47 protein-coding genes (2 of these 47 only partly in view) are annotated in these 56,904 nt (G+C 71.5%); 13 read left to right on the top strand and 34 right to left on the bottom strand.

Going from position 1 to position 56,904, the window contains the following annotated elements; genetic code table 11:
* Positions 1–199: the end of a helix-turn-helix domain-containing protein gene (locus ACZ7PG_RS37165; RefSeq protein WP_470243863.1), read on the top strand. It extends 824 nt beyond the left edge of the window; the window shows 199 of its 1,023 coding nt (coding positions 825–1,023); the start codon falls outside the window, past its left edge; it ends in the stop codon at positions 197–199.
* Here ACZ7PG_RS37165 and ACZ7PG_RS37160 read toward each other — a convergent pair.
* Positions 192–1,151: a TIGR01777 family oxidoreductase gene (locus ACZ7PG_RS37160; RefSeq protein WP_470243862.1), complete on the bottom strand. Its 960-nt coding sequence runs from the start codon at positions 1,149–1,151 to the stop codon at positions 192–194. The two genes, ACZ7PG_RS37165 and ACZ7PG_RS37160, sit on opposite strands and share 8 nt — an antisense overlap.
* 99 nt (positions 1,152–1,250) lie before the next feature.
* Between ACZ7PG_RS37160 and ACZ7PG_RS37155 the strand changes: the two genes are divergently transcribed.
* From ACZ7PG_RS37155 to ACZ7PG_RS37140, 4 genes are all read left to right on the top strand, one after another.
* Positions 1,251–2,114 carry a universal stress protein gene (locus ACZ7PG_RS37155; RefSeq protein ID WP_470243861.1) on the top strand — a complete coding sequence of 288 codons (864 nt, stop codon included), beginning with the start codon at positions 1,251–1,253 and terminating at the stop codon, positions 2,112–2,114.
* A 59-nt stretch (positions 2,115–2,173) separates the two neighbouring features.
* On the top strand, positions 2,174–2,578 hold the full coding sequence (locus ACZ7PG_RS37150; protein ID WP_470243860.1) for a hypothetical protein: 405 nt from the start codon (positions 2,174–2,176) through the stop codon (positions 2,576–2,578).
* Between the two features lie 106 nt (positions 2,579–2,684).
* Positions 2,685–4,808 carry an AfsR/SARP family transcriptional regulator gene (locus tag ACZ7PG_RS37145; protein ID WP_470243859.1) on the top strand — a complete coding sequence of 708 codons (2,124 nt, stop codon included), beginning with the start codon at positions 2,685–2,687 and terminating at the stop codon, positions 4,806–4,808.
* A gap of 132 nt (positions 4,809–4,940) precedes the next feature.
* Positions 4,941–5,807 (top strand): manganese catalase, encoded by an 867-nt coding sequence (locus ACZ7PG_RS37140; RefSeq protein ID WP_470243858.1) that lies wholly within the window; start codon positions 4,941–4,943, stop codon positions 5,805–5,807.
* Between the two features lie 37 nt (positions 5,808–5,844).
* On the opposite strand, the gene ACZ7PG_RS37135 is transcribed toward ACZ7PG_RS37140, so the two are convergent.
* The 12 genes from ACZ7PG_RS37135 to ACZ7PG_RS37080 form a co-directional block, all read right to left on the bottom strand.
* Positions 5,845–6,849: a pectinesterase family protein gene (locus ACZ7PG_RS37135; RefSeq protein ID WP_470243857.1), complete on the bottom strand. Its 1,005-nt coding sequence runs from the start codon at positions 6,847–6,849 to the stop codon at positions 5,845–5,847.
* A gap of 57 nt (positions 6,850–6,906) precedes the next feature.
* Complete coding sequence (locus tag ACZ7PG_RS37130; RefSeq protein WP_470243856.1) at positions 6,907–7,677, bottom strand: pectate lyase; 771 nt, start codon at positions 7,675–7,677, stop codon at positions 6,907–6,909.
* Between the two features lie 142 nt (positions 7,678–7,819).
* On the bottom strand, positions 7,820–9,094 hold the full coding sequence (locus ACZ7PG_RS37125; protein ID WP_470243855.1) for a pectate lyase family protein: 1,275 nt from the start codon (positions 9,092–9,094) through the stop codon (positions 7,820–7,822).
* Between the two features lie 11 nt (positions 9,095–9,105).
* Positions 9,106–10,023, bottom strand: coding sequence for a DUF6807 domain-containing protein (locus tag ACZ7PG_RS37120; protein WP_470243854.1), 918 nt, complete (start codon positions 10,021–10,023; stop codon positions 9,106–9,108).
* Positions 10,020–11,237 carry a Gfo/Idh/MocA family protein gene (locus ACZ7PG_RS37115; RefSeq protein WP_470243853.1) on the bottom strand — a complete coding sequence of 406 codons (1,218 nt, stop codon included), beginning with the start codon at positions 11,235–11,237 and terminating at the stop codon, positions 10,020–10,022. The genes ACZ7PG_RS37120 and ACZ7PG_RS37115 overlap by 4 nt, the downstream gene beginning before the upstream one ends.
* Positions 11,237–12,346, bottom strand: a complete 1,110-nt coding sequence (locus ACZ7PG_RS37110; protein ID WP_470243852.1) for a Gfo/Idh/MocA family protein — start codon at positions 12,344–12,346, stop codon at positions 11,237–11,239. Before ACZ7PG_RS37110 ends, ACZ7PG_RS37115 begins: the two co-directional genes overlap by 1 nt.
* Entirely contained in the window at positions 12,343–12,903 is a 561-nt protein-coding gene (locus ACZ7PG_RS37105; RefSeq protein ID WP_470243851.1) for a DUF624 domain-containing protein, read from the bottom strand. Before ACZ7PG_RS37105 ends, ACZ7PG_RS37110 begins: the two co-directional genes overlap by 4 nt.
* Positions 12,904–12,908: 5 nt before the next feature.
* Positions 12,909–13,754 (bottom strand): carbohydrate ABC transporter permease, encoded by an 846-nt coding sequence (locus ACZ7PG_RS37100; RefSeq protein ID WP_470243850.1) that lies wholly within the window; start codon positions 13,752–13,754, stop codon positions 12,909–12,911.
* Complete coding sequence (locus ACZ7PG_RS37095) at positions 13,751–14,734, bottom strand: carbohydrate ABC transporter permease (protein ID WP_470243849.1); 984 nt, start codon at positions 14,732–14,734, stop codon at positions 13,751–13,753. Before ACZ7PG_RS37095 ends, ACZ7PG_RS37100 begins: the two co-directional genes overlap by 4 nt.
* A 3-nt stretch (positions 14,735–14,737) precedes the next feature.
* Positions 14,738–16,021 carry an ABC transporter substrate-binding protein gene (locus ACZ7PG_RS37090; protein ID WP_470243848.1) on the bottom strand — a complete coding sequence of 428 codons (1,284 nt, stop codon included), beginning with the start codon at positions 16,019–16,021 and terminating at the stop codon, positions 14,738–14,740.
* Between the two features lie 207 nt (positions 16,022–16,228).
* A complete protein-coding gene (locus ACZ7PG_RS37085) occupies positions 16,229–17,410 on the bottom strand; it encodes a Gfo/Idh/MocA family protein (protein WP_470243847.1) in 1,182 nt (393 codons plus the stop codon).
* A 211-nt stretch (positions 17,411–17,621) separates the two neighbouring features.
* Positions 17,622–18,590: a pectate lyase family protein gene (locus ACZ7PG_RS37080; protein ID WP_470243846.1), complete on the bottom strand. Its 969-nt coding sequence runs from the start codon at positions 18,588–18,590 to the stop codon at positions 17,622–17,624.
* Positions 18,591–18,819: 229 nt separating this feature from the next.
* On the opposite strand from ACZ7PG_RS37080, the gene ACZ7PG_RS37075 reads away from it, so the two are divergent.
* Positions 18,820–19,797, top strand: a complete 978-nt coding sequence (locus tag ACZ7PG_RS37075; RefSeq protein WP_470243845.1) for a LacI family DNA-binding transcriptional regulator — start codon at positions 18,820–18,822, stop codon at positions 19,795–19,797.
* On the opposite strand, the gene ACZ7PG_RS37070 is transcribed toward ACZ7PG_RS37075, so the two are convergent.
* The 6 genes from ACZ7PG_RS37070 to ACZ7PG_RS37045 all read right to left on the bottom strand — a co-directional run bounded on the left by ACZ7PG_RS37070 (position 19,794) and on the right by ACZ7PG_RS37045 (position 27,381).
* Positions 19,794–21,035: an FAD-binding protein gene (locus ACZ7PG_RS37070; protein ID WP_470243844.1), complete on the bottom strand. Its 1,242-nt coding sequence runs from the start codon at positions 21,033–21,035 to the stop codon at positions 19,794–19,796. The two genes, ACZ7PG_RS37075 and ACZ7PG_RS37070, sit on opposite strands and share 4 nt — an antisense overlap.
* Before the next feature lie 55 nt (positions 21,036–21,090).
* A complete protein-coding gene (locus ACZ7PG_RS37065; RefSeq protein WP_470243843.1) occupies positions 21,091–22,122 on the bottom strand; it encodes an Lrp/AsnC family transcriptional regulator in 1,032 nt (343 codons plus the stop codon).
* A gap of 196 nt (positions 22,123–22,318) precedes the next feature.
* On the bottom strand, positions 22,319–23,086 hold the full coding sequence (locus ACZ7PG_RS37060; RefSeq protein WP_470243842.1) for a hypothetical protein: 768 nt from the start codon (positions 23,084–23,086) through the stop codon (positions 22,319–22,321).
* Positions 23,083–23,670, bottom strand: coding sequence for a papain-like cysteine protease family protein (locus ACZ7PG_RS37055; protein ID WP_470243841.1), 588 nt, complete (start codon positions 23,668–23,670; stop codon positions 23,083–23,085). The genes ACZ7PG_RS37060 and ACZ7PG_RS37055 overlap by 4 nt, the downstream gene beginning before the upstream one ends.
* A 199-nt stretch (positions 23,671–23,869) precedes the next feature.
* Positions 23,870–24,460 (bottom strand): DUF6801 domain-containing protein, encoded by a 591-nt coding sequence (locus ACZ7PG_RS37050; RefSeq protein ID WP_470243840.1) that lies wholly within the window; start codon positions 24,458–24,460, stop codon positions 23,870–23,872.
* 182 nt (positions 24,461–24,642) lie between these two features.
* Positions 24,643–27,381: an AfsR/SARP family transcriptional regulator gene (locus tag ACZ7PG_RS37045; protein WP_470243839.1), complete on the bottom strand. Its 2,739-nt coding sequence runs from the start codon at positions 27,379–27,381 to the stop codon at positions 24,643–24,645.
* A gap of 276 nt (positions 27,382–27,657) precedes the next feature.
* Here ACZ7PG_RS37045 and ACZ7PG_RS37040 point away from each other — a divergent pair, with 276 nt between their 5' ends.
* The 3 genes from ACZ7PG_RS37040 (at position 27,658) to ACZ7PG_RS37030 (ending at position 30,090) form a co-directional block, all read left to right on the top strand.
* Positions 27,658–28,365: a S1 family peptidase gene (locus ACZ7PG_RS37040; RefSeq protein WP_470243838.1), complete on the top strand. Its 708-nt coding sequence runs from the start codon at positions 27,658–27,660 to the stop codon at positions 28,363–28,365.
* 70 nt (positions 28,366–28,435) lie between these two features.
* A complete protein-coding gene (locus ACZ7PG_RS37035; protein ID WP_470243837.1) occupies positions 28,436–29,005 on the top strand; it encodes a TetR/AcrR family transcriptional regulator in 570 nt (189 codons plus the stop codon).
* A 74-nt stretch (positions 29,006–29,079) separates the two neighbouring features.
* A complete protein-coding gene (locus ACZ7PG_RS37030; protein WP_470243836.1) occupies positions 29,080–30,090 on the top strand; it encodes a medium chain dehydrogenase/reductase family protein in 1,011 nt (336 codons plus the stop codon).
* 53 nt (positions 30,091–30,143) lie between these two features.
* Here the strand turns inward: ACZ7PG_RS37030 and argG are convergent, their stop codons facing one another.
* From argG to ACZ7PG_RS37005, 5 genes are all read right to left on the bottom strand, one after another.
* Positions 30,144–31,592 carry an argininosuccinate synthase gene (gene argG, locus ACZ7PG_RS37025; protein ID WP_470243835.1) on the bottom strand — a complete coding sequence of 483 codons (1,449 nt, stop codon included), beginning with the start codon at positions 31,590–31,592 and terminating at the stop codon, positions 30,144–30,146.
* Between the two features lie 124 nt (positions 31,593–31,716).
* A complete protein-coding gene (locus ACZ7PG_RS37020) occupies positions 31,717–32,826 on the bottom strand; it encodes a hypothetical protein (protein ID WP_470243834.1) in 1,110 nt (369 codons plus the stop codon).
* 62 nt (positions 32,827–32,888) lie between these two features.
* Positions 32,889–34,592: a glycerol-3-phosphate dehydrogenase gene (gene glpD / locus ACZ7PG_RS37015; protein WP_470243833.1), complete on the bottom strand. Its 1,704-nt coding sequence runs from the start codon at positions 34,590–34,592 to the stop codon at positions 32,889–32,891.
* 9 nt (positions 34,593–34,601) lie between these two features.
* A complete protein-coding gene (gene glpK / locus ACZ7PG_RS37010; protein WP_470243832.1) occupies positions 34,602–36,116 on the bottom strand; it encodes a glycerol kinase GlpK in 1,515 nt (504 codons plus the stop codon).
* Between the two features lie 14 nt (positions 36,117–36,130).
* Complete coding sequence (locus tag ACZ7PG_RS37005; protein WP_470243831.1) at positions 36,131–36,952, bottom strand: MIP/aquaporin family protein; 822 nt, start codon at positions 36,950–36,952, stop codon at positions 36,131–36,133.
* Between the two features lie 154 nt (positions 36,953–37,106).
* On the opposite strand from ACZ7PG_RS37005, the gene ACZ7PG_RS37000 reads away from it, so the two are divergent.
* The 3 genes from ACZ7PG_RS37000 (at position 37,107) to ACZ7PG_RS36990 (ending at position 41,150) form a co-directional block, all read left to right on the top strand.
* Positions 37,107–37,859, top strand: a complete 753-nt coding sequence (locus tag ACZ7PG_RS37000; protein WP_470243830.1) for an IclR family transcriptional regulator — start codon at positions 37,107–37,109, stop codon at positions 37,857–37,859.
* Positions 37,860–37,872: 13 nt separating this feature from the next.
* Complete coding sequence (glpK, locus tag ACZ7PG_RS36995) at positions 37,873–39,822, top strand: glycerol kinase GlpK (RefSeq protein WP_470243829.1); 1,950 nt, start codon at positions 37,873–37,875, stop codon at positions 39,820–39,822.
* Between the two features lie 104 nt (positions 39,823–39,926).
* Positions 39,927–41,150, top strand: coding sequence for a cytochrome P450 (locus ACZ7PG_RS36990; RefSeq protein WP_470243828.1), 1,224 nt, complete (start codon positions 39,927–39,929; stop codon positions 41,148–41,150).
* Positions 41,151–41,327: 177 nt separating this feature from the next.
* Here the strand turns inward: ACZ7PG_RS36990 and ACZ7PG_RS36985 are convergent, their stop codons facing one another.
* Positions 41,328–42,146 (bottom strand): substrate-binding domain-containing protein, encoded by an 819-nt coding sequence (locus ACZ7PG_RS36985; protein WP_470243827.1) that lies wholly within the window; start codon positions 42,144–42,146, stop codon positions 41,328–41,330.
* A gap of 219 nt (positions 42,147–42,365) precedes the next feature.
* Here ACZ7PG_RS36985 and ACZ7PG_RS36980 point away from each other — a divergent pair, with 219 nt between their 5' ends.
* On the top strand, positions 42,366–43,808 hold the full coding sequence (locus ACZ7PG_RS36980; protein WP_470243826.1) for a DUF1996 domain-containing protein: 1,443 nt from the start codon (positions 42,366–42,368) through the stop codon (positions 43,806–43,808).
* Position 43,809: 1 nt separating this feature from the next.
* On the opposite strand, the gene ACZ7PG_RS36975 is transcribed toward ACZ7PG_RS36980, so the two are convergent.
* The 9 genes from ACZ7PG_RS36975 to yjfF form a co-directional block, all read right to left on the bottom strand.
* Positions 43,810–44,502, bottom strand: a complete 693-nt coding sequence (locus ACZ7PG_RS36975) for a glycoside hydrolase family 12 protein (RefSeq protein ID WP_470243825.1) — start codon at positions 44,500–44,502, stop codon at positions 43,810–43,812.
* Positions 44,503–44,633: 131 nt separating this feature from the next.
* Positions 44,634–45,854 carry a multiple monosaccharide ABC transporter permease gene (gene mmsB / locus ACZ7PG_RS36970; RefSeq protein WP_470243824.1) on the bottom strand — a complete coding sequence of 407 codons (1,221 nt, stop codon included), beginning with the start codon at positions 45,852–45,854 and terminating at the stop codon, positions 44,634–44,636.
* The gene (gene mmsA, locus ACZ7PG_RS36965; RefSeq protein WP_470243823.1) at positions 45,851–47,371 is read right to left on the bottom strand and encodes a multiple monosaccharide ABC transporter ATP-binding protein; all 1,521 of its coding nucleotides are present in this window, start codon (positions 47,369–47,371) and stop codon (positions 45,851–45,853) included. Before mmsA ends, mmsB begins: the two co-directional genes overlap by 4 nt.
* A complete protein-coding gene (gene chvE / locus ACZ7PG_RS36960; RefSeq protein WP_470243822.1) occupies positions 47,368–48,474 on the bottom strand; it encodes a multiple monosaccharide ABC transporter substrate-binding protein in 1,107 nt (368 codons plus the stop codon). Before chvE ends, mmsA begins: the two co-directional genes overlap by 4 nt.
* Positions 48,475–48,504: 30 nt before the next feature.
* Positions 48,505–50,004, bottom strand: coding sequence for an L-arabinose isomerase (araA, locus tag ACZ7PG_RS36955; protein WP_470243821.1), 1,500 nt, complete (start codon positions 50,002–50,004; stop codon positions 48,505–48,507).
* Between the two features lie 19 nt (positions 50,005–50,023).
* Positions 50,024–50,701, bottom strand: a complete 678-nt coding sequence (locus tag ACZ7PG_RS36950; RefSeq protein WP_470243820.1) for an L-ribulose-5-phosphate 4-epimerase — start codon at positions 50,699–50,701, stop codon at positions 50,024–50,026.
* Positions 50,701–52,332 carry a ribulokinase gene (gene araB, locus ACZ7PG_RS36945; protein ID WP_470243819.1) on the bottom strand — a complete coding sequence of 544 codons (1,632 nt, stop codon included), beginning with the start codon at positions 52,330–52,332 and terminating at the stop codon, positions 50,701–50,703. Before araB ends, ACZ7PG_RS36950 begins: the two co-directional genes overlap by 1 nt.
* A gap of 23 nt (positions 52,333–52,355) precedes the next feature.
* A complete protein-coding gene (locus ACZ7PG_RS36940) occupies positions 52,356–56,156 on the bottom strand; it encodes a LamG-like jellyroll fold domain-containing protein (RefSeq protein WP_470243818.1) in 3,801 nt (1,266 codons plus the stop codon).
* A protein-coding gene (yjfF, locus tag ACZ7PG_RS36935; RefSeq protein WP_470243817.1) for a galactofuranose ABC transporter, permease protein YjfF crosses the window boundary here: on the bottom strand, positions 56,153–56,904 show its 3' portion. The gene runs 235 nt beyond the window's last position; only the last 752 of its 987 coding nucleotides appear in the window; its start codon lies off the right edge, out of view — the gene reads right to left on this strand; its stop codon occupies positions 56,153–56,155. Before yjfF ends, ACZ7PG_RS36940 begins: the two co-directional genes overlap by 4 nt.

The raw sequence follows: 56,904 nt of genomic DNA, 5'->3' as shown, positions 1-56,904 counted from the left end.
CGCCCTCGACGCCCTGTGCGCGACCGGCTCGGCCCGCAAGGCCGCGGCGGTCCTGCACCGCCACCACAGCACGATGCCCGCCCGCCTGTCCCGCGCCGAAGCCGTGCTGGGTTTCGAGGTCGACTCCCCCGCGGGCCGGTTCCGGCTGCACCTCGCGCTGATGCTGAGAAGGCTGCGGGACAACAGCGACCTCAGCTGACCGTCCTCAGTGGACGATCGAGCAGGTCCGCCGCCGCGGCGGGCCAGGACGGGTGGTCGAAGGCGAACCCCGCGTCGAGCAGCCGGCCCGGCACCACGCGGCGGCTCTTCAGCAGCAGCTCCGTGTCCGACCGCAGCACGAACGCCCCGATCTCCGCCATCCACCGCGTCGCCGGCAGCCCGAACGGGACACCCGCCGCCGTGCGCAGGGCGCGCAGGAAGTCCCGTGACGGCAGGGGTTCCGGGGCCGCAAGGTTCACCGGCCCGCGCACGTCGTCCCGCGCGATGAGGAAGTCGATCGCGCGGACCAGGTCGTCCTCGTGGATCCACGACAGGTACTGCGCGCCGCCCGCGACCGGGCCGCCCAGGCCCAGCCGGGCTAGCCGCAGGAGCATCGCGAACGCGCCGCCGGGCTCCGGGCTCATCACCATCGCCGTCCGCAGCGCCACCTTGCGGGTGCGCGGAGTGGCCGCCACCTCCTGCTCGCGCTCCCACGCCCGGGCGAGGTCGACGCTGTAGGCCCAATACGCGGGCACCCCGGGCTCGCCGCCGCCGAGCACGCCGGTCGTTTCGTCGTTCGGGGCGTCGAAGCGGTGGGCGTAGATCGTCGCCGTGCTCATCTGCAGCCAGACCCGCGGCGGCCGCGCGGCGCGCTCGATCGCGCCGCCGACGACCCGCGCCGAGTCGATCCGCGAGTTCCACATCTCCCGCAGGTTCGCCTGGGTGTACCGGCAGTTCACCGACCGGCCGGCCAGGTTGAGCACGACGTCGCCGCCATCGATCTCCGCCGTCCACGGCCCCGCGGCGCGCCCGTCCCAGCGGACGTGGCGCACCCCCGGTTCCGGCGGTGCGTCCCGCCGGGTGAGCACGACGACCTCGTCCCCGCGGTCGACCAGCTTCCGGCTCAGCACCCGGCCCAGGTGCCCGGTGCCACCCGGTATCACGATCTTCATGAATCCCCCTCATCGGCCCGCCCGAGGACCACGGTACCGAAAGAGTTGAACACGTTCAAATAGGGGTGGGTGCCCGCCGGGCGGGCATAGAGTCGGCGGATGACCGCTGCAGCCGCGCCGCCGATCGTCACCGGGGTGGACGGGTCGGCCGAGTCCCTGGACGCCGTCCGCTGGGCCGCGCGGACCGCCGGCCTGCGGGACGCGCCCCTGGAGATCGTGCACGCCCTCGACGTCCCGGCCCTGCTCGCGGGCGGGGTCGTGCCGCCGCCCGAGGAGATGGTCGACGCGCTGCGCGCCCGCGGCCGGCGAGCGCTGCGGATCGCGCGGGAACTGGCCGCCGCGCAAGGCGTTCCCGGCGCGACGACCCGGCTCGACCCCGACCGCGCCGCCCAGGCGCTGATCGGTGCTTCGCGGGCAGCTGCCCTGCTCGTCGTCGGCTCCGCCGGGCACGGCAGGCTGACCAGCCTCCTCGCGGGCTCGGTGGCCGCAGCGGTCGGGACGCACGCACGCTGCGACACCGTCGTCGTCCGCGGGGACAGCTGGGACGAGCCCGGCGCGGGAGACCGCCCGGTCGTCACCGGCATCGACGGCAGCGAAGCCGGTTCTCGCGTGCTCGCGGCGGCGCTCGCCGAAGCCCGCGTCCGCCGCGCGCCGCTGGTGGTGCTGCACGCCTGGACCGACGTCCCGCCGCCGCGGCCGGACCCGCGGTGCGTCACCGACGCCGGGCGCCGGCTGCTCGGCGAACGGATCGGCGACCACGACCTCGGCGACGTCGCGGTCGACCAGGTCGTCGTCCACGCCCACCCCCGGCGGGAGCTGATCGAGCGCAGCGGGGCCGCCCAGCTGGTCGTCCTCGGCGACCGCGGCCGCGGCGGATTCCCCGGGCTGCTGCTCGGCTCCACCGGCCAGGCGCTGCTGCACCACGCGGCGTGCCCGGTCCTGCTCGTCCGCACCGCCGGATGAGCGGAAGCGGGACGGAAGCCGGTTCCGGCAAGATGGCGGGGACCGAGAGCGAGGATCAGATGAAGACAGTGGTGCGAGCCGGGCTGGTCGCGATGCTGGCCACGGCGGCGTTCGCCGTCCCGGCCCAGGCGCAGACCATCAAGCAGGTCACGAGCATCTGCCATGCCGGGGCGTTCAGCGGGACGTTCACCCTGCGGTACGACACCTCCGGTGGCTTCCACCACCCGCTCGGCTCGTACACCACGTCGGGTCCGTACATCGGCGACGTCGGCACCCAGTCGCTGAAGATCTCCTACCAGGATGGGCTGGGCACGCACACGGTCTACACCCGGGTCGGCCCGGCGAGCAACGGCACCATGTCGCTGCCGGCGGGGCTCGCGATCCCGGCCACCGCGCGCGCCACGGCGTCGACGACGTTCGACAGCGGGGCGGCGTCCTGCGTCGCGACGGTGCCGATCACGTAGGCGCCCGGCGACGAATCGTCCGCTTTCCCCCGGTCGACGTATCTCGCATCGCCCACTCCGCTCCTGTACGCCTGAGCGCGGACGCGTCCGCGGCGGAGGGGCGGGGATGGTCGGGAACACCACCGGCGGAGTGGACCTCGGAGTGCTGGGACCGTTCGAGGTCCGGATCGGCGGTGCACCGCGGGACGTCGGCGGGCCGCGCCTGCGGACCCTGCTCGCCGTGCTCACGGCGGAGGCGGGCCGCGTCGTGAGCGTCGCCGCGCTCGGCCGCGCGCTGTGGGGCGAGCGGCCGCCCGCGCACGCGGACCGGACCGTGCGGACGTACCTGTCACGCCTGCGCGGCTCCCTGGGGCCCCACCTGATCCTGACCCGCCCGCCGGGGTACGTGCTGCGCGTGGGGCCGGAAGCCCTCGACGCGGCGCGGTTCGAGCAGCTCGCCGCGGAAGGACGCCGGGCGCTCGCCGCCGGCGAACCCGGCACCGCCCGCGAACACCTGGCCGCCGCTTTGGCGCTGTGGCGCGGAACCGCGTACGAGGAGTTCGCCGGCGTCGAAACCCTGCAGGCCGAAGGGATGCGGCTGGACCGGCTGCGCCACAACGCCGTCCAGGACCGGATCGACGCGGATCTGGCCACCGGCGAGGACACCGGCCTGATCGCCGAGCTGGAGTCGCTGACCGCGGCTTTCCCCGGCCACGAACGCCTGTGGGGACAGCTGATGACGGCGCTCTACCGCGCCGGGCGCCAGGGCGACGCGCTGGAGGCGTTCCGCCGGGCCCGGCACGGGCTGATCACCGCGTCCGGCGTCGAGCCGTCGCCGGTGCTGGCCCAGGTCCACCGGCAGGTGCTCGCCCACGACCCGGGACTGCTCCCGGCCCGGTCCGGCGCCGTGGTGACCGCCCCGGACGACGCGCTGGCCGCCGGCGAGCACGCCCTGCTGGAGGACGGCGACCTGCGGACCAGCCGCGAGCACTTCGAAACCGCCTACCGCCGGGCCGAGCAGGCCGGGGACGCCGACACACTCGCCCGCGCGGCGCTCGGCCTGGGCGGGGTGTGGGTGCACGAACACCGGACGGCCGCCGCGTCGGAGCTGCTGCTGACCCGCCTGCGGCACGCGCTGGCGGAGGTCGACCCGGCGTCGGCGCTCGCCCGCCGCCTGCGGACGCGGCTCGCGGGCGAGGAGGACTACCAGGCCGTGCGGCACGACCGGATCCTGGCCGTGGCCGAAGAAACCCGGAAAGCGGGTGACCCGATCGCGCACGCCGAGGCGCTGAGCCTGGCCCACCACTGCCTGCTCGGCCCCGACCACACGGCCCGGCGGCACGCGCTGGCCACCGAGCTGGTCGGGGTGAGCGGGCGGTCCGGGCGGCGCACCGACCTCGTCATGGGCGTGCTGTGGGACACCGTCGACCTGTTCCTCGCCGGCGACCCGCACGCCCAGCGGCGGCTCGGCGAGCTCGACGACCTCCTGGCCGCGCGCAAGCACCTGGCCGCGGGGTTCGTCGCCGACGCGGTCAAGGTCATGCTCGCCATCCGCGCGGGCCGGTTCCGCGAGGCCGAGCAGGGTGCGCAGGCCTGCGCGGAGCTCGGCCAGGCGGCCGGCGACCTGGACGCGCTCGGCTGGTACGGCGCGCAGCTGGTGGCGATCCGGTGGTTCCAGGGCCGGCTCGGCGAGCTGGTGCCGGTGCTGGACGGGCTGATGCACTCCCCCACGCTCAGCCCGATCGACAACTCGTACTACGCGGCGCTGGCGGTGGCGGCGGCTTCGTCGGGCGACCGCCGGACGGCCGCGGGCGCCCTGGCCCGCCTGTGCGGCGGCGATCTGGGCGCGCTGCCGCGGTCGAGCACGTGGCTGATTTCCCTGTGCGGCGCCTCGGAAACCGCATACCTGCTGGAGGACGTCGAGACGGCGACGCGGGTTTCCGAGCTGCTGCGCCCGTTCGGCCACCTGCCGGCGATGGCGAGCCTGGCCATCGCGTGCTTCGGCTCGATCCACTACCCCCTCGGCACGGCGGCCCTGACGACCGGCGACCTGGACCGCGCGGTCGCCCACCTGCGGGCGGCGGTCCAGCACAACCTGGCTCTGGCCCACTGGCCGGCGGTGGTGTTCTCCCGCCGCCGCCACGCCGAAGCGCTGGTCCGGCGTGGCGGAGCGGGGGACGCGGTGGCCGCGGCGAGCGAGCTGGCGGCGGCCGAGGAGGAGGCCCGCGGGTTCGGCGAAGCGGCTCGGTGAGGACCGCTCCCCGACGAATCATGTGGGAAATCACGGCTTTCGTGATTATCGCCCGGGCGGCCGGGAATTCGCAGCTTCCGGCCACCGGTTCCGCCCCGGGAACCATCGGCGCCGAAGCAAAGGATTCCTCGCGTGTTCCGTCACACCAAGCTGCTGCAGTTCGAAGCCAAGCCCGAAAAGCCCGACGCCGTCTACGCCCACAAACTGCAAGAACTCATCGGCGGCGCGTTCGGCGAGATGAGCGTGACGATGCAGTACCTGTTCCAGGGCTGGAACTGCCGCATCGAAGGCAAATACAAGGACCTCCTCATGGACACCGCCACCGAGGAGATCGGGCACGTCGAAATGCTCGCCACCATGGTCGCCCGCCTGCTCGAAGGCGCTCCCGCCACGATGACCGCCGAAGCCGTCAAGGACCCGGTCATGGCCGCCACGCTCGGCGGCATGGACGTCCAGCAGGCCATCGTCGCCGGCGGTGGTGCGCTTCCGGCGGACAGCAACGGCTACCCCTGGAACGGCCGCTACATCGTCGCCTCGGGCAACCTGCTCGCCGACTTCCGCGCGAACGTCGCGGCCGAAGCCCAGGGCCGGCTGCAGACCGCCCGGCTCTACGGCATGACCGACGACCCCGGGGTCAAGGCGATGCTGCAGTTCAACCTCGCCCGCGACACCGTCCACCAGAAACAGTGGCTGGCCGCGATCGAAGAGCTGAAGGCCGACGGCCTCGAGGAGGAAATCGTGCCGAACGCCCTCCTCGACGAAGAAGACCAGACCCACAACCACACGATCTGGCACCTTTCCGACGGCCCCGACGGCGCCAAGGGCACGGCTTGGACCACGGACGCGGACATCGAGTACCTGATGGAACCGGAACCACTCGGCGGCCCGGGCACGGCTCCGAAACCCGACCCCGCGCTCTACAGCACCTACGCCCCGCTCCAGGACGCCAAAGGCACCGTGAAAGGCAAGGCCAAGGCGGCCAAGAAGAAGCTGACCTGACCGGCGGCCCGGTGCGTTCCCGGACGCACCGGGCCCGTCAGTGCACGGGGTTCCACCCGTCGCCGCCCGCGAGGTAACGCTGCGCGGTGAACGTCGCCGCCTGGGTGGCGGTCAGCTGTGGCCGGTCGGTGCCCGTCCCGGCGCCCGGTCCCGTGTTGCGGTACTCGAAGAACCGGGCGTCCTTCCACGAGAAGCCGGACATGTCGGTCCACGGTGCCGGCTTGATCGCCGCCGGCAACGCCGTCTCGCGGATGACGACCTGCGCGATCGCGTCGACGTCTCCGCCGGGGTGCCACGGGCGGCCCAGGTAGAAGCTCGCGGTCGCGGCCGGGCTGAGGATCTTGCTGCCGACGATCAGGAAGCCGTACGCGTTCGTCCGGCGGGTGCTCGCCGCGGTCAGGTAGCCGTTGGGGTTCGAACCGCGGTCGAGTGCGGTGATCGTCGCCCGGTCGAACACCGCCGTCGCGCGGCCGAACAGGAAGTCGACGTCCCCGCTGATCGCGCAGTTCCGGTAGTACTGGCGGCCGGCCGTACCCGTCGCCGCGGTGTCGGCGTACAGCGTGTCCTGGTGGCCGAGGAACGTGACGTTGTCGAACACCATCCGGTCGCCGGTGGTCTTGACCGCGACCGCCTGGGTCGCCGTGATCTCCGGGTGGGCCTTGCGGTCGAAGGAGTTGCGGAAGGTCAGCGCGCTCGCCGTGAAGCCGTTCGCGGCGATCGTCGCGGTCGCGCTGCCGGTGGTGCCGTACGTCGTGCCGTCGGGTTTCGGGGTCCCGCTGGCGTTGTCGTAGTCGACGACGACGTCGGACGCCTTACCGGTGGTGCCGCGCAGGGTGATCCCGGTCTTGGCCGCGGGCACGGTGATCACCTCGCGGTAGGTCCCGGGCTTGACCGACACCGTGCCGCCGGCGGACACGGCGTCGATGCCGGCCTGGACGGTCGTGTAGTTCCCAGAGCCGTCCTTGGCGACGACGACGTTCGCGGCCGCGGGTGGGGCGAGGGTCGCCGCGGCCAGCGCCGAGGCGATGAGGAGCGCGAGCATGGGGCACCTCCACGGGGACGCCGGGGGTACCGGACGGCGGCCGGCACCCCCGGACGGTTACTGGTAGGTGATGTTGGCGGTGGTGTAGAGGCAGTTGGTCGAGTCGGGACCGCTGCCGATCTTGGTCGGTTCGCCGCTGGTGACGCCCTTGTACTTCTCGCAGGGCACGATCTTGCGGCTCGAGTCCCCGACGATGGTGATCCGGGTCAGCTTGGCGGTGTCGCCGTAGTTGGTGTTGATGCCGACGAGCGTCTTGCCCGGCACGGTCGCGGTGACGTTGTCCACGACGACGTTGCGCTTGTACTGCGTCTTGCAGTTGCCGCAGGAGCGGTACAGCTTGCCGAAGTCGTTGACCTGGAAGTTGCGGATGTACATGGTGCCGGGACCGTTGTGCTGGAACACCTTGTCCGACGCCTTGCGCGCACCGCCGCCGTCGATCGTCATGGTCTGCGAGGCGGAGGTGCCCTTGAACGTCGCCGCGTCCTCGCCGACGTCCTCCCACCAGACGTTGAGCAGCGTGCAGGTGCCGAGGCAGTGCACGCCGTCGGCGGCCGGGTTGCCGAGGACGACGTTCTTCAGCGTGGTGCCGTTGGACAGCTCGAAGATCGGGCCCTGGTCCTCGTCCTGGCCGCCGGTGCCGAGGTCGCCGGTGCCGTAGAACCGCTTGAGGCCGCCGTCGTAGGTGCCGCTGGTGACCTTGATGGTCGCGCCGACCGCCTGACTGGCGGTGGGACTCGGCCACGAGGCGGCGCTCGCGGACGGGCCGGCGACGATCACGGTGGACACCGCGAGCGCGGCGACGACCGCGGCCCGGGAAATCGGGGACATGCTCATCACTCCTTGGGTCTTCCCTTGCGGAAAAGGGTCCTGGCGAGTGCTGAAAGCGCTTTCTCAGTCTCCGGTTCCCGGGTTCGGCGTGTCAATGCCACCGGCCGCAGGGATCACCCTGTCGCCCGGATGCCCGCCGTTTTCAGAAAACGGGACCGGCGCCGAGCAGCACCCGCGCGGGCACCGCCCACGTCGGATCGAGGTGGGCGACCAGCGTCGGCGTCCAGCCCACGTCCGGGCCCAGATCCGGATCGTTGGCCGCGTTGTACTCCGCCAGCAGATCCACCGGCCGGGGCGGCGCCGCACCGGAGGAAACCAGCGTCCCGGTCGCGTGCAGCACCGTCCCCTTCCAGTACTCCACCAGCGCGCCCAGCGGCACCGAAGCCGGGATCCGGAAGAAGTTGTTCTCCGCGTAGATCCGCGACTCGACGCCGACGCCGAGCGAATACGTGTAGGCGGCCGGATCCCGCACCAGGTAGAGGTTGTCGTAGACGTGCACCTGCCCGTATCGCACCCGCGGCGCGCGCTGGCCGATCTCCGAGAAGAGGTTGTGGTGCACCGAAACCCGCAGCTTCCCGACGTCGTAGGTCGGCTTGTCGGTGTTGCCGATCAGCATCGTCTTGTCGTGGTCGTGCAGCCGGTTGTCCGACACCGTCACGAGGTCCGAGCCGTTGACGATGTCCAGCAGGCCGTCGTGGACTTCGTACTTGCGCCCGAAGTACGTGGGCTGCGCGGTGTTCCCGCCGTCGCTGAACTCGTTCTGGTCGACCCAGACGTGCGTCGCGCCGACGAGGTCGACGTTGTCGTACTCGGAGTTCCAGTTCCCGTCCGCGCCGTCGAGGGGGTCCCACTGGGGAAAGCAGTCGTGCGCGTCCGAGAACCGCAGGTTCCGCAGGATCACGTTGTCCCCGGTGACCCGCAGCGTCAGCCCGTGCAGGGTCGCACCCCCGAGCCCGTAGATCGTCGTGTTCGGGCCGACGTCGAGCACCACCTGCGCCGCCTGGTTCGCCTGCGACCGGGCTCGCGCCTCCTCGAGCGGCCCCGAAGGCTCGACCTTCCCCCAGGTCGCCGGGTCGTACGCCGCCAGGTACGCGGGCAGGCTGTAGGCCGGGTCGGCGAAGTCGTCGCAGGTCCGCGGCCGGTCGCGACCGTCCACATTGCCCTCGATCGTGCCGCGGACGTAGACGATCTTCGGCGCGCCCGGGTGCGCCGCCAGCGCGGCGGCCAGCTCCGAACGCCGGGACACCGTGTGGACGTCGGCGGGTGCGGCCGCCGCTCCCCCGGTCGTCCCGGCGCCCCAGCCGTCGTGCGCACCGAGCACGACGCGGCCCGGGTCGTGGCCGTGGGCTTCCGCCGTCCCGGCGGTGAGGGTGAGTCCGAGCAGGGCGAGGCACCCCGCGAAGGCCTTCCAGCGCATGTCGGCTCCTTCTACTCGGCCGCCCGGGCCGCGAGCTCGGCCAGCCGGGCGGGCTCCGGATCGCCGTCGAGGACGACGACGTGGTGGGTCAGCGTCAGCTCGTCCCCCGGTGCGAACACCCACGGCCGGTGGTAGGTCGCGGCGAAGCTGACCACCGGGAACGGCTCGGCGCGCACGTACCAGGCCGTGGGGAAACCGGGGTTGGCCGGGCTGTCGGCGAACAGCAGCGTCGAGAACCGCAGGCTCTCGTCGTGCCGGCCGGTGAACGCGAGCCACGGCGCGCGGTGCCCCATCGCGCTTTCGGCTGAGCGGCCGTCGGACGTGCGGACCGTGCCGCCGACGAACGAGCGCGGCCCGCGCCAGAACAGCCCGCCGTACCCGGCCGTGTCCCGTCCCTCGGTCACCGGGCTCCCCCAGCGCAGCTCGCGGCCGCTGGTGTTGCACAGGCGGCTCGTCCAGGTGAGGGTCCAGCCGTCCGCCGAGACGTCGCCGAAGCGCAGCGTGCGGTGCTCGGTCAGCCACCGCCGGCCCGCCGCGGTGCGCCAGGCCAGCTCGTGCCGCAGTTCGCAGTACTCCGCGGCGCTCACTGTGCTCTCCCAGCGGACGTGGCCGACGGTGCCGTTGTTGTCGAGCGGGGTGTACCCGCGTCCGCGCACGTAGGTCCGGCCGCCCCAGAAGTTCTCCCCCGACAGGTGGGCCATGGTGAACTGCAGGCCGTTGTGCCAGGTGTGGTCGTGCGGCCGGACCGCGGTCACCGTCTCGCCGGCGGTGGTGCGCAGCGGGTGCAGGTACGGCTTCGGCGAGTCCCCCGCCGGCGTCGACGGCGCCACGACGTACTCCGCCAGGACGACGTCGCCGAGCTGGACGCGCACCCGGCCGTCGTCCTCGGCCAGCTCCAGCGTCCCGTTGCCGACCGCCGCCCGGCTCACGCCGGTTCCCCGATTTCGCCGAGCAGCTCGTCGACCGGGACCGGCCTGCCGGTGGCCAGCGACCGGTTCGCGGCCAGCCCGGTGAGCAGCGCCTGCAGACCGGAGTCGTGGTCGGCGGCGCAGCCGAGCGGGTCCGGTTCCGCGTCGCCGAGCAGTTCGGCGAGCATCCGTTCGTCCCCGCCGCCGTGGCCTTCGCCCAGGGGTTCGTCCAAGAGGACTTCCGGTGGTTCCCAGTGCCGTTGCCGGGTCAGCCGGGCCCGGCTGCTTTCCCCCGAGTCCGTGGCGTACTCGTTTTCCCGGACGTCCAGCTCGAGCCGCCCCGAGCTGCCCGAGAACGCGACGCGGTATCCCTCCCGCGGTGAGTACGCGTGCAGGTGGTAGTTCAGCACCACCCCGCCGCGGTACCGGACGAGCACCGACACGTCGTCCTCGATCGTGACGCCGGGTGCGAACACGTCCTGGTTCCGGACGTAGCCGTCTTCGTGCTCCGCGTCGCGGTAGAGCGCGCGCAGCCGGGGCGACGCCTCGAGGTCCAGCGCGAACCGGTCGTCGGTGTGCCGGTGGCCGTTCTCGTCGCCGTAGAAGAACAGCCCGCCCAGCGCGAACACCGTCTCCGGGCCGCTGCCGAGCCACCAGTTGACCAGGTCGAAGTGGTGGCCGGACTTGTGCACGAGCAGGCCGCCGGAGTTCGCCTTCTCGCGGTGCCAGCGCCGGAAGTAGTCGGCGCCGTGCGCGGTGTCGAGCAGCCAGCTGAACTCGACCGAGCCGATCTCCCCGATCGCGCCCGCGGCGAGCAGCTCGCGCACGCGCCGGTGCACCGGGTTGTACCGGTAGTTGAACGCGACCCGCACCGAGCTTCCCGTCTCGCGACGGGCGGCGAGGATGCGTCGCGCGCCGTCGGTGTCGGTCGTCATCGGCTTCTCGGTGACGACGTCGCAGCCGGCGTGCAGCGCCGCGACGACGTAGTCCGCGTGCGTGTGGTCCGGCGTGCACACCACGACGACGTCGACGCGCTCCTTCGCCAGCATGGCGGCGAAGTTCGCCGGCCGGTAGCCGGGCACCGAAGCGCCGAGCCATCCATTGTGGACCCGCATGCGGGTTTCGTTGTGGTCGCAGAAGGCCGCGAGCTCGGCCCGCGGCGAGCCGGCCAGCGCGCGGGCGAACAGCTGGGCGCGCGAGCCCAAGCCGACGATCGCGTAGCGGCGCACCACCATCACGTCTCCTCTCGGGCGAGGGTCCAGGGCAGGGCGAGTTCGGAGAACAGCGCGAGCCGCTCGGCCGCGGTGTCGACGGCCCGATCGACGCCCGGCACGACGAACCGGCGCTCCGGGCCAGCGCCGACGGCCCGGGCCTGGGGCAGCCGCCTCGGCTCCGGCGCGTCGCGGACCGCCTCGACCAGTGCGGTGAACGCGCGGGTGGCGGCCAGCGGAGCGAGCAGCGGCACGCCGTCGCGCAGGTGCTCGACGAGGTTCGTCAGCAGGTCCTGCGGCGGCCCGACCGGCACCGGCTCGCCGCCGACGAGGACGACGTCGGTCTTGTAGTGCCACCGGATCCGGCCTTCGGTGCCGTGGATCAGCACGTACGGCTCGTGGTCGGCTTCGGCGGCGAGCGTCGCGGCGGCGACGACGTCCGGTGCGCCGGCGAAGCACAGGCGGGCGCACGCCGTGTCGTCCGACTCGATGTCGCGGGCGCGGTACAGCTCGACGGCCGTGCGCTCGGGCAGTGCCCCGGCCGTGCCGTTGAGCAGCAAGGCGGTCGCGACGGCGTGGGCGAACGGGTTCGTCAGGGCGCCGTCCACGACCGCGCGCCCGTCGAGCCGGCGACGGCCCGCCCAGGCGGTGCGGGAGAAGTAGCGGTCACGCCGGATCCACGCGCCCGCGGCGGCGATCCCGGTGACCGTCCCGATCGCACCCCGGGCCAGCGCGGCCCGGATCACCGGGACCGCGGGCGAGCCGAAGCTCTGGAACCCGACCTGGCAGGCCCGGCCGCGGGCCCGCTCGGTCAGCTCGTCGAACGCCGTCAGGTCGAGCACCGGCGGCTTCTCCACGAGCACGTGGCAGCCCGCGGCGAGCGCGAGGCGGGCCAGGGGCAGGTGCGTGTGCGGCGGGGTGGCGATCACGGCGATGTCGGCCGGCACGCGGGCCAGCAGCTCCGCGGGGTCGTGGGTGAACACCGGCACCAGCTCGCCGGCCCCGTCCGGTGGCTCGCGGACGTCGCACGCGCCGGTCAGGACGATTTCACCCCGGTCGTGCAGCGCGCGGGCCCGGCGCAGGTGGGTGCGCGCGTAGCCGGTCGTGCCGAACACCACCACCGCAGGGGTCATCGGCGGCCGCCGGTCGCCACGGCGGCCAGGGCCAGCGGCCCGGCGACCAGCAGGGCCAGGATCGGCAGCATCCACGCGAGCACGACCGCGAGGCCGATCGCCCCGGCCAGGAGCAGGGCGTTCCCCGGCGCCGACGCGGTCTCGCGAGCGGCCGTCACGACCGCGCGCCGCCAGGACGGTTCCCCGGTCGCGACGACCTCGCACGTCCGCAGCGCGACGACCGCCATCGCCGCGGCCAGCACCCACAGCGCCGGCCCCAGCACGCCGGCTCCCGGCATCGAGCGCACGACTTCGAGGTCCACCGCGAACAGCGCCGCCCCGGCGAGGCACCCGAGCGCGAAGAGCAGCCCACCCCGGGCGGACTGGCGGAAGTCGGCCCAGAACGTCGTCCACAAGGGACGCCCGATGCCGTGGCGCGTCCGGTCGAGCACCCGGCAACCCGCCGCGAACGCCGGGGCCGCGGTCACCACCGGCACCGACGCGAGCGCGACGAGCAGGCCGGTCAGCAGGCAGTCCGAAAAGTCGGTGAGCCCGGTTCGCCACTGGGTGGTGCGCATGGTCGTCACCCCTTCAGGCCGCTGGTGCTGACGCCTTCGACCAGCAGGCGCTGGAAGGCGAGGAAGAAGAGCACGATCGGGACGAGCGCGAGCGCCGACATGGCGAACATCGCGCCGAAGTTCGACTCGCTGCTCGTGTCGACGAACAGCCGCAGGCCGAGCGGCACGGTGAACTTCTCCGTGTCGTTCAGGTACACCATCTGCGTGAAGAAATCGTTCCACGTCCAGATGAACGTGAAGATCGACGTCGTGACCAGCGCCGGTTTCGACAGCGGCAGCACGACGTGCCAGAACGTGCGGTAGACGCTACAGCCGTCGATGATCGCGGCCTCGTCGAGCTCGCGCGGGATCCCGCGCATGAACTGGACGATCAGGAACACGAAGAACGCCTCGGTGGCCAGCAGCTTCGGCAGGATCAGCGGGACGAACGTGTTGACCAGGCCGGCCTGCTGGAAGATCACGTACTGCGGGATGAGCGTCACGTGGTAGGGCAGCATCAGCGTCGTGATCATGAACGCGAACAGCGCGCCGCGGAAGCGGAACTTCAGCCGGGCGAACGCATAAGCGGCGAGCGAGCAGGACAGCACGTTGGCCGCCACGGACAGCCCGGCGACCAGGAAGGAGTTGAGGAAGAAGCGGCCGAACCCGACGTCCGCCGCGCCTTCCCAGCCCTTGGTGTAGCCGTCGAAGACGAACCGCGTGGGCAGCAGCGACAGCCGGGACAAGATCTCGTCCGGCGGCTTGACCGACGCGAACGCCAGCCACACCAGCGGGTACAGCACCACGGCGACGATCACGAGGCACAGCACGTGCCGGCCCGCCGAACGCGCTGAGCGAGGGAGCACGGTCATCGGCGCTCCCCTGAGTTTTCCACGTCATCGTAGAACACCCACAGCTTCGCAGTGCGGAACACGATCGCCGTCACGATCGCGATCACCACGAGCAGCACCCACGCCATCGCGGACGCGTAGCCCATGTGGAAGTCCTGGAAGCCGACCTCGAACAGGTAGAGCGTGTAGAACAGGTCCGCGTCGGCCGGGCCGCCGCGCCCGCCGCCGATGACGAACGCCGGGGTGAACGCCTGGAACGCGTGGATGGCTTCCATCACCAGGTTGAAGAAGATCACCGGCGAGAGCATCGGCAGGGTGATGTGCCGGAACCGGCGGAACGCGCCGGCGCCGTCGATCGCGGCCGCTTCGTGCAGCTCGGCCGGGATCTGCTTGAGGCCGGCCAGGAAGATCACCATCGGCGCGCCGAACTGCCAGACCCCGAGCAGCACGATCGAGGCGAGGCTGAACTGCGGGTCGTCGACCCAGCTGGGCGTGTGCCAGCCGAAGAAGGCCAGCACCTCGTTCACCGGCCCGCCGCCCATGAACAGCGCCCGCCACACCAGCGCCGCCGCGACGCTCGCGCCGAGCAGCGACGGCGCGTAGAACGCGGCCCGGTAGAAGCCGCCTCCGCCGCGGCGGGTGTTGAGCAGCATCGCCACCAGCAGCGACACGGTGAGCTTCAGCGGTACCGAGACCAGGACGTAGATCAGGGTCACCTTCACCGACTGCAGGTAGCGGTCGTCGTCGGTGAACATGCGCGCGAAGTTGCCGAAGCCGACCCACTTCGGCGAGGTGAAGAGGTCGTAGTCGGTGAAGGACAGGTAGAGCGAGACGACCATCGGGCCGACGGTCAGCGCCACCGCGCCGAGCAGCCAGGGCGTCAGGAACGCGAAGGCCTCCGGCTGGGTCTTGCGGCGGCGCCCGGCCGGCCGGTCCCGCCTCCGGACCCGCGCGGCCGCCTCCGAAGCGACCGGCGGGTCCGGGGTGCGCACGGTCGTCATCGGCTAGCCCAGCGCCTTCGCGGCCTCGGACATGAACCGGTTCACGGCGTCGTCGACGCTCATCCGGCCGAACGCGACTTCTTCGTAGGTGCGCTGGAGCAGCTTCTGGATCGAGCCGGCGCCCTTGGGCGGGACGGACGGCGCGGCCCCGAGCTTCGGCTCGAGCGCGGCTTCGTAGTCGTAGAGCGTCTTGTCGGCGCCCTTCGCCGACGGCGCGAGCTGGGCGCGGACCTTGAGGTTCGGCGCGAGGCCGCGGTCGGTGCCGACGATCTTCCCGACCTCGGGGTCGTTGACCAGGAAGTCGACGAGCTTCGCCGCCGCCTCCTGCTGGGCGCTGCGCGCCGCGACCGACAGGAACATCGACGGCCGCCGGTACTGCCCGTTGGTCCCGTCCGCGCCGGTGGGGTACGGCGCCACGTTCAGCGGCTTGCCGTTCGCCTTCTGGTACGCGGGCAGGAGGTTGTCGTAGGCGAACTCGGAACTGGTCAGCTTCTTGCCGAGCGGCGACTGCTCGGGCGAGGTGTTGTAGGACGCCGTGACGTCGGCCGGGGACGCGCCCTTGGCGTCGCGGAACCGGCCCGCGAGCTGCCAGTACCGGCGCAGGTCGTCGGCGGCGAACCCGAGCTTGCCCGCCGGCGTGTAGAACTGCTTGCCCTGCTGGCGCAGCCAGATCTCCAGGGTCGTGTCGAGGATGCCGAAGTCGGTCGTGCCGCTGGATCCGCCCGCGGCGGAGATCTTCCGGGTCGCCTCCGCGAACTGGTCCCAGGTCAGGCCCTTGGCCGGGTCCGCGCCGGCCGCGGTGAACGCGGCCGGGTCGTACAGCATCGCCGGCGTGTTCTGCGCCCACGGCACCGCGTACCGCTTGCCCTGGTAGACGCCGGTGGCCGCGAGCTCGGGGTTGATGTCGCCCAGCGCGATCGCCTTGCCCGCGCCCTCGTTCAGGTCGGCCAGGACGCCGCGGCCGCCGTACTCGGCCAGGTAGCGGGTGTCGACGTTGAGCACGTCCGGCGGCTTGCCGCCCGCCGTCTGCGTCGCCAGCTTCTCCCAGTAGGCCGCGTACGCTGAGAACGACGTCTGCACCTTGATCTTCGGGTTCTTCTGCTGGAACAGCTCGACGGCCTTCTTGGTCAGGTTCGCCCGGCCGTCGCTGCCCCACCAGACGAACGTGATGGTCACGTCCCTGCCGTCGCTGCCCGGGTCCGAGCCGCACGCGGCGACCCCGGTCAGCAGCAGCGGCACCACCGCGGCCAGCGCGACGAGCGTTCGCCGCTCTCTTGTCCGACGCATCGAGCTCTCCGTTCTCAGCCGGTCAGCACTTTCTGAAAACGCTGTCAGCGCGCTCACGGTAGGCAGTGGGCGCGAGTCGTGTCAACGGGCGATTCGGAGCAACAACCCTTGTGCAGCAATGACTTCGCCGTTTCGCGGGCAGCTTGAGAAAGCGCTTACAGCGCACCTGGGTCGAGGCGGGCCGCCAGCGCGAGGGGCACCGGGGCGTTACCCGGTGCGTTGCGCGCCCCGGCGGACGGCGCTCGCCCACGGGACGCCGATCTCGGAGAACAGCGCCAGCCGGTCGGCGGCGACGGCGACCTCCTCGCCGATCCCCCGGACCACGGGGTGCCGGCTCGCCCCCTCGCCCGCCGTGCGGATCCAGCCGGCCGGGATCCGGGACGGCGACGGCGCGTCCCGCACCGCCTCGACCACCGACGCGAACGCGCGGGTGGCCGGCAGCGGCGCGAGCAGCGGGACCCCGGCCGGATCGAGGTGGTGGGCGACCAGGTTCCGCAGCAGGTCCACCGGTTCGCCGAGGTGCACCCGTTCGTCGTCGAGCTCCAGCCGGTGGCTCTTGTACCAGAACTTCGCGCGCCCCCGCGAGCCGTGCACCACCACGTACGGCTCGTGGTCCTGCTCGGCGCACAGCGACGCGGCGACGACGATCTCGGGCCCGCGGTCGAAGCGGATGCGCAGGCACGCCGTGTCGTCGGCTTCGATGTCACGCGTGCCGTACAGCTCCAGGGCGATCTCCGCCGGGTCGCGTCCGCCGACCCCGCCCACGAGCAGCGCGGTGGCCACCGCGTGGGAGAACGGGTTGGTCAGGGCGCCGTCGACCACGGCTTCGCCGTCCAGCCACCGGCGGCCCGCCCACGGGTTGCGGCGGTAGTAGGCGTCGGTGCGGATCCACGCCCCGGCCGCGCCGACGCCGACCACCTCGCCGAGCTTCCCGGCCGCGATCGCCGCCCGCAGCACCGGCAGCGCCGGGGAGCCGAAGCTCTGGAAGCCGGTCTGGCACGCCGAGCCGTTCTCCGCGGCCAGCCGGGACAGCGTCCGGAACCCGGCCAGGTCGAGCACCGGCGGGGTTTCCAGGAGCAGGTCGCCGCCCGCCCGCAGCACCGCGCCGCCGACGCGGACGTGCGCGTGCGGCGGGGTCGCGACCACGGTGATGTCGGGACGGCAGCGGCGGAGCAGGTCGTCGACCCCGACGTGCGCGGTGCCACCCTCGGGCAGCAGCGCGATCGCCGCAGCCGACGGCACCCGGACGTCGGCCATGCCGGCGAACCGGACCAGGCCTTCGTCGTGCAGGATGCGCGCGCGGTGCAGGTAGCTGAACGCGTAGCCGGACGTGCCGACCACGGCCAGCCGCGGCGGGTCCGCGACGGTGCGGCGCCTGCTCCCCGACATGGGTCTCCGATCGGCGCGACCGGGTGCGGCCGCGCGGGAACTGACGAATGGGCAGTTCGGGAGAAACTTCCGGTCGTCACGGTAGGGCGTTCGCGACAAGTGTGTCAATGGTCGGAACCCTGTTTCGAATTCGTCGAACGCCGGGTACTCCGAACGGCGGTTGCCGGTTCGAGTAAGCGCTTACTCGAACCGGCCGAGCGCTCGCCGCCGATCAGATCCGGCCGACGCCCGCGCCCGCGGTGACGGTGGCCTTGACCGTCGAAGTCGGCTCCAGCGTGAAGGAATACGGCGCCGTCGACATGCTTCCGGTCCGGGTGATCTTGTTCGTGCAGCCGCCGAAGGAGTTGCCCGACTCGTTCAGGTAGCCGTCGACGTCACTGTCCCCGGTCGTTTCCAGGCACACCTTCGTCGATTCGAAGACGTTGTTCTGGGCGAGGAACTGCGCGTTCATCCGCGAATGCACGGCGGAATCGGTCACGGCGTGGAAATAGTTGTCGTAGGCGTGCCCGGTGCCGAACCGCAGGCTGGGCAGCCGCGAGTTCACGTTCTCGAACCAGTTGTGGCTGTAGGTGACGTGCAGCTTGCCGGTGTCCTCGGCCGCGTTGCTGTCGCTGTGCCCGACGAGGGAGACCTTGTAGTGGTCGTGGAACTTGTTCCAGGACACGGTGATCCCGTCGGCGGCGTGGCTGATGTCGAGCAGGCCGTCGTAGTAGTCCTTGCCGTGGTCGAGGTCGGAGGACAGGTCGTTGTGGTCGACCCACACGCGGGTGGACCCACGCTGGATCTGGATGGCGTCGGTGCCGACCGCCTTCGCGATGGCCAGGTTGCGGATGATGACGTTCGACGACTTGTCCACGGCGAGCCCGCCGCCGGTGAAGCCGGACCCGGACCCGACGCCGAGGATCGTCTTGTTGGACCCGATCTTCACCAGGGTCTTGCTCGCCAGGGCGATCTTGCCGCTCACCCGGACCGTCCGGGCCGTCGTGCCGGTCACCGCGCTGGTGAACGCCGACGCCGTGGTCACGGTGACGGTCTCGCCGCCCGCGCCGCCGGTCGTGCCGGCGCCGAAGCCGACGGGAGAACTTTCGTAGGCGGCGTGCGCGACCCCGGTGGGGACCATCGCCGCGGCGAACGCGGCCGTGGCGAAAACGCGCAGGCAGAACCGGTCTTTCCTGGTCATCAGGCACCTCGAAGGGGGTGGGGACCCGCGCCCCGGGAACGGGGAACACGGCGGAGACTCCGTTCTACGATTTGCAGCAAAACCCGGTCAACGATTTTCAGGGTTTTCACCGGAAGCCCAGCCGAATGGCCCTGCGGGGGCCGGATCCTCGCTGCCGCAAGGCGATCCGTTGTTGACAACGCTGCCGGGCGTTTCCATGATGTTGCGCAGAGCCTGCCGAGGAGTAGCCGTGAGCGTGACCATTCACGACGTCGCCCGCCGGGCCAACGTGTCGATCTCGACCGTGTCGCGCGCGTTCACCTCACCCGATCTGGTCCGGCACCAGACCCGCAGCCGGGTGCTGGCCGCGGCGAGCGAGCTCGGGTACCACGCCGTCGGCACGACGCAGCCGGTCGCCCGCACCGGGCACATCGGCATCGTCGTTTCGGACCTCGGCAACCCGTTCTTCACCGGCGTGCTCGACGGCGTCCAGGCCCGGGCGCGCCAGGACGACGTCGCCGTGCTGTTCGCGAGCAGCGACCAGGACCCGGCGACCGAGCAGAACCTGGTCCGCCGGATGGCCCGGCAGGTCGACGGCGTCGTGCTGGGCAGCCCGAGCATGACCGACGACCAGCTGCGCGCGCTCGCCACGCAGACGACCCTGGTGCTGCTCAACCGCGAGGTGCCGGGGATCCCGTCGATCGTGATGGACGCCGCCGACGGGATGCGCCAGGCGATCGAGCACCTGGCCGCGCTGGGCCACCGCCGCTGCGCTTACCTCGGCGGCCCCCGGATGTCGTGGGCGAACCGCGCCCGCCGGGCGGGTCTGGCGGAGGCGGCCGAGCGGCACGGCACGGAGGTCGTCGAGTTCGGCCCGTTCCCGCCGGTGTTCGAGGGCGGGCTGCAGGGCGCGGACCTGGCGCTGGCCGCGGACGTGACGGCGATCGTGGCGTACAACGACCTCGTGGCGTTCGGGGCGCTCGCGCGGCTGAACGCCCGGGGCGTCCCGGTCCCGGACGAGATCAGCCTGGTCGGCTTCGACGACCTGGTCTTCGCGGCGATCTCGGCGCCGCCGCTGACGACGATCGCGATGCCGACGGAGGCGGCGGGCCGCGCGGCGGTCACGATCCTGCTGGACCTGCTCGACGGCGACGCGGACGAGCACACGACCCAGGTGCTCGACACCTACCTCATCGTCCGGGCGACGACGGCTCCCCCGGCGGGCTAGCCGCCGAAGACGTGACGGTCCAGGAAGGGGTTCCGGAACTTGCCGGCCGGGTCCAGTTCCCGGGCCAGAGTCCGGAAATCCGTCATCCTCGGATACGCGCCGGCGGTGTGGAAGAGCTTGCCCCAGTGCGGCCGCGCACCGAACGGCGCCAACCGCTCCTCCAGCACCGGGAGCACCGCCTCGACCTCGGGCTGGCGCGGCTGCCACGTGAAGTGCAGCGCGACCCGGTCGCCGCCGTGGCACGGGCTCAGCCACAGCTCGTCGCCCGCGATCGCGCGGATCTCCGACACCAGCAGCAAGGGTGCCAGCACGTCGCCGATCCCGCGGACCGCCCGCACGGCCGCCACCGCGTGCTCGTACGGCACGAAGTACTCCGACTGCAGCTCGTCCCCCACGCTCGGGGTGAAGGCGAGGGCGAAGTGCGGCAGCCGCTCGTGCCACGGGCCCGGCACCCCCTGCTGGGGCGTGCCGTTGCCGGCGGAGATCCCGGCCGCGTGCGCGGGGTGGCGGGGTCCGTCGGCCGGGACCGCGCCGAACAGCCCGGTCCGCCGCGTGAACGCGTCCACGCGGCTCTTGACCCACACCTGGTCGATCGTGTCGTTCGCCCAGTTCGTGAACAGGCTGACGCTGTAGCCGGCGTCCTCCATCTCGTCGAAGTGCCGCTCGACGGCCTCCCAGGGCAGAGCGTCGAAGACGTCCTGGCGGACGTCGAACGCGGGCTCGACGTCCAGGGTGATCCGCGTGACGACGCCGAGCGCGCCGACGCCGACGACCAGCCCGGGGAACTCGGCGTGGGCGCGGGTGAACGTCCGCAGCTCGCCGTTCGCGGTGACCAGCTCGATCGCGGACACGGCGGCGGCGAGTCCCGGCTGCCGCCGCCCGGAGCCGTGGGTGCCGGTCGCGACGCTGCCGGCCACGGTGATGTGCGGGAGCGACGCGAGGTTCGCCAGCGCGAACCCGGCGGCGTGCAGCTGCTCGGCGAAGTCGCCGTAGCGGGCGGACCCGCCGACGGTCACCGTCCCGTCGCCGATCTCCACCGGGACGTCGAGGGCGCGCAGGTCCAGCAGGACACCACCGGGTGAGTCGGCGATGTCGTTGAAGCAGTGGCGGCTGCCCAGGGCCTTGACCCGCGTCGCGGCCGCGACGGCCTCCCGCACCTCGTCGACCGTGCGCGGAGTCACCACCGAAGCCGCGGTGTACGCGTGGTTCCCCGCCCAGTTCGACTCGCCCACGCTCATGGTCCTTCCACCGTGCCGATCCCCGCCTCCGACCCTACGCGGGCCCGGGCGGCGGTCAGCGGGCCGGGATGATCGCCTGGTGGGTGCCGCCGAGGCCGTGCGGGCTGAGCAGCCGGCCCATCCGCTTCGGCATCCGCAGCGTGATCGCGCGGTCGAGGACGCGGGCACCCGGCGCGGCGGCCGCCAGCCGCGTCTCGTAACCCGTGCAGCCGGCCGGCTCCCGCAGCCACGCCGACACCACCAGGTTGCCCTCCCCCACCACCGCGGCCGAGAGCCGGGTCTCCGGCAGCTGCGCGATCGCGGTGCCGGCGCGGTCCAGGTCGTCCGCCGCGATGTCGAGGCGGTAGCCCGCGATCACCGGCCAGCCCGCCGGGACGTGCGCGAGGTCGCAGCGGAAGTCGAGCTCGTGGTTGCGCAGCATCCGCGCGAGCGTGCGGCGGACCGCGGACTCGCTCATCCGGCAGTCGCGGGCCAGCTCGGCGTAGCTGCGCCGGCCGTCCGCACCGAGGGACTCGACGAGCGCGCGCAGGTCCCGGTCGTCCCACTGCTGCGGGACGACCAGCCGGGCCTGCACCGCCGTCTCGTCGAGCGCCGCGCGCTGTTCGGGGGCGAGCGCGTTGACCAGCCAGCCGCTGCCCTCGCGGTAGACGCGCGTGGCGACGGCGAACCGCACCTCGCGCACCCCGGGCAGGGCGCCGAGCCGGCCGGTGACCAGCTCGTCGAGCGCGTCGAGGTCCCGCGCGGCCAGGGAGAGGAACAGCGAGAACCGGCTGGTCGTGCGTTCGACGCTGAACACCGACGGCCAGCCGCACAGCTCCCGGGTCAGCCCGGCCAGCGCGTCGGGGCGGCAGGCCAGGTCGACGTAGCCGACGGTGGTCGTCGGGGCCGTGGCGTACGCGGTCAGCCAGGCGAGCCCGGCCGCCTGCAGCCGGTCCCACCGGCGCGCGGCCGTCGTGGCATCGGTGCCGACGGCGGCCGCGATCCGCGTCCAGGGCGCCCGCGGGTCACGTTGCAGCGCCTCGACCAGCGCGAGGTCCGGACCACTCGGCCGCGCCGGTTCCGCCTGGACGACCGGGGAAACGGGCATGGCGCATTCTGACCCGATCATGATCACCTGCCAAGAGGGCCGCCGACCATCAGCATGGGACGCGGTGCCGGGCGGGATCCACGACATCACCCGCGCAGGGAGCGGCCGGCGCACGAGACGCGCGGCAGCACTGGCGTGTCCCCACGACATCACCCGCGAAGGGCGCCGCCGGGCACACCGGCGGCCCCTCGCCGACCTACCTGCGCCGCAGCCGCGGAGCCACGACCACACCCGCCGCCAGCACCAGGGCGCCGCCGAGCACGAACGGCAGCACCGGCGTCTCCCCCGGGTCCGCGGCCGGCACCGCGCGCTCGCGGCCGCCGTAGCCGCCGCCCGCTCCGTCCGTGTCGTAGGCCGAGCCCGGCAGCTTGTCCGCGTACCGCTCGTGCAGGGCCGCGCGGTAGTCCCGGACGCTCAGCTTCGTGCCCGCGGGCAGACCGGTGACCGAGCCGTCCAGCACCGTCAGGTCGTCGCCGTGGACCGCGTACCAGGCGTTGACCTGCGGTTCGTGCAGCAGATATCCCCCGGCCGCCGCCTCCGCGTACTTCCGCTCGTAGTCACCGGAGGCCACATTCACGACGTTCCAGGCCGCCCCCTGCCGCTCGGCCCAGACCGTGGCCGTGGTGCCGTCGCCGGTCCGGGCCGGGACCGCGACGTACGCGAGCGCGGCCGGGACGTCCGACGTCCCGGCGACGAACGCCGCCGTCGGCTCGTAGACCGCGACCTGGGTGCGCGGGTCGGCGTTCGCCGTGGTCGCCGCCGCGGCCGCGTGGGCGCCCGGGAACTTCGTCGTCGCGAGCCGGTCGAGGGTGGCCCGGCCGCCGGTCACCTGGCCGATCGCGGCCGTGTCGGCCGCGGTCGGGGTGCCGGCGGGCCCGGCCGCCGCGCCCGCGGTGCCGGCCGTGGTGAGCATCGCGGCGCCGGCCAGCACGGCCGCGCCCAGCGCTTTCTTCAGCACGCTCATCCCTCGATCCCGTACAGCGTGTGCGTCCACTGGAACTGGTTGTTCGAGCGGTAGGTGTCGTAGTTCATGGAGTTGTAGCGGCTGTTGTTCGGCCACGGGTCGCCGTATTCCACCTTCGTCGCGCCGCTCGAGTTGTCGTACCCGTAGAGGACGTGCATGTGGCCGCCGCCGGAACGCCAGCCGATGCGGGTGCCGATCGGCTGTCCCGCGTCGATCTGGTTCTTGATGGTGGTGAAGGAAAGCACCTGCCCGTTCGAGTTGTACGACCCGACATTCGCGAAACCGAGCGAACGGAACACCCGCTGCTGGTCGGACAGATAACCCTGGTTGTTGGCGCAGTCGGAGCCGGACTCGTTGTGCGCGATCTGGCAGAACCGCGTCTGGGAAAGCGAATATCCCCAGAAGTCGGCGATCGTGTTCCCGCTGGCGTCCCAGCACCACTGGTCCTTCTGCTGGGCCTGCATGGTGATGCCGAGGTCGGTCCGCGCGGCGGCCGCGGTCGCGGGCGCCTGCAGCGCGACGACGGCGGCCACGGCGGCCGAAACCGCCGCGAGTCCACGCAGGACTCCTGATGTGGTTTTCACGAAGTGGTCCTCCACTCGATGACGATTCGACGTGGTGGCAGGGAATACTCCGCGCCCGACCGGCGAATCGGTACCTACTAAGGGAGGATCACGTTGGGAGCGAACGGTTCCGGCGGATCCCGGCATTTCCCGGGTGCCGGAATCCGGCATCGGCTCCGGCCCGCCGGGTGGATTCCGGCGGGCCGGAGCGCGCGGTGGGTCAGCCGACCGTCGTCGTGCCGAGGGTGGCGTCCTGGTCCGGCGGGTCGAGCGTCAGGGCGACGTCGAACTCGCCGAGGCCGCTGTCGGTGACGACGTGGGTGGTCGCCGCGGAGTCGACGCTGCTGGTCGCCTCGCCCGCCGGGGTACCGGCCGGGACGGTGAAGTCGACCTGGCCCTGCGCGGTGAACTTCAGGCTGCCGTCGGCCGGGACCGGCGTCTCCGGGATCGGCAGCGCGATCGGGATGGCCACGGACTGGCCGCCGATCGCGACGTTCACCCGGGACGTGATCGTGCCCGAGATCTTCGTGGCACCGACGAGGCGCAGGCCGTCTCCGGCGGCCTGACCGGCGTCGACATCAAGACTGAACGGCACCGAAACCGGTGTGCCCGCCGTGGCGGTCGCGGGGATGTCCGCCTTGACCACCACGGTGACCTGCTGGTCGCCGATCAGCGGAAAGCCGCCTTTGTAGGTCAGCGATTTCTCGGCCGCCGCGGCCGGTCCGGCGGAAAGCACGGCCACCGCGCCCGCGAGCAGCGTGGCCAGCGCGATTCCGAGGAAGCGCTTTTTCCGCACGAGGGTTTCCGTCATGTCTGGTCCTTTCGTCGTCGAACGGCCTTTCGGATGCTAGGGGGAAACTTCCCAACCGGCCAATGTGCTTTTCCGTGGCCAGGAAATTTGTCACGCGGATTTGCGTCGCGGACATTGTTTTTTGTGACGCGCGTGCGAGTGGCGGTCCTCGAACGGCAGCGGCGGCGTGTGGGCGACGAGCGTCAACGGCGGGCCGGGGACCGGCTCCGCCGCACCTGCTCCAGCAGGTCCAGTCCGGTGGTTTCCCCTTGCCGGTTCCCGGTTTCGCGGAAGACCCGCAACGCGCGGTCGCACACCCCGCGCGCCTGCACCCGCTCGCCCGCCGCCAGCAGCGTCTGCCCGATCCCGAGCAACGCGTACGCGCTGCACCGTTCGTCGTCGAGCTCCTCGAGGATGCCCAACGCCGATCGCAGGCACGTCAACGACTCCGGCAACGCGCCCAGGTCCCGGTGGAGCGTGCCCAGTTCGGTGAGGACCTTCGCTTCGCGGTGCGGGTCGTCGATCTCCCTCGCCAGCTCACGCGCCTGGTGCAGCCACGCATCCGCCTCGGCGAACGAGCCCAGCGACGCATACGTCGTGCCCAAGGAGTTCCGCACCTGGGCGACGCCCCGGCGGTCACCGGCTCGCTCCAGGCCCGCCAGCGCCCGGCGGTAGAAGCCGAGCGCCTCCCGGGGCCGGTCGCGAACCCGTGCCACCGTGCCGAGCCCCGCCACCGCGAGCGCTTCCCCGCGCACGTCGCCCAGCGAGGCGAACAGCGACGCCGAACGTTCCATGTCCTCCACCGCCGCCGCGTACTCGTCGTGGTAGAGGCGGACTTGGCCGAGGCCTCGGTACAGCACCGCCGCTCCCGCGGTGTTTGCCGCCTCGACCGCGGCCAGCGCCGTCAGGTGGCTGCGGCGCCAGTCGTCGTACGCGCCGCGCAGGTCGTAGAACGGGACCGCCGTCGCGGTCAGCTGCCAGGCCAGCTCGTCCAGGCCCGCGTCCGCGGCCAGCTGGACCGCGGCCGCCAGCAGCTTGCGTTCCGCGGTGAACCAGCCCAGCGGATCGGTCACCCGGGCGGTGACCACCGGTGCACCGACCGCCGGCCCGGTCATCGCGCCGAACGCCGGGGGCAGACCGGCCGCGGCCGTCTTCGCCAGTGCCAGCAACACCGTCAGCACCCGGGCGAGGGCTTCGCGCCGCGACGGATCCTCGGCCAGGAGCTCCGCCGCGTAGCACCGCAGCAGATCGTGCAGCCGGTACCGGGGGTTCCCGCCGGAATCCCGCCCCGCCAACGCGACGAGGTTCGCGTCGACGAGCACGTCGAGCACCTCGTGCGCGCCGTCGCGGTCCAGCAGCGCGTCGACCACCCAGCTCGGGAAGTCCTGCGCGCCCAGCACCGCGGTCCGGCAGAACGCCGTCCGCGCGTCGGCCGGCAGCTGGCGCAGGCTCAGCTCGAAGCTCGGCCGGACACCGAGATCGCCGACGCGCAGCTCGCTCAGCCGGCTCGACTCGTCGGCCAGCCGGTCGTGCAGCGTGCGCAGGCTCCACGCCTGCCGCCCGGCCAGCCGCGCGCCGGCGATCCTGATCGCCAGCGGCAGGTAACCGCAGCAGCGGACGATGGCCGCCGCTTCGGCCGGCTCGCCGACGACCCGGTCGACACCCGCGACCCCGGCCAGCAGCCGCGAAGCCTCGTCTTCGCCGAATACCGTCAGCTCGACGTGCTTCGCGCCCGCCAGCTCCGGCAGCCGCCCGCGAGTCGTCACCAGCACCGCGCAGCCGGCGTCCCCGGGCAGCAGCGGGCGGACCTGCGCGGCGGCCGCGGCGTCGTCGAGCACCAGCAGCACCCGCCGCCCGGCCAGGCGCGAGCGGAACAGCGCGGCTCGCTGGCCGAGCCCGGCGGGGACGGTGTTCCCGGTGACGCCCAGCGCGTGCAGGAAGTCGGCGAGCACCTCGGCCGGGTCGCGCGGGGTGCCGGTGCCCGCGAGGTCGACGTACAGCTGGCCGTCGGGGAACCGGTCCGCGACGCGGTGGGCGACGTGCATGGCCAGCGCCGTCTTGCCGGTCCCCGGCGCTCCGGTCAGGACGACCGGTGCCGGGCCGAGCGCCGTCTCCAGCTCCCGGACGTAGACTTCGCGGCCGGTGAAGTCGGGCAGGTCCGCAGGAAGCTGGCGCAGCGGCGGCGGAACCACCGGCGGCGCCGCGAGCGGCTCACCCGCGAGGACCGCGGCCTGCACCGCCCTCAGTTCCGGCCCCGGTTCGACGCCGAGCTCGGCGACCAGGCGCTCCCGGGCCGTCGCGTACGCCTGCAAGGCCTCGGCCCGCCGTCCCGCGCCGGTCAGCGCGAGCAGGTACTGCTGCCAAAGCCGTTCGCGGTAAGGGTGTTCGGCCAGCAGCACGGTGAGCTCGGCGATCGCCGGGTCGTGCCGCCCCAGCTTCACCTGCAGCGCAAGGCGTTCCTCGACGGCGGCGAGCCGGTTCTCGAGGAGCCGCCCGAGCTCGGCGTCCCAGGCGGGCGCGGTCGGCAGGTCTTGGAGGGGATCTCCGCGCCACAGCGATTCCGCCTCGGCGAGCAGCTTCAGCGCCTCTTCCGGCGCGGCCGCCCGCGCGGCGCCGGCGACGAGCCGGGTGAACCGGTGCGCGTCGACGTCGCCGGGGTCGACGACCAGCGAGTAGCCCGGTCCGTGCGTGCGCAGGACGGGCCCTTCCGGCAGCAGCCGGCGCAGCCGCCACACGTAGGTCTGCAGGTTGGCGGTGGCGGACGTCGGCGGGTCGCCGGGCCAGATGGTGTCGACGAGCTGGCCGGGCGTCACCGTCCGGTTCGCGTTGAGCAGCAGGTGCGCCAGCAGGACCCGCTGCTTCGCCCCGCCGAGCGGCACCGGCCGGCCGCCGACCGTCACGAGCAACGGTCCGAGCAGGTGAAACCGCACTTCAGGACCCATCGAGCACCCCGTTCCCGCGCGAGCCGCCCCCAGGCGGAACCAAGCAGCGGGACTGTAGCCGGACGGCGCCGCGATCCGTGACGGAATCGCGCACATTCGGGACAGGGCGCCAGAACATGGCACCGGCTGGGCCGGACGGCCCACGACGAAAGTCGCGTTTTGGATCAACCGACTATCGGCGGGTATCGGAGATTCACCCACAGCAGTGACGGTAGGCGTGTCCGTCACCACACGTCACCGCGAGACCCCGGTCCGCGGCGGGAGGTTGATCCTCAAGTGCGTAAGCGCATCACGCGAACCGGCGTCGTCGTCTCCGGCGCTTTGCTCTCGGCCCTCGCGGCCGCGGCGCCGTCCCTGGCCGCCCAGCCGGCCATCATCGACGGCGGCACTGCCGACTCGCTCCACTCGGCGGCCCGGATGTTCGCCGGCGGGCAGGAGATCTGCTCGGCGACGATCATCGCGCCGGACTGGGTCCTCACGGCCCGCCACTGCACGCAGGGCGCCGCCGGCAAGCCGATCAGCTTCCACGTCGGCGACCTGGACCAGACGAAGGGCACCACCGTCAACGCCACCTCCGTGCACGAGGCACCGGACTCGGACATCGCGCTGGTGCAGATCGACCAGCAGGTGCAGACCGAGTACGCGCCGCTGGGCAGCGAGGGCGACGTCAAGGTGGGCGACCAGGCCGAGGTCTACGGCTGGGGCGCGACCTGCACCGACAAGCCCGAGATCGAGTGCCAGTCGCAGCTGCTGAAGGTCGCGAAGGTCAGCGTCAGCTCGATCGACTGCCCGGACGGCGCGGCCGGCGTCTCGGTGTGCGCGAACCGCGGCGACGGCATCACCGCGGGCGGCGACTCCGGCGGCCCGATGTACGCGAACGGCAAGCAGGTCGGCGTGGCTTCGACGAGCGACCGCCAGTCGTACACGGCCTACATCAACATCACGAAGTACCGCGACTGGATCTCCGCCACCGCGGGCGTCTGAGCCTCCGCGAGCGGCCCCCGGGAGACCGGGGGCTTGCCTCGCCGGTCAGAGTGAGTGTACAGTCACTCACATGACGAAACGCGGTGCCACGCTCTCCACCTCCGACGCCCGGCGGGACGTCGTCGTCGACGCCGCCATCGCCGAGTTCGCCCGGGGCGGGTACCACAACACGCCGATCAGCGCCGTGGCCGCGAAGGCCGACATCTCCCCCGCCTACGTCTTCAAGTTGTTCCCCGGCAAGGTTTCCCTCTTCGTCGCCGCGCTCGACCGGTGCTTCGAGCTCGTCGCGCACGCCCTGTCGAACGGGGCCGCCCGCGCCGGGAGCGCCGACCCCGAAAAGATCCTGCACGAGATGGGCGGCGCCTACGCCGAGCTCATCGCCGACCGGGACCTGCTCATGCTGCAGGTGCACGCGCAGTCGGCCGCCGACACACCCGAAATCGCCGACGCCGTGCGGCGCGGCCTGGCGAAGGTCACCGAACTCGCCCTCGAGCGCTCCGGCGCCGACAGCGAGCAGGTCCAGCGCTTCATCGCCTACGGCCAGCTCTGCCACCTGATCGCCACCCTGGACCTCGACGAGCGCGCCGGCGGCTGGGCCGCCGTGCTCGCCGACGGCATCCGCCACCCCGGCAAGAACTGAGTCCCGCGCGAGCTCGTTTTTCGCGCCCATCGAGTGATTGACCAGTCACTCACACTTCGGAAGGAACCACCACCATGACCACCACCACCGAAATCGTCCTCCCCGGCCTCGTCGAGCCGGACGGCCTGCGCGTCGAGCACCGCGAGATCCCGCGCCCCGGCGCCGGCGAAGCCCTCGTCCGCGTCGAGGCGAGCGGGATCTCGTTCGCCGAGCAGCAGATGCGCCGCGGGAAGTACTACGACCAGCCGCCGTTCCCGTTCGTGCCCGGGTACGACGTCGTCGGCACCGTCCTCGAAGCCGCGGACCCGGCGCTGGTCGGGCGCCGCGTGGCCGCCATGACCAAGATCGGCGGCTGGAGCAGCCACCTCGTCGTGCCCGCCGCGGACCTCGTCCCGGTCCCCGACGGGCTGGACGCGGCCGACGCCGAGACGTTCGTCGTCAACGGCATCACGGCCTGGCAGATGCTGCACCGGATCGCGAAGGTACGCACCGGCGGCACGATCCTGGTCCACGGCGCGAGCGGCGGCGTCGGCACCACGCTCGTACAGCTCGCCCGGGCGGCCGGGATCACGGTGATCGGTACCGCCTCGGCCCGGAACCTGGACGCCGTGACCGCGCTCGGTGCGACCGCGCTCGACTACCGCGGCGACGTCCCGGCCCGGGTGCGCGAGCTGGCGCCGGGCGGGGTCGACGCCGCGTTCGACCACGTCGGCGGACCCGGCATCGTCGACTCGTTCCGGCTGCTCGCCCCGGGCGGGACGCTGGTCGCGTACGGCAGCGCGTCCACCAAGGACGACGGCGGCAACCCGAAGCCCGCCGTGCTGAAGCTGGTCGCCCGGCTGCTGTGGTGGAGGGTGCTGCCGAACCGCCGCCGCACGCACTTCTACAACGTCTGGGGCGGCAAGCGGAACCTCGCCAAGTTCCGCGCGCGCCTCACCGAGGACCTCGGCCAGGTGTTCGCCCTGGCGGCCGAGGGAAAGCTCGAAGCGCAGGTGGCCGCGCGGATTCCCCTCGCCGACGCCGCGAAAGCGTTGACCCTGGCCGAATCCGGCACGATCACCGGCAAGGTCGTGCTCGTCCCCTGAACGCACCGAAGGCCACCACGGCGAGCGTGGTGGCCTTCGGGATCGGGAGAGGGTCAGTCGGTGCCGAACTCCATCGCGGCGCTGTCGAGCAGCTCGACGTCGTCGGTCTTGCCGCGCGAGGCGATCACCTGGGCGCCGCCCTCGGGCATCGCGCCGATCAGGCCGGTCGACGCCGCCTGGGCCGCGCCGATCAGCTTCGGGTGGGAGTTGCCGCCGACCATACCGAGGCTCGCGTACTGCTCGAGCTTAGCCCGCGAGTCCGCGATGTCCAGGTTCCGCATGGTCAGCTGGCCGATCCGGTCGACCGGGCCGAACGCCGAGTCCTCGGTCCGCTCCATCGACAGCTTGTCCGGGTGGTAGCTGAACGCCGGGCCGGTCGTGTCCATGATGGAGTAGTCCTCGCCGCGACGCAGGCGCAGCGTCACCTCGCCGGTGATGGCGGTGCCGACCCAGCGCTGCAGCGACTCGCGCAGCATCATGGCCTGCGGGTCCAGCCAGCGGCCTTCGTACATCAGGCGGCCGAGCCGGCGGCCCTCGTTGTGGTAGCTGGCGAGGGTGTCCTCGTTGTGGACGGCGTTGACGAGCCGCTCGTAGGCCGCGTGCAGCAGCGCCATGCCCGGCGCCTCGTAGATGCCGCGGCTCTTGGCCTCGATGATCCGGTTCTCGATCTGGTCGGACATGCCCAGGCCGTGGCGGCCGCCGATGGCGTTGGCCTCCAGCACCAGGTCGACGGCGGAGGCGAACTCCTTGCCGTTGATCGTCACCGGCCGGCCCTGCTCGAAGCCGATCGTGACGTCCTCGGCGGCGATCTCCACCTCGGGGTCCCAGAACGCCACGCCCATGATGGGCTTGACGATCTCGATGCCGTTGTCGAGGTGCTCGAGGGACTTGGCCTCGTGCGTGGCGCCCCAGATGTTGGCGTCGGTCGAGTAGGCCTTCTCGGTGCTGTCCCGGTAGGGCAGGTCGTGCGCGACCAGCCACTCGGACATCTCCTTGCGGCCGCCGAGCTCGGTGACGAAGTCCGCGTCGAGCCACGGCTTGTAGATCCGCAGGGAGGGGTTGGCCAGCAGGCCGTAGCGGTAGAACCGCTCGATGTCGTTGCCCTTGTAGGTGGAGCCGTCGCCCCAGATCTGGACGTCGTCCTCGAGCATGGCGCGCACCAGCAGCGTGCCGGTGACCGCGCGGCCGAGCGGGGTGGTGTTGAAGTAGCTGCGGCCGCCGTTGCGGATGTGGAACGCCCCGCAGGTCAGCGCCGCGAGACCCTCTTCGACGAGGGCTTCCCGGCAGTCGACCAGCCGCGCGATCTCGGCGCCGTACTGCCCGGCCCGGCCGGGCACCGACTCGATGTCGGGCTCGTCGTACTGCCCGATGTCGGCGGTGTAGGTGCAGGGGACCGCGCCTTTGTCGCGCATCCACGCGACCGCTACGGAAGTGTCGAGGCCACCGGAGAAGGCGATACCGACACGCTCGCCGACGGGCAGGGAAGTGAGCACCTTGGACATGCGAATGATTATGCACGCCCATGCATCACCGTGCAATCCGGGGTGCCCACCCCCACATCCGATGCCATCAGGGGCACCTTCATGGCTCAAGAGCCGTGAAGGTGCCCCTGATGAATTCAGCAGGTCACCGGACGTGCCAAAGGACCGCGTGGAACTGCCCGGTCGCCGGGATCGTCGACGTTCCGGTCACGAGCCCCCGGTCGTTCAGGCCTTTCGCGAGGAAGAACGCGTCTTCGGACACGGGCGGCAGCTCGGTGATCCGGCCGGCCCGGTCCCAGAGGACCTGCCGGTCCAAACTCGTGGGCGAGTCGGCCTCGCCGAGCACGGTGCCCGTCCGGTTCACGGCCGTGAACCGGCTTTGCGCCCCGCCCAGCGTAGGCAGCACCGTGAGTCGGCCGCTCGGGTCCCAGGTCGCCACCCGGCTCTTCCCGTCGCCTGCCGACACTTCACCCACGATCGTCCCGTCGGCGGTGATCGCCAGCGCCGAACCGGCCTTCCAGGTCGTGTCGAGCACCGTGAGGTGCCCGGCCGCGTCCCACTTGGCCGGGTGGTAGCCGCCGTCCGGGGTGTTCGCCGCGCCGACGGCCGTGCCCTGCTCGTCGATGGCCCACAACGCCGCCGCCCGGTCCATCTCGACCGGGGTGCCCGACGGATCCCAATACTTCGGCTGCTGGCCGTCCCACCCGATCACCGCGCCGGCCTCGTTCATCGCCCGCACCCGGCCGTAGCCCAGCTCCACGACCGTGCCGGGGGTGGGCCACTTCACCGCGACCGCGCGGCCGTCGACGTTGAAGGCGAACCCGGCGACCTCCCCGCGCTCGTTGATCGCGGCCGCCGAGGTCCACGCGTAGCCGGGCCAGGTCGTCACCCGCGGCAGCTCCACCGGTACGCCGGACTCGTCCCACAACGTCGCGTGCTGGCCCAGCCGCCCGTCCTTCGTGTTGCCGATCGCCACCCCGGCTTCGGTGATCGCGACCGGGTCCACGGCGGTGAACCCGGGTAGCGGCGGCAGGTCGGTGATCCCGCCGGCCCGGCCCCACCGCGCGGCGTGCTGGTGCCCGGCCGGATCCGACGCCGTCCCCAGCACGATCCCGCTGTCGGTCACCCACGATCCGCCGCTGCTCGCCCCGCCGGGCAACGTGCCCAGGTCGACCGGCGCGCACGCCGGTTCCGCGCTCGCCGGAGCCGCGGTCAGCACGACTGCCGCCACCCCCACCAAGACTGCTTTGAACATGCTTGCTCCCCCTCCATCTGTTCGGACAGAGGAAACACGCCCGGCGGGGGCGAACGGTTGAGTCAGCTCGGCAGCAGCGCCGGGGCCGAGAGGCGGGTCGCGTTCGCCGCCGCGTCGTCCGGGGCCTCCTGCGCCGAGCGTTCCGCCTCGACCCGCGCGAGGTAGTTGGCCACCTCGCGCTCGACGCGGTGTGCGTCCCAGGCCAGCAGCGGGGCGATCAGCCCCGCGACCACCGGGGCCGCCGCAACGCCGCGGTCGCGTTCCTCGATCGAGATCCGCGTTCGCCGGGTGAGGACGTCCTCCAGGTGCAGCGCACCCTCGTGGGAGACCGCGTACACGGCCTCCACGCGGAGGTACTCCGACGTCTCCGTGATCGGTTCACCGAGCGAAGGATCCTCCTCGATCAGCGAAACGAGGTTCCAGATCCGCGTCCCGTACCGGTGCAGCAGGTGCTCGACGCGCGGCAGCGGCAGCCCGGTCTTCGAAGCGACCGAGAAGCGGTTCGCCCACAGCTCGTGGTAGCCGTCGGCGCCGACGATCGGGAGCCGGTCGGTCCACGACGGCGGCGCCGGGCGGCCGAGCTCCTCGACCACGACGTCGACCGCGTCCGCGGCCATCACCCGGTACGTCGTGTACTTGCCGCCGGCCACGATCACCAGGCCCGGCACCGGGTGCGCCACCGCGTGTTCGCGCGACAGCTTCGTCGTCGCGGCCGCCTTCGCCGCGAGCAACGGACGCAGTCCCGCGTAGACGCCCTCGATGTCGTCGTGCGTCACCGGGGTCCGGAGCACCTTGTTGAGGTGCTCCAGCACGTAGTCGACGTCCGCGCGGCTGGCCGCCGGGTGCTCGCGGTCGAGGTCCCACTCGGTGTCGGTGGTGCCGACGATCCAGTGCCGGCCCCACGGGATCACGAACAGCACGCTCTTCTCGGTGCGCAGGATCAGCCCGGTGTCGAGGTCGATCTTCTCCCGCGGCACCACCAGGTGGACGCCCTTGGACGCGCGCACGGTGAACGGCGCCGGGATCCCCGCCGCCGCCGCCATGTCGTCGCTCCACACGCCGGTCGCGGCGACCACCGTGCGGGCGCGGACCTCGAACTCGATGCCGCTCTCGCGGTCCACGACCTTCGCGCCGACCACTCGCTCGCCGTCGCGAAGCAGCGACGTCACGCGAGCCCGCGTCAGCACCGAAGCACCCTGTTCGGCGGCCGTCCGCGCGATCGTCATCGTGTGGCGGGCGTCGTCGACCTGGGCGTCGTAGTACTGGATCGCGCCGATCAGCGCGTCCTCGGCCAGGGCCGGCGCCGCCTTGAACGCGCCGCGCTTGGACAGGTGCCGGTGCCGCGGCAGCGCCCGGGCACCGCCGAGCGTGTCGTACAGCGTGACGCCGGCGCCGATGTAGCCGCGCTCCCACACCCGGTGCGTGAGCGGCATCAGGAACTTCACCGGCCGCACCAGGTGCGGGGCGAGGGTCTTCAGCAGCAGGCCGCGTTCCTTGAGCGCCTCGCGGACCAGCTTGAAGTCCAGCTGCTCCAGGTAGCGCAGGCCGCCGTGGATCAGCTTGGACGACCGGCTGGACGTGCCGGCGGCGAAGTCGCGGGCCTCGACCAATGCGACGGACAACCCGCGCGAGGCCGCGTCGAGCGCGACGCCGGCGCCGGTCACTCCCCCGCCGACGACCAGGACGTCGACCTCTTCGCGGGTCAACTTCCGCAACGCCTCGGCGCGGTACTGCGGGGAAAGTGCGGTCACGGTGTTCCTCCTCATTTCAGCGCCTCACTCCACGTCGACCCAGTCGAGCGTGCGGCCGACAGCCTTCTGCCAGCCCGCGTAGCCCTCGGCGCGCTGCTCTTCCGTCCACGACGGCTGCCAGCGCTTGTCCTCGTTCCAGTTCTGCTCGAGCTCGTCGGTCGACTTCCAGAAGCCGACGGCCAGCCCGGCCGCGTAGGCGGCCCCGAGCGCGGTGGTCTCCGCGACGACCGGCTTCGACACCGGGACGCCGAGGATGTCCGCCTGCAGCTGCATGCACAGCTCGTTGGCGGTGACGCCACCGTCCACACGCAACACGTCGAGGGTCACGCCCGAGTCGTTCTGCATCGCCTCGACGACGTCGCGGGTCTGGTAGCAGATCGCCTCCAGGGTGGCCCGCGCGATATGAGCGTTGGTCGTGGCGCGGGTGAGCCCGACGATCGCGCCGCGGGCGTCCGAGCGCCAGTACGGCGCGAACAGGCCGGAGAACGCCGGGACGAAGTAGACGCCGCCGTTGTCCTCGACCTGGCGGGCCAGGCTCTCGCTCTGCGCGGCGCCGCTGATGATGCCCAGCTGGTCACGCAGCCACTGCACGGCCGACCCGGTGACGGCGATCGAGCCCTCCAGCGCGTAGACGGGCTTGTCGTCGCCGAACTGGTAGCACAGCGTCGTGAGCAGGCCGTGCTTCGAGCGGACCAGCTCGTGGCCGGTGTTGAGCAGCAGGAAGTTGCCGGTGCCGTAGGTGTTCTTGGCCTCGCCGGGCCGGAAGCAGACCTGCCCGACGGTGGCCGCCTGCTGGTCGCCGAGGACGCCGGTGATCACGACCTCGCCGCCGAGCGGCCCGTCCGCGCGGGTGGTGCCGAAACCGGAGTTCGACGACGGCTTGATCGCCGGGAGCATCTGCTTCGGGACGCCGAAGAAGGACAGCAGCTCGTCGTCCCAGTCGAGGGTTTCGAGGTCCATCAGCATGGTGCGGGAGGCGTTGGTCGGGTCGGTGACGTGCACGCCGCCGTCCGGGCCGCCGGTGAGGTTCCAGATGAGCCACGAGTCGGTGGTGCCGAAGAGGGCGTCGCCCTTCTCGGCGTCTTCGCGCACGCCCTCGACGTTCTCGAGGATCCACTGCAGCTTGCCGCCGGAGAAGTACGTCGCGGGCGGGAGGCCGGCCTTGCGGCGGATGACCTCGCCCTTGCCCTCGCGCTCCAGGGCGGAGGCGATCCGGTCGGTGCGGGTGTCCTGCCAGACGATCGCGTTGTGGTACGGGCGCCCGGTGCGGCGGTTCCACACGACGGTGGTCTCACGCTGGTTGGTGATGCCGAGCGCGGCCAGGTCGCCCACGGTCAGGTTCGCCTTGTTGAGCGCGGTGGCGATGACCGAGCGGGTGCGTTCCCAGATCTCGGTGGCGTCGTGCTCGACCCAGCCCGGCTTCGGGAGGATCTGCTCGTGCTCCAGCTGGTGGCGGGCGATCTCGTTGCCGCCGTGGTCGAAGATCATGAAGCGGGTGCTGGTGGTGCCCTGGTCGACGGCACCGACGAAGTCCGGCATGGTCGTGCTCCTTCTCAGGCGGCGGTCTCGAAGTCCTTGGCGGGCATGGCGTCCAGGGGTTCCCCGGCGGGCAGGTGGCGCTCGATGAGGAACTTGTAGATCGCGCCGCCGATCACCGCGCCGATCACGGGGGCCACGATCGGGATCCACCAATAGGGGAAGCCGTACTGGTCGGACCACGCCGTGTCGTAGCCGGTCAGCCAGGACGCCAGGCGCGGGCCGAAGTCGCGGGCGGGGTTGATCGCGTAGCCGGCGTTCGTGCCCCAGGCCATCCCGATCGCGACGACCAGGAAGCCGACGACGACCGGGGCCAGGTTCGCGCCCGGCGAGGTGTTGCGGAGGTCGGTGATGGCGAAGATCACCAGGACGAGGATCGCGGTGCCGATGATCTGGTCGCGGAAGGCGCCCCAGTCACCCACCGGGAGCGTGCCGTTACCCGGAAGGGTGGAGAACACGCCCTGGGTCTTGATGGTGTGGCCGGGGTCCTTGGCGTTGAGCACCTCGGTGTAGTTCCAGCGCACGAGCAGCGCGGCGAGGAACGCGCCGGCGGTCTGGGCCAGTGCGTAGGGGGCGACCTTGCGCCACTCGAAGCCCTTGAAGACCGCGAGGGCGACGGTCACCGCCGGGTTCAGGTGCGCGCCGCTGATCCGCGAAGCGACGTAAACACCGAGCGTGACGCCGAGGCCCCAGGCCCAGGCGATGCTGTCGTGGTCCCCGATGCCCGCGGCGGCGACCTGCGCCACCACCCCGCACCCGAACAGGATGAGGATCATCGTCCCCACGAACTCGGCGGCCATTTCGCCGCCGAGCCCGCGGGCCTTGAGGCTTCGCACCATTGCTTCCTCCACAAAGGACCGTTCGTTCCCCCTGGTGGATGAAAGTTAAGTTCGCGAAAACACCGGGTCAACGGAGCCGGGTCGGCATTGTCGAACGCGCGAAGACGATGTTCGACATTGTCGAATCAGGGCCGGTCGGGCTAGGGTCGCGGGCGTGCCGGGTCCGATCCAGTCCATCGAGCGCGCCGCCGCGATCCTCAAGCTGCTGGCGCGCGGCTCGGGACGGCTGGGCGTCGGCGAGATCGCCGAATCCCTCGAACTGGCCAAGGGCACGGCCCACGGCATCCTGCGCACGCTGCAGGGCGTCGGGTTCGTCGAGCAGGACCGCGACACGGGCAAGTACCAGCTCGGGGCGACGCTGCTGCACCTGGGCACGAGCTACCTGGACGTCAACGAGCTGCGGTCGCGGGCGATCAACTGGGCCGACGCGCTGGCCTCGCGCAGCGGCGAAGCGGTCCGGATCGGCGCGCCCCTGGAGGGCCGGGTGCTGGTGGTGCACCACGTGTTCCGGCCGGACGACACCCTGCAGACCCTGGACGTCGGCACGCTGCTGCCGCTGCACGCGACCGCGCTCGGCAAGGTGCTGCTGGCCTACGACACGACGCTGGTGGCGTCACAGGAGGCCTACACTCGGCGAACCCTGGTCACCCAGACCGCGATCAAGCGCGCGTGTGCGAAAGTACGCGAGGCAGGCTGGGCGATGGAGAACGGCGAGATGATCTCCGGCGAGGCCGGGATCGCGGCCCCGATCCGCGGCCACGGCGGGATCGTGGTGGGCGCGATCGGCGTGTCGGGAGCGGTGGAGCGCATCGGCGAGCCGGACGGCGGCCCGAACCCGAAACTGCTGGGCCACGTCCGCGACGCGGCGCGCGCGGTCTCCCGAGACCTGGGTGCGTCCCGATGGTGAAGGAGGTGCTCGCGTGGTCCAGCGGTACGTGATGTCCATCGACCAGGGCACCACTTCCACCCGGTGCATCCTGTTCGACGCGCGCGGCCGGCTCGTGTCGGTCGTGCAGCGGGAGCACCAGCAGCACTTCCCCCGGCCCGGCTGGGTCGAGCACGACGCCGTCGAGATCTGGCGGAACCTCTCCCGGATCGTGCCGCAGGCCCTGGCCGACGCCGGTGCCACCGCGGAGCAGGTCGTCGGGCTCGGGATCGCCAACCAGCGCGAGACCACCGTCCTGTGGGACCGGCACACCGGCAACCCGATCGGGCGGGCGATCGTCTGGCAGGACACCCGCACCGACGCCATGCTCGAGCAGCTGGCCCGCGAACCGGGCGCCGACCGCGTCCGGCAGCTGTGCGGCCTACCCCTCGCGACGTACTTCTCCGCGCCGCGCGTCCGCTGGCTGCTCGAACGCACACCCGGCCTGCGCGAGCGCGCCGAGCGCGGCGACGTCCTCTTCGGCACCATCGAGAGCTGGCTCATCTGGAACCTCACCGGCGGCGCCGAGGGCGGCGTGCACATCACCGACGTCACCAACGCCTCGCGCACCATGCTGATGAACCTGCGCACACTCAACTGGGACGACGAGCTGCTGGAGTTCTTCGACGTCCCGCGCGCGATGCTGCCGGAGATCCGCTCGTCGACCGAGGTCTACGGCACGACGTCCCGCGTGGTCCCCGGCATCCGGATCGCGGCGGCGCTCGGCGACCAGCAGGCGGCGCTGTTCGGCCAGACGTGCTTCGCGCCCGGCGAGGCGAAGTGCACGTACGGCACCGGCAGCTTCCTGCTGCTCAACACCGGGTCGACGCCGGTGCTGTCCACCCACGGCATGCTCACCACGGTCGGCTTCAAGATCGGCGACGAGCCGGCGGTGTACGCCCTCGAAGGGTCGATCGCGGTCACCGGGTCGCTGGTGCAGTGGTTCCGCGACGGCCTCGAGCTGATCGGCAGCGCACCGGAGATCGAGACGCTGGCGCGGACGGTCGAGGACAACGGCGGCTGCTACATCGTGCCCGCGTTCTCCGGGCTGTTCGCGCCGCACTGGCACAGCGAGGCCCGCGGGGTGATCGCCGGGCTGACGTCGTACATCACGAAGGGCCACCTGGCGCGGGCGGTGCTGGAGGCGACCGGCTGGCAGACGCGCGAGGTCGTCGACGCGATGAACGCCGACTCCGGGCTGGCGCTGACGACGTTGAAGGTGGACGGCGGGATGACCGCGGACAACCTGCTGATGCAGTGCATCGCGGACGTCCTCGACGTGCCGGTGGTCCGCCCGATGGTGGCGGAGACGGTGTCGCTGGGCGCGGCGTACGCGGCGGGGCTGTCGGTCGGGTACTGGCCGGACCTGGAGGGACTGCGGCGCAACTGGCACCGAGCCGGGCAGTGGCTGCCGGCGATGGACCCGGCCCGCCGCGACTCCGAGTACGCGCACTGGCGCCAGGCGGTGGAGCTGACGTTCGGCTGGATGCGTCCCGGCCCGGCCGCGGCCCCGCCGGGCTCGGACCTGGTCGAGGTCCTGCTGGCCGACCACCGCCGGTTCGAGCAGCTGTTCCGGGACCTGCGCAACACCGAGGCCGACCGCCCGGCCCTGGTCGCGGAGCTGGCGGCTCTGCTGGTGGCCCACGCGACGGCGACCGAGCGGATCGTCCGCCCTTCCGCACCGGGCACCCCCTTCGCCGACGACCTCCTGGCGGTCCTCGAGGCCGAGGACTTTGAGAAGGCGTTGCTGCGCTTGGAGAACGTCGTGGACGCGCACGTCCGCGGCGAGGAACGCGAGCTGCTCAACGACCTGCGCCGCACTATGTCCACATCGGACCGCACGGGCCTGGGCCGCGCGTTCGTGGCGGAGCGCCGCCGCCAGCTGGACCTCGGCTGCGGCAACGCCGACCACATCCGCGACCTCGGCGACCGCGTCACGCTCTGACGCGGCTCGGCCTGCCATCCGGGTGAAGCGGGGTCCGCACCCCTGCCCCGGCGCGGGAGCCAGGAGAAGACTTCGGGAACCGGTTCGCCACTGGAGGGAGCACCATGTCCGCAGCCGCCGACGAAGCCTTGCTGTCCCTGTCCGCCCCGGCCGGGCTCGCCGACCCGTACCCGATCTACGCGAAGCTCCGCGAAGAAACGCCGATCTTCCGCAGCGAAGTCTTCGGCGGCTGGGTGCTCAGCCGGTTCGCCGACTGCCAGGCGGTGCTCGCCGACGGCGAAACCTTCCTCGTGCTGGACGCGCGGTGGCGCGACCGGCACACGCCGGGCTGGCGCGACAACCCGGCCATGGCACTGCTGGCCGCGCTCCTGCCGTGGAAGAACCCGCCGGACCACACGCGCGAGCGCCGGTTGCTCATGCGGGACTTCACCGTCCGGCGCGTGCAGGAACTGGAGCCCACGGTCCGCCGGGCGGTCGACCGGGTGCTGGACCGGTTCGCCGACGCCACGGCGGACGGCAGCGCCGCGGAGTTCGTCGGCACCGTGCTCTATCCGCTCGGGATGGCGGTGATCGGCGGACTGGTCGGCGTGCCGGAAGCCGACCACGACCGGCTCCGCGGCGTCACCGACCTGATCGGCAAGCAGGTCGACCCGGCGATGCCGGCGGACCTGCGCGCCGAGGTCGACGCGGCCGCCGTCGAGTTCCGCGCCTACTTCTCGGAGCTCATCGCGCTGCGGCGGGCGGATCCGGGTGACGACCTGACGTCCGCGCTGCTGACGCGCCCCGCCGCCGACGCGGAACCGATGCCGGTCGAGGACGTGCTCAATTCGCTCGTCGTGTTGTTCGGCGGCGGGTACGAGACCACCGCCGGCGCACTGGGCAACGGGATCCACGCCCTCCTGACCCATCCGGATCAGTTCGCCCTGCTCGCGGGCGATCCCGGGCTGGCGGCCGGGGCGGCCGAGGAGATCCTGCGGTGGGACGGCGCGGCCCAGATGAGCCAGCGCGCGGCCGCGCGCCCGGCCACGCTCGACGGCGCGCGAGTCGCGACCGGGGAGCTGGTCGTCGTGCTCAACGGCGCGGCGAACCGGGACCCCGCGCGGTTCCCGGACCCGGACCGGTTCGACATCACGCGCGACGCCGGCCGAGGGCTGTTCTTCGGCCACGGCCTGCACCTGTGCCTCGGCGCGGCCGTGGCCCGGCTCGAGATGACCGTCCTGCTCGAACAACTCGGGAAGCGCTTCCCGAGCTTGCGGCTCGGTGGCCCGGCGCAGCGGCGACGGAACCCGGCACTGCGCGGGATGGCAGCACTGCCACTCACCCGGTGACGCGCGCCGCTGCCTCCGTGCGGCTCAGCCCGCGCGCAGGCAGCGGCTGCTTTTCCGCACCATCGATGGCGAGGAACGCGAGCTGCTGAACGACCCGCGCCGCACGATGTCCACATCGGACCGCACGGGCCTCGTCCGCGCCGACCACATCCGCGACCTCCGCGACCTCCGCACGCACTAACCCGCCCGCAAACAGCGGCTGCTCTCCCGCACCACCAACTCCGCCACCACCACCTCCCGCACCGGCGTCGCGACCCCGTCGATGCGGGCCGCGAGCGCCGCGACCGTCTGGCGGCCCGCCGCCACGAAGTCCTGGCGGACCGTTGTCAGCGGGGGCTCGAAGTAGGCCGCTTCCGGGACGTCGTCGAAGCCGACCACGTGCGCGTCGCGCGGGACTCGCATTCCTGCCTCCGTGAACGCCGACAGCAGGCCCAGCGCCATGTGGTCGTTGGCCGAGAACACCGCGCCCACTCCCGGTTCGACCGCCAGGGACTGACCGGCGCGGTAGCCGGACCGGGCGGACCAGTCGCCGCGGACCACCGGCGGGACCTCCACGCCGCGGTGCTCGAGGGTTTCGCGCCAGCCGCGCTCGCGGGCGCGGGCGATCGGGCCGTCTTCGGGGCCGCCGAGGTGCCAGACCGTCGGGTGGCCGAGGTCCAGCAGGTGCTCGGTGGCCCTTCGGGCGCCTTCGTACTGGTCGGCCGACGCCGCCGGCACCAGCGGTACGCCGTTGACCGGGGGCAGGTCGGCGGCGAGGTGCGGGTCGAGCACCACGATCCCCGACACACCCTGCAGCAGCAGGCCGGCCACGGCGGCGGGCACCGCGGCCCGGCCGCGCCCCGGCACGCCGAAGACGACGAGGACGTACCCGTGCTCGCGCGCGGCGACACGCAAGCCGTTCAGGACCGGCCCCGACGCCGCAGTTCCCGAGGCGATCACGCCGAGCGTGCCCCGCCGGACCGGTGAGCGGAGGGGACCTGCGTCGTCCACGGGCATGCCGCCGATGTTAACGATCACACCCGCAGACGTGAACTTCCTTCACTTTCCATAAATAACGAAACGATAACGGCGGTGAACCGGCCGGCGCTCGCGTCCGTTTCTGCCAGTGCCGGAACCAGTGCCACCGGACGCGGGGCACTCCCCCGGGTTCCGCGCGTCTCCCCACCGGGCACGCAGTTCGACTCCGTCGCGCCCGGAAAACCGAAGAAGGTGACCATGCCCCGGAAAACATCCCCCGTCACGGGCAGACATCGCATCTCCCGCCGCACCAAGATCGCGACCGGCGGTCTCGCACTGGCGCTCGCGGTCGGCGGCATCGTCGTCGCGACCACGGCCGGACGCACCGGCGAAGCCAGCGCCGACCCCGCGGACGCGTCGTTCTTCCTCGACATCGCGAAGGTTCCCGCCGGTGTTAACGTGAACAAAGCGTTGCAGCAGAAGGGCGCGCGCGGCACGTTCACGGTGAACTGCGGGCGCAACGAAAACCAGCACTTCAACCCCGACAACTTCATCGCCCAGCCCGGCATCAAGAACGGCGCCCAGCACCTGCACGACTACGTCGGCAACCTCTCCACCAACGCCGACTCGAACAACAAGAGCCTTTCGAAGGCCGGGACCACCTGCAAGAACGGCGACAAGTCCGCGTACTTCTGGCCCGTCGTGCGCATCGACACCGGCGAAGAAGAGGCCGCGAACCCGCCCGCCACGCAGCCCGACCGCGCCGGAAGCGCGAACGACAAGGCCAGCAGCCAGGTCGACTGCCCGGACGTCGCGAGCAAGCTCCCCGACGTCCCCGACCAGGCCATGGACGAGGTGAACCGCAACCTCGACCTGCTCGACAAGCAGATCGACGAGGCCAACGCCCGGATCGCCAAGGGCGACCTGAAGACCCCGCAGGACATCCAGAACGCCGTCGTGGGACCGCTGAAGGACAAGCGCGCCGCGACGATCGACCGCATCGCCATCGCCATCGGCCGCCGGGCGGCGAAGCCGACGAACCTGGGCGGGCTCGCGGCATGCGTGCTCAAGCAGAACGGCCAGGGCGGGCTCGACAACGGCGGCCAGAACAGCACCGGCCAGCCCGCCGAGCTGCCCGGCGTCAACGACCAGAACGAAGTGGCCGGCAACGACGGCGAGATCCAGCGCGTCCGCTCGGCGACGATCACGTTCACCAGCGGCGGCGCGAACAAGGTCGTCGCGATGCCGCAGTTCCTCCGCATCCTCTACGGCGACGCCAAGCAGAGCACCAACGGCCCGGCGAACGCCCGGCCCAGCTGGACCTGCACGGGCTTCGAAGACCGGCTGACCGACCACTACCCGATCTGCCCGCAGAACAGCCGGGTCGAGCGCATCCACGCCTTCCCGAACTGCTGGGACGGCAAGAACATCGACAGCGCCAACCACCGCACGCACATCGTGTTCGCCGACCAGCAGGGCAAGTGCCCGCAGGGGTTCAAGAACGTGCCGCAGCTGGTGATCAAGCTGGTCTACGACATCCCGCACGACATCCAGGTCAAGGGCCAGTACAAAGTGGACGCGTTCCCGCAGGAGAGCCACAACCCGCGGTCGGACCACGACGACTTCGCCAACGTCATGGGCCAGCGGCTGATGAACCAGGCGGTCAACTGCATCAACACCGGCAAGCGCTGCAACCAGTAGGTCAGGACGTGGTGACCGAATAGCTGTTCGCGGCGAAGTCCAGTCCACCGGCGGACGAGGTGATCTCGAAGCCGAACTGGACTTCGCCGAGCGTCACGTCCCCGAACCACCCGCGGGCACGGATCCAGTTCAGCACGGCCAGGACATCGACCGTGCCCGCGTTGGTGTTCGAGGTGCGCACGAACGAGAAGACCGCGTTGGAGCCGTTCGATCCTTTGTAGACGTCCCAGGTGTGGCCGCCGACCGTCGCCGTCGTCTGCTTGGTGCCGAGCGGGCCGACCGCGCCCTGCTTGTTCATCCACAGCATGGTTTCGTAGGCGTTGTTGTCCGCCCAGATGTCGTACGCCGTCTCGTAGGCACCGCTGCCCGGACGGGTGACGGTGAAACTGCTGGACACGCGGCTCAACGCGCTGAGCTTCTTGCCGACGTTCTTCGCCGAATGCGGGTACGACTTCACCCCGCCGGTGTTCGGCTGATCCGACCAGACACCCCAGTTGGAATAAGAATTCGCCCAGATCGTCTGGGGTCCGGCGCCACTGCCCCAGACGTCGTTGCGGACGGTGTACCCGCCGTTGGACCAGGTCGCCCATTTGTCCGTGGACGACCACGTCGCCGCCGTTGCGACACCGGCCGAGGTGGCCACGGAAGCGGCCACAGTCAAGGAAACCACGAGGGAACGCACGGCTTTGTGCATGGGATGGGTCCTCCACTGGTGAGGGATTCACCAGCACTATGGACGTCCCGTTACCGCCCGGTCAAGCACTTCGAGAACTTCGAAAAGGGGCTTTCCCCGCAATGGCGGAAAGCCCCTTTTCGACGGACAACTCAGGAAGCCGCGCGGCGTTTCGTCCAGATGTCGTACGCCACCGCCGCCAGCAGGACGACGCCCTTCACCAGCATCACCCGCTCGCTCGGGGCGCCGATCAGGGACATCCCGTTGTTGATCACCGCCATGATCAAGCCGCCGGTGATCGCGCCGACCACCTTGCCGACGCCGCCCTGGACCGCCGCGCCGCCGATGAACGCCGCCGCGATCGCGTCCAGCTCGAAGTTGACGCCCGCCGTCGGGCCCGCCTGGTTCAACCGGCCCGCGAAGATGATCCCCGCCAGGGCCGCCAGCACGCCCATGTTGACGAAGATCCAGAACGTCACCGACTTGACCTTGACGCCGGACAGCGTCGCGGCCTGCAGGTTGCCACCCACGGCGTAGATGTGCCGGCCGAACACCGACTTCCCCGCCACCAGCGAGTAGCCGAGCACCAGCACCGCCAGCAGGATCAGCACCCACGGCAGGTTCTTGAACCGCGCCAGCTGCACCACCAGGGCGAGCACCAGCACCGCGATCCCGACGATCTTGAGCACGAACACCGGGAACGGGTCGACGTCCTGGCCGTAGCCCAGCCGCGCCGAGCGCTTGCGCCACTGGGTGAACGCGATGCCGGCCACCGCGACGACGCCGGCCAGCAGCGACACCAGGTCGGCGCCGCCCAACGGCCCGAGGCCGATGTTGCCGAGGTAGCCGTCGGTGAAGCCGTTGGACAGGGTGCGGATCGCGTCCGGGAACGGGCCGATGCCCTGGTTTCCCAGCACCGTCAGGGTCAGCGCGCGGAACGCGAGCATCCCCGCCAGCGTCACGATGAACGCCGGGATCCCGAAGTACGCGACCCAGTACCCCTGCCAGGCACCGATCACCGCGCCGACGACGAGGGTGATCAGCACCGCCAGGAACCACGGCAGGTGCCAGTTCACCATCAGCACCGCCGACACCGCGCCGGTCATCGCCACCACCGACCCGGCGGACAGGTCGATGTGCCCCGAGATGATCACCAGGATCATCCCGATCGCGAGGATCAGCACGTAGGAGTTCTGCACGATGATGTTGGAGATGTTCTGCGGTTCCAGCAGCGCGCCGCCGGTGAGCACCTCGAACAGCACCACGATCAACGCGAACGCTACGTAGATGCCGCTCTGGCGCGGGTTGATCGAGATCCGCCGGGCCGAGCGCTCGGCCGGGGGCGCGGCGGGCCGCGCTTCGGTCGTGGTCATTGCCGTTCCTTGGTCATGTACTGCATCAGCAGTTCCTGGGTGGCTTGTTCGCGGGTCGCCTCGCCGGTGATCCGGCCCGCCGACAGCGCGTAGATCCGGTCGCAGAGCCCGAGCAGCTCCGGCAGCTCGGAGGAGATGACCAGCACGGCCTTCCCCTGCGCGGCCAGCTCGTTGATGATCGTGTAGATCTCGAACTTCGCGCCGACGTCGATGCCGCGGGTCGGCTCGTCGAGGATCAGCACGTCCGGGTCGGTGAAGATCCACTTGGCCAGCACGACCTTCTGCTGGTTGCCGCCGGAGAGCTTCCCGGTCACGCTGCGCACGGACGGCGCCTTGATCGAGAGGTTCCGGCGGAACCCGACGGCCGTGTCGTGCTCGGCGTGCTCGTCGACCCAGCCGCGCTTGGCGAGCTTGCCGAGCCCGGCCGCGGACACGTTGCGCTGGATGTCCTCGATCAGGTTGAGGCCGTAGCGCTTGCGGTCTTCGGTGGCGTACGCGATGCCGTGGCGGACGGCGTCGCGCACCGAGCGGACGTCGATCTCCTCGCCGTGCTTGAGGATCCGGCCGGAGATGTTCTTGCCGTAGGACCGGCCGAACACGCTCATCGCGAGCTCGGTGCGGCCCGCGCCCATCAGCCCGGCGAGCCCGACGATCTCGCCGCGCCGCAGGGTGAGGTTGGCGTGGTCGACCACGAGCCAGTCGGCCTGGTTGGGGCTGTAGACCGTCCAGTCCTCGATCCGCAGCACCTCCTCACCGATGTCGGGTTCCCGGGGCGGGAACCGGTGCTCGAGGTCGCGCCCGACCATGCCGGTGATGATGCGCTCCTCCGTCAGCCCTTCGGCGTCGAGCGTTTCGATCGTCTTGCCGTCACGCAGGATCGTGACGGTGTCGGCGATCGCGGTCACCTCGCCGAGCTTGTGCGAGATGATCACGCACGTGACGCCTTCGTCGCGCAGCCCGCGCAGCAGGTCGAGCAGGTGCGCCGAGTCGTCGTCGTTGAGCGCCGCGGTCGGCTCGTCGAGGATGAGGAGCTTGACGTCCTTGGACAGCGCCTTCGCGATCTCGACGAGCTGCTGCTTGCCGACCCCGATCTCCTGCACCGCCCTGGTCGGGTTTTCGGCGAGGCCGACGCGCTGCAGCAGCGCGCCGGCCTCGTGGTTGGTCCGGTTCCAGTCGATCCAGCCCCGCTTGTCGCGTTCGTTGCCGAGGAAGATGTTCTCGGCGATGGAAAGCTGCCCGCACAGCGCGAGCTCCTGGTGGATGATCACGATTCCGCGCCGCTCGCTGTCGCGCACCGAACCGAACTCGCACCGCTGCCCGTCGAAGTGGATTTCACCGTCGTACGTCCCGTGCGGGTAGACGCCGGAAAGCACCTTCATCAAGGTGGACTTCCCGGCGCCGTTCTCGCCGCAGATCGCGTGGATCTCGCCGCTGTTCACCGACAGCGTGACGTCCGACAGCGCCTTCACCCCGGGAAAGGTCTTGGTGATCCCGCGCATGCCGAGCAGTTCGGTCATTTCAGCTGACCTGCCGTGTAGTAGCCCGAGTCGACCAGTTCCTTCTGGTAGTTGGCCTTGTCCACGGTGACCGGCTGCAGCAGGTACGAGGGGACGACCTTCTTGCCGTTGTCGTAGTCCTTGGTGTTGTTGACGTCGGGCTTGCCGCCCTTGAGCACCGCGTCGGCCATCTTCACCGTGGTGTCGGCGAGGATGCGGGTGTCCTTGAAGATCGTCGAGTACTGCTCACCGGCGATGATGGACTTGACCGAGGCGACCTCGGCGTCCTGCCCGGTGACGATCGCGTACGGCTGGCCGGCGGTGCCGTAGCCGTTGCTCTTCAGCGCCGAGAGGATGCCGATCGACAGGCCGTCGTACGGCGAAAGCACGCCCGCGACCTTCGCGCCGCCGGTGTAGGTCTTGGTGAGCAGGTCCTCCATGCGCCGCTGCGCGGTGGCCGGGTCCCAGCGCAGGATGGCCGCGCGGGCGAAGTCGGTCTGCCCGCTCTTGACGACCAGCTTGCCGCTGTCCATCAGCGGCTTGAGGACGGACATCGCGCCGTTGAAGAAGAACGTGGCGTTGTTGTCGTCCGGCGACCCGGCGAACAGCTCGATGTTGAACGGTCCCGGGCCGTCACCGAGGCCCTTGACCAGCGAGTTCGCCTGCTCGACGCCGACCTTGAAGTTGTCGAAGGTGGCGTAGTAGTCGACGTTGGGCGAGTTGCGGATCAGCCGGTCGTAGGCGATGACCGGGATCTTCTTGTCCGCCGCCTCCTGCAGCTGGGTGGTGATGGCGGTGCCGTCGATCGACGCGATGACCAGGAGCTTCGCGCCCTTGGTGATCTGGTTCTCAATCTGGTTGACCTGCGTCGGGATGTCGTTCTCGGCGTACTGCAGGTCGACCTTGTAGCCGAGCTTCTCCAGCGCCGACTTGATGTTGTCGCCGTCGTGGATCCAGCGTTCCGACGACTTCGTCGGCATGGTGACGCCGACCAGGCCGCCCGCCGCGCTCGCGGCGCCGGGAGCCGCCGTCTGGTCGGCGGTCTTCTGGCTCGAGCCGCACGCGGACAGCGTCAGCACGAGTCCCGCGGCGGCGATCCCCGCGAGTGTTCTGGTGAACTTCATTGTTCCTTCTTCCTTTCTCAGAAGCCTGTGTCAGAAACCGACGGCCAGGCGGTGGTACGCCTGGTTCCAGCGGATGCGGTCGGCGAAGCCGTGCGGCGTGGTGTCCTTGTCGATCACCAGCAGCTCGACGCCGAGCAGGTTCGCGAAGTCGCGAAGGGTTTCGGTGCCCACTGCCTGGGTGAGCACGGTGTGGTGCGGGCCGCCCGCGGTGATCCACGACTCGGCCGACGTCGACAGCGACGGCGCCGGCTCCCACACCGCCCGCGCGACGGGCAGGTTGGGCAGCGGTTCGTCGGGTACGACGACCTCGATCTCGTTGGCGACGAGCCGGAACCGGTCGCCGAGGTCGACCAGGCCGAGGGTGACCCCGGGGCCCGGCTGGGCGTCGAACACGAGCCGGACCGGGTCTTCGCGGCCGCCGATACCCAGCGGGTGGATCTCGCAGGACGGCTTCGCGGCGGCGATGCTCGGGCAGACCTCCAGCATGTGCGCGCCGAGGATCTTCGGCGTGCCCGGCCCGAAGTGGTAGGTGTAGTCCTCCATGAACGAGGTGCCCCAGTCGACACCGACGCCCATCGCCTTGACCGCGGCGAGCAGCGCGGAGGTCTTCCAGTCGCCCTCGCCGCCGAAGCCGTAGCCGTCGGCCATCAGCCGCTGCACGGCGAGGCCGGGCAGCTGGCGCAGGCCGCCGAGGTCCTCGAAGTTCGTGGTGAACGCGCCGAACCCGCCGTCGGTCAGGAACTTCCGCATCCCGGCTTCGATCCGGGCCGCGTACCGCAGCGAGTCGTGCCGCGCTCCCCCGGCGCCCAGCTCCGCGACAACGTTGTAATCCTGCTCGTACTGGGCCACCAGACCATCTACATCAGACACCTGATCGACCAGTTCGACCAGGTCGTTGACGCCGTAGGTGTTGACCGAGACGCCGAACCGCAGCTCGGCCTCGACCTTGTCCCCCTCGGTGACGGCGACGTCGCGCATGTTGTCGCCGAACCGGGCCAGCCGGAGGTTGCGCAGGTGGTCGGCGCCGATCGCGGCCCGCGCCCACGCGTCGATCCGCGCGACGACGACCGGGTCGGAGACGTGCCCGGCGACCGTCTTGCGCGGCACGCCGAGGCGGGTCTGGATGAACCCGAACTCGCGGTCGCCGTGCGCGGCCTGGTTGAGGTTCATGAAGTCCATGTCGATGGTCGACCACGGCAGGGCTTCGTTGAGCTGGGTGTGCAGGTGCAGCAGCGGCTTGCGCAGCGCGTCCAGCCCGGTGATCCACATCTTCGCGGGCGAGAAGGTGTGCATCCACGCGATGACACCGACGCAGGCGGCGTCGGCGTTGGCTTCCTGCAGGACCCGCCGGATCGACGAAGCCTCGGTCAGCACCGGCTTGCCGACGATCTCGGCCGGGAGCCCGCCGGCGGCGGCCAGGAGCTGCTGGATGCGCAGGGACTGGCCGGCGACCTGTTCGAGGGTCTCCTCGCCGTAGAGGGCCTGGCTCCCGGTGAGGAACCAGAGCTGGGGTTTCGACGCGCGGGTCATCGTTTCTCCTGGAAGCGGTTCAGTGCTGGCCGTAGACGTTCTGGTACCGGGCGTAGAGCCGGTCGACGTCCTCGGGTGGGAGGGGTGCGGGCCTGCCGAGCTCGAAGGCCTTGTGCACGGTGCGGGCGACGTCCTCGACCATCACCGCGGCCTTGACCGCGTCGCGGGCGGTCCGGCCGACGGTGAACGGGCCGTGGTTGCGCATCAGCACGGCCTTGGACCGGCTGGTGCGCAGCGTTTCGACGATGCCGCGGCCGATGGAGTCGTCGCCGATCAGGGCGAACGGCCCGACCGGGATCTCGCCGCCGAACTCGTCGGCGATCATAGTCAGCACGCACGGGATCGGCTCGCCGCGGGCGGCCCACGCCGTGGCGTACGTCGAGTGCGTGTGCACGACCCCGCCGATCTCGGGCAGGTGCCGGTAGACGTAGGCGTGCGCGGCGGTGTCCGACGACGGCGCGAGCTCGCCGTGCACCAGCTCCCCGTGCAGGTCGGTGACCACCATGGTGTCGGCGGACAGGTCGTCGTAGGACACCCCCGACGGCTTGATCACCATCAGCTCGCGCCCGGGCACCCGGGCCGAGACGTTGCCCGCGGTCCAGATGACCAGCGCGTTGCGGGTCAGCTCACCGTGCAGGTTCGCCACGGTCTCCCGCAGCTCCGCGACGGTGTCGAGGACTTCACCGGTCAGCGACATCAGGACCGTCCTTTCGCCACGGCTCGGCGGCGGGCCGCGAGCCGGTGCATGACATCGTTGGCGCCACGGCCGAAATAGTCGTGCAACGTCGTGTATTCGGCGTACAGCTCGTCGTAGGCGACGACGTGCGCGGGCACCGGCTGGTAGACCGCGCGCCGGACCGAGCCCATCGCGGCGGCGGCCGCCCGGATGTCCGGGTGGGCCCCGGCGGCGACGGCCGCGTGGATGGCCGAGCCGAGCGCCGGTCCCTGGTCGGAGCCGATGACCGACAGCGGGAGGTTCGTGACGTCGGCGTAGATCTGCATGAGCAGCGCGTTCTTGACCAGGCCGCCCGCGATGATCAGCTCGGTGACCGGGACGCCGGCGGCGTTGAACGTTTCGATGATCTTCCGGGTGCCGAACGCGGTGGCCTCCAGCAGCGCGCGGTAGACGTCTTCGGCGCGGGTCGCGAGGGTTTGCCCGACGATGACGCCGGACAGCTCGTGGTCGACCAGCACCGACCGGTTGCCGCTGTGCCAGTCCAGCGCGACGAGCCCGTGTTCACCGATCTCCTGCTGGGCGGCGAGCCGGGTGAGCTCCTCGTGGCTGTCGTGGGCGAAGTGCTCGGCGAACCAGCCGAAGATGTCGCCGACGCCGCTCTGCCCGGCTTCGTAGCCCCACAGCCCGGCGACGATCCCGCCATCGACGACCCCGCACATGCCGGGGACCTCGTGCAGCTCGGCGCCGTTCATCACATGGCACGTCGAGGTGCCCATGATCGCCACCATCTGCCCGGGCTCGACGGCGTTCGCGGCGGGTGCGGTGACGTGGGCGTCGACGTTGCCGACGGCGACCGCGATGCCTTCGGGCAGCCCGGTCCATTCCGCGGCTTCGGCGGACAGCGAACCCGCGCGGGAACCCAGCTGGCCCAAGGGGTGTTCCAGCTTGTCGGCGACGAAGGACTCGAAGCCCGGCGCCAGCTCGTGCAGGAAGTCGCGGCTCGGGTACTGGCCGTCCTGCAGGATGCCCTTGTACCCGGCCGTGCACGCGTTGCGGACGTACACCCCGGTCAGCTGCCAGACGATCCAGTCGGCCGCCTCGACCCAGTGCCGCATCGCGGCGTAGACGTCCGGGGCCTCTTCGAACAGCTCGAGGCCCTTGGCGAACTCCCACTCCGACGAGATCAGGCCGCCGTAGCGCGGCAGCCACTTCTCGCCGCGGGCGCGGGCCAGCTCGTTGATCCGGACGGCCTGCGGCTGGGCCGAGTGGTGCTTCCACAGCTTGACGTAGGCGTGCGGCTCGGCTTCGAACTCGGGCAGCTCGCACAGCGGCGTGCCGTCGGCGGTCGTCGGGACCATGGTGCACGCGGTGAAGTCGGTCGCGATGCCCACGACGGCTGCCGGGTCCGCCCCCGCATCGGCGAGCGCGGCGGGGACGGCGGTGCGGAGCACGCCGACGTAGTCCACGGGCACCTGCAGCGCCCAGTCCGGTGGCAGCGCGCGGCCGGACGCGGGCAGCGTCTCGTCGAGCACACCGTGCGGGTACTCGAAGACCGCGCTGCCCAGCTCGGCGCCGTCGGCCACGCGCACGACCACCGCACGCCCCGAGAGCGTGCCGAAGTCGACGCCCACGACGAGAGGGTCTGCTGACACTTCTGGTTCCTTTCCGGTACGGCTCAACGGCCGGTCATCACGAGTGTCGTCACGGAGTTGGCGGGCAACGTCAGCTTCGACGTCGCCGCCAGCCCGGTGATCTCCCTGGTCTGCGGCACGATGGCGGCCGGCGCGGCGAGGCTGTTGCGCCCCGCCGGGTCGCCGGTGAGCGTGGTGAGCGTCCCGGTGCCGTCGACCGCGGTGACGCCGGTGAGCGCCAGCCGCGTGGTCTGCACCTGGCCGGTCGGGTTGACGAGCTTGACCGTGAAGGTCTTCTTCCCTCCCTTGGTGGTCACGTTGACCACCTGGCGCAGCGGGCTGCCCTGGTTGAGGCGGCTGGTCACGATCTGCTTGCCGAGCGTGCTGGAGAACATCTGCTGCACCCAGTACGACGGCGAGCCGTAGCTGCTCCCGGCGTCGAACCCGATCAGGTTGACCGGCCAGCTGGACTGGTTCTCCTGCACCAGCACCGGCGCGTACATCGAGCCGATGACGACGTCGCTGTTGCGTTCGAGCCCGGTGAGGAACGCGGCCTCGCCGATGGCGGCGGCCAGGGTGCCGGTGGGCCGGCCGTCCTGGGCGCCGTACTCGCCGACGAGGATGTCCGGGCCGGAGCGGTCCGCGGTGTCGTAGCGGGTCGAGTTGTCCGTGAACCACTGCGGCGACTGGTAGTAGTGGTCGTCCGCGGCGTCCGGGCGCACTCCGGTGGACGTGCTCGAGGCGGCCCCGCCCTGAAGGCCGCCGGTCGTGGCGATGACCGTCAGCTGCGGGTACTTCGCCTTGATCGCGTTGTACATGTCGGTGAAGCGCCAGGCGTAGCTGCCCGAGCCGTCGAACCAGTCCTCGTTGCCGACCTCGACGTAGTGCAGGTCGAACGCCGCCGGGTGCCCGTCGGCGACCCGCTTCGCGCCCCACGTCGTGGAGGCGTCGCCGATGGCGTACTCGATCTCGTCGAGGGCCTCCTGGACGTACTGCGGGTAGTCGGCCTGGCTGACGTGCTGGCCGTTGAGCGTGTAGCCGGCGAACAGCGCCAGCAGCGGCTGGGCGCCGATGTCCTCGGACAGCTTGAGGTAGTCGAGGATGCCGAAGCCGTCGGTGGACCAGTAGCCCCACGCGGTGTTCTGGTGGCCCGGACGATCCTCCTGCTTGCCGATGGTGTTCTTCCAGGCGAACCGCGTGTCGAGCGTGTTGCCTTCGAGGAAGTTGCCGCCCGGGACGCGGAACAGGCCGAGCTTCATCGCGGCGAGCTTCTGCCCGAGGTCGAGCCGGACGCCGTGGTTCTTGAAGGTCGGCGGGAACAGCGAGACCTGCTGGAACCAGGCGTCCCCGGCGAGGGCCTTCTTGGTCTTGTTCACCAGCGAGACGACGATCCGGTTGTCGGTGGACGTCGTGATCGTCGACGGCGTGGTGAAGCTGAACGTCTGCTGCGCCCAGTCCGCGCCGACGGGCTGGACGTCCTTGCTCGCCAGCACGGTGCCGTCCGGCTTCTCCAGGCTGACGCGGACCGCGCCGGTCCACGTGCCCTTGGCGAAGAAGCTGCCGGTGTACTTCGTGGCCGGTTTCGCGGCGACGCCGTAGTAGCCGACGTTGGCGGCGGCCACGCGTCCACCGGCCGGGACCGCGTCGGCGTGCAGCTTGAGCGAGCGGTCGAGGGCGGTGTTGAGCGGCGTCGCGGTGTCGATCGCGTAGGTGCCGGTCGCGCCGGCCGAGGTGAGCAGCGACCAGTACGGGACCGGGGTGTCGCCTGCGCCGCTGCCGCGCTGGTAGGCCTCCTTGAAGGTGCGGTTGCGGACCAGCTCGGCGTACAGCCCGCCTTCGACGGAGTGGCTGATGTCCTCGAGGATCGAGCCGTAGGTGGTCGGGCGGGTGTTGGCGCGGACGACGTTGGCGTCGACGGCCAGCTGGTTGGCGCCAGCGAGGGTGCCGATCTGGGCGGCGGTGAGCGAGAAGCGGCGCAGCTCCAGTTCGTCGACCGCACCGGTGAACCCGGCGCCGACCGTCAGGGGCGCCGCCGCGGTCCCGGAGGCCGGGCAGGCGGAGACGTCCAGGGTCGTGCCGGTCGGGGTGCCGCAGGTGCTGATGACCGTCGCCGCGTCGCCGTCGGCGTAGACGGTGAGCCGCTGCGACGCACGGTCGAGGACGACGGCGGCGTGGTGCCAGTTGCCGTCGGCGAGTCCGCCCCCGGTGGTCGTCACCTGGATCGTGCCGACGCGGGCGGTGAGCTTGCCGCCGGTCACGCCGAGCGCGTAGCCGTCGCCGTGGTCGACGAGGGTGCCGTCCGCGGTGGTGCGGAACCAGGCGGCCAGGGAGAGCGAGCCGGTGCCGGTGTCGAACGCGGGCGAGGTACCCAGGTCCACAGTGGACTTGCCGTCGAGCTGGACGGCTTTGCCCGCGGCGCCCGCGGTCCAGGTCGCTCCGCGAAGGGTGCCGTCGGCCGCATTGGCCGAAGAGTCACGTGCGACCGTACCCGTGCCTTCGTCGAAGTGCCACGAGCCGCTGGCGGCGAGCGCGGCGACGGCGGACGCGGTCAGCGGCGTCGGGTACGCGCGGACGTCGTCCACTCCCCCGGCGAACCAGTCGGCCGGGCTGCCGGCCCACTTGCCGCGCCCGATGACCAGGTGCCCGCCCGCGGTCCACGGCGTGGTGAACGGGACGCTCTGCTGCAGGGTTCCGTTGACGTACAGGGAAAGCGTGCCGGCCGCGCGGTTGTGGACGCCGACGACGTGCTGCCACTGGTCGGCCTGCGCGGGCAGCGTCGACACCGCCGCGGACGACGCCGTGTCGCCGTCGGCTGCCCGGCGCGTGAAGGCGAACCGGCCGTCGGCGGCGCGCTGGAGGTAGAAGCCGCTGATCGTCGAGCCGTCGACGCTCACCGCGGTCCGGAAGCCGGAGGCCGCGGTCGGCTTGACCCACGCGGACACCGAGAAGCTCTGCGCGGTGTCGACCACGGGGGCCGGGGCGTCGATGGCGGCATCGGTGCCGTCGAGCGTGACGCCGTGCGGGCCGACTACGCCGTCGCCCCAGGTCGCGCCGCCGGTCAAGGTCGCGGTGCGCGCGTCGAGGGAGTCGTCGGCCGCCGTGGTGCCGGTGCCTTCGTCGAGGGCCCAGTGCCCGGCGATGGCGAGGCGGGCGGCGTCGGACGGGGTCAGCGCACCGGAGTACGCGCGGACGTCGTCGATCGTGCCGTCCACGTAGTCCACCGGGTTGCCGCCGTACTTGCCGCGGCCGATCACCAGGTGACCGGTGCCGGCCCAGCCGACGGGCGCGGAGACCGTCGCCTGCCGGGTGCCGTCGACGTACAACGACAGCGTTGACATCGCGGCGTCGAAAACCCCGGTGAGCTGGTACCACTGGCCGGCGACGGGGTCGAAGTTCGCGCCCGCGACAACACCGTCGGTCGGGGCGTCCCCGGCGAGGCGGGTGAAGGCGAACCGGCGCGAGTCGTCGCGGAACTGCAGGAAGAAGGTGCTGACCTGGGTTCCGTCGATGCTCACGAACGTCTGGTAGCCCGAGGTCTTGTCGAGCTTGACCCAGCTGCTGACGGAGAAGCTCTTGGTGGTGTCGAGCACGGGCGCGCCCGCGTCGGCGAACCCGCCCGCGCCGTCCGTCGTCAGGGCGCCGCCGCGGATGCCGGGGCCCCAGCCCGCGCCGGAGTTCAGGGTGGCGGGGTGGTCCCCCGCGCTGTCGGCGGCGGTGGTCCCGCTGCCTTCGTCGAACGTCCAGTGCCCGGCGAGCGCCGAGGCGGGCTCCGCCGCGCCGGCCGTCGCGGGCAGGGCGGAGAACAAGGTCAGGGCCGCGAGCACGGCCAGGATGCGCCGCATCATCGACGGCTCCCTCGGGTCACGAGGCGCTGCAGGACGATGAAGACGAACAGGAGGGCACCGGTGATGATCGAGGTCCACCAGGAGTTGAGGGTGCCGTCGAAGGTGATCAGCGTCTGGATGATGCCCAGCACCATGATCCCGAGCACGGTGCCCAGCACGTAGCCGGAACCGCCGGTGAGGATGGTGCCGCCGATGACGACCGCGGCGATCGCGGTCAGCTCGAGCCCGACGCCGTTGAGCGGGTCGCCGGAAGACTTGTACAGCACGAGAAGCAGCCCGCCCAGCGCCGAGCAGAAGCCGCTGATCGTGTACACCGCGATCTTCGTGCGGCCCGTCTTGAGGCCCATCAGCATCGCGGACTGCGCGTTGCCGCCGATCGAGTAGACCGTGCGCCCGAACCGGGTGAAGGCCAGCACGTACACCGCGATGGCGACGACGACCAGCGCGGCGACCACGCTGATCGAAATGTGCAGCTCGCCGCCGAGCGGGATCTGCGTCTGGGCGAGGGTGGCGATCGTCGGGTTGTCGATCGAGTACGCCTCGGTGCTGATCGTGTAGCAGAGCCCGCGGGCGAAGAACATCCCGATCAGCGTGGCGATGAACGGCTGGATCTCGAAGAAGTGGATGAGCGCGCCCATCCCGGCGCCGAGCAGCGCGCCGACGACCAGGACGACCGCGATCGCCGCGTACGCGGGCCAGCCGTGCTTCTGCATCAGGTCGCCGGAGACCACTGTGGACAGTGCGACGA

The sequence above is a fragment of the Amycolatopsis sp. NPDC114504 genome, from assembly GCF_055633595.1.
Note: the sequence above shows the minus strand (reverse complement) of the source record. Positions and strands in the feature narration are given on the sequence as shown.

Excerpts from the sequence above, each read along its gene's own strand:
- ACZ7PG_RS37090 (WP_470243848.1), bottom strand. The coding sequence starts at position 16,021 with ATGCGTCGGACAAGAGAGCGGCGAACGCTCGTCGCGCTGGCCGCGGTG.
- ACZ7PG_RS37020 (WP_470243834.1), bottom strand. The coding sequence starts at position 32,826 with ATGTTCAAAGCAGTCTTGGTGGGGGTGGCGGCAGTCGTGCTGACCGCG.
- araA (WP_470243821.1), bottom strand. The coding sequence starts at position 50,004 with ATGACCCGCGCGTCGAAACCCCAGCTCTGGTTCCTCACCGGGAGCCAG.
- ACZ7PG_RS36990 (WP_470243828.1), top strand. The coding sequence starts at position 39,927 with ATGTCCGCAGCCGCCGACGAAGCCTTGCTGTCCCTGTCCGCCCCGGCC.
- mmsA (WP_470243823.1), bottom strand. The coding sequence starts at position 47,371 with ATGACCGAACTGCTCGGCATGCGCGGGATCACCAAGACCTTTCCCGGG.
- mmsB (WP_470243824.1), bottom strand. The coding sequence starts at position 45,854 with ATGACCACGACCGAAGCGCGGCCCGCCGCGCCCCCGGCCGAGCGCTCG.
- ACZ7PG_RS36985 (WP_470243827.1), bottom strand. The coding sequence starts at position 42,146 with ATGCCCGTGGACGACGCAGGTCCCCTCCGCTCACCGGTCCGGCGGGGC.
- ACZ7PG_RS37060 (WP_470243842.1), bottom strand. The coding sequence starts at position 23,086 with ATGAGCGTGCTGAAGAAAGCGCTGGGCGCGGCCGTGCTGGCCGGCGCC.
- ACZ7PG_RS37125 (WP_470243855.1), bottom strand. The coding sequence starts at position 9,094 with ATGCGCTGGAAGGCCTTCGCGGGGTGCCTCGCCCTGCTCGGACTCACC.
- ACZ7PG_RS37105 (WP_470243851.1), bottom strand. The coding sequence starts at position 12,903 with ATGCGCACCACCCAGTGGCGAACCGGGCTCACCGACTTTTCGGACTGC.
- ACZ7PG_RS37095 (WP_470243849.1), bottom strand. The coding sequence starts at position 14,734 with ATGACGACCGTGCGCACCCCGGACCCGCCGGTCGCTTCGGAGGCGGCC.
- ACZ7PG_RS37030 (WP_470243836.1), top strand. The coding sequence starts at position 29,080 with ATGACCACCACCACCGAAATCGTCCTCCCCGGCCTCGTCGAGCCGGAC.
- ACZ7PG_RS37100 (WP_470243850.1), bottom strand. The coding sequence starts at position 13,754 with ATGACCGTGCTCCCTCGCTCAGCGCGTTCGGCGGGCCGGCACGTGCTG.
- ACZ7PG_RS37145 (WP_470243859.1), top strand. The coding sequence starts at position 2,685 with ATGGTCGGGAACACCACCGGCGGAGTGGACCTCGGAGTGCTGGGACCG.
- ACZ7PG_RS37130 (WP_470243856.1), bottom strand. The coding sequence starts at position 7,677 with ATGTCCCCGATTTCCCGGGCCGCGGTCGTCGCCGCGCTCGCGGTGTCC.
- ACZ7PG_RS37155 (WP_470243861.1), top strand. The coding sequence starts at position 1,251 with ATGACCGCTGCAGCCGCGCCGCCGATCGTCACCGGGGTGGACGGGTCG.
- ACZ7PG_RS37135 (WP_470243857.1), bottom strand. The coding sequence starts at position 6,849 with ATGCTCGCGCTCCTCATCGCCTCGGCGCTGGCCGCGGCGACCCTCGCC.
- ACZ7PG_RS37070 (WP_470243844.1), bottom strand. The coding sequence starts at position 21,035 with ATGAGCGTGGGCGAGTCGAACTGGGCGGGGAACCACGCGTACACCGCG.
- ACZ7PG_RS36950 (WP_470243820.1), bottom strand. The coding sequence starts at position 50,701 with ATGTCGCTGACCGGTGAAGTCCTCGACACCGTCGCGGAGCTGCGGGAG.
- ACZ7PG_RS37150 (WP_470243860.1), top strand. The coding sequence starts at position 2,174 with ATGAAGACAGTGGTGCGAGCCGGGCTGGTCGCGATGCTGGCCACGGCG.
- ACZ7PG_RS37110 (WP_470243852.1), bottom strand. The coding sequence starts at position 12,346 with ATGACCCCTGCGGTGGTGGTGTTCGGCACGACCGGCTACGCGCGCACC.
- ACZ7PG_RS37050 (WP_470243840.1), bottom strand. The coding sequence starts at position 24,460 with ATGACGGAAACCCTCGTGCGGAAAAAGCGCTTCCTCGGAATCGCGCTG.
- ACZ7PG_RS37045 (WP_470243839.1), bottom strand. The coding sequence starts at position 27,381 with ATGGGTCCTGAAGTGCGGTTTCACCTGCTCGGACCGTTGCTCGTGACG.
- ACZ7PG_RS36975 (WP_470243825.1), bottom strand. The coding sequence starts at position 44,502 with ATGCACAAAGCCGTGCGTTCCCTCGTGGTTTCCTTGACTGTGGCCGCT.
- glpK (WP_470243832.1), bottom strand. The coding sequence starts at position 36,116 with ATGCCGGACTTCGTCGGTGCCGTCGACCAGGGCACCACCAGCACCCGC.
- ACZ7PG_RS37005 (WP_470243831.1), bottom strand. The coding sequence starts at position 36,952 with ATGGTGCGAAGCCTCAAGGCCCGCGGGCTCGGCGGCGAAATGGCCGCC.
- ACZ7PG_RS37065 (WP_470243843.1), bottom strand. The coding sequence starts at position 22,122 with ATGCCCGTTTCCCCGGTCGTCCAGGCGGAACCGGCGCGGCCGAGTGGT.
- ACZ7PG_RS37160 (WP_470243862.1), bottom strand. The coding sequence starts at position 1,151 with ATGAAGATCGTGATACCGGGTGGCACCGGGCACCTGGGCCGGGTGCTG.
- ACZ7PG_RS36940 (WP_470243818.1), bottom strand. The coding sequence starts at position 56,156 with ATGATGCGGCGCATCCTGGCCGTGCTCGCGGCCCTGACCTTGTTCTCC.
- ACZ7PG_RS37080 (WP_470243846.1), bottom strand. The coding sequence starts at position 18,590 with ATGACCAGGAAAGACCGGTTCTGCCTGCGCGTTTTCGCCACGGCCGCG.
- glpD (WP_470243833.1), bottom strand. The coding sequence starts at position 34,592 with ATGAGGAGGAACACCGTGACCGCACTTTCCCCGCAGTACCGCGCCGAG.
- ACZ7PG_RS37085 (WP_470243847.1), bottom strand. The coding sequence starts at position 17,410 with ATGTCGGGGAGCAGGCGCCGCACCGTCGCGGACCCGCCGCGGCTGGCC.
- ACZ7PG_RS36980 (WP_470243826.1), top strand. The coding sequence starts at position 42,366 with ATGCCCCGGAAAACATCCCCCGTCACGGGCAGACATCGCATCTCCCGC.
- chvE (WP_470243822.1), bottom strand. The coding sequence starts at position 48,474 with ATGAAGTTCACCAGAACACTCGCGGGGATCGCCGCCGCGGGACTCGTG.
- argG (WP_470243835.1), bottom strand. The coding sequence starts at position 31,592 with ATGTCCAAGGTGCTCACTTCCCTGCCCGTCGGCGAGCGTGTCGGTATC.
- ACZ7PG_RS37115 (WP_470243853.1), bottom strand. The coding sequence starts at position 11,237 with ATGGTGGTGCGCCGCTACGCGATCGTCGGCTTGGGCTCGCGCGCCCAG.
- ACZ7PG_RS37035 (WP_470243837.1), top strand. The coding sequence starts at position 28,436 with ATGACGAAACGCGGTGCCACGCTCTCCACCTCCGACGCCCGGCGGGAC.